The organism is Donghicola sp. (genome assembly GCF_025210255.1).
Taxonomy (GTDB): Bacteria; Pseudomonadota; Alphaproteobacteria; order Rhodobacterales; family Rhodobacteraceae; genus Donghicola; species Donghicola eburneus.
On the sequence record NZ_JAOARZ010000019.1, the window covers coordinates 54074 to 108793 of the forward strand.

Sequence of the window (54720 nt, forward strand, 5' to 3'; positions counted from 1 at the left end):
GGGAGGCAACCATGGAACCGATGAAGCTCTCGATCGCTTACAATGCACTCGACAAAGGGGACTATGTGCCCCTGCACACCCTGCGCTATGTCGACAACGAAGGTTGGACGCTGGTCCACTACGCGGCGGTTTTCAACAATCTGCGCATGGTGAGGACGCTCTTCAACATGGGCATTGCCGTCGGGGTGCGTAGCCACACCGGACAGACGCCAGCAGACTGCGCCCGCAAGATGGGACACAACCCTCTGGCGCTTTACCTCGATAGCTGCGCGCAGCACCAGGCAGAGGCTGAAGACACCCTGCGCCAAGTCGAACGCCCCGCAGCGGCCAAGTTGCCCAAGAAGCGCGGCTTGTCGCGTCTGATCAGCTGGTCGCGCTGGCATGCCCCCGACTGGGGGGTCGGCTTTGGTCGCTATGACGGGGCCTTCGAGGCCCATCTCGGCCACAACATTCTGCGCTTTGCTCCGGAGGGAAACTGATGACTGTACGTGCCCAAGTATTCCTGGAAGAAGACGCGCGCGTCGCGCCTCTGAAATCCTTCGAAGTGATCGACTTCGACGTCGAGAACATCGACGCGCTGGCAACGCTCTTGGAAGAGACCAACGTGATCAAGGGTACCGTGATCATGTCGGATCGCGGAGAGGGGCGGGACCGTGTGGTCACAGGCCGCTACCCCGTCCTGCTGAGCACGGCCAAGGTCACCCGCGTCAGCCCCGCAGGCTGGACCTACGTGGAGCAGGACTGATGTCGGGATCTCTGCAGCGTAAAATCCACGTCGGCTGCAAACAGCTGGGCCTCGATAACGAGGCTCGGCGCACCCTGCAGCTGGTCGAGACCGGCAAAGAGAGCCTGAAGGACATGGACGAGGGCGACATGCTGAAGGTCCTTGCGCGCCTGAAGCGCGACGGCTTCACCGATGCCAAGCCCAAGGCCAAGCGCCACCCCAAGGCGAAGCGTGCTGACCTGCGCCTGATCCATGTGCTCTGGTCAAAGCTTGGCGAGGCGGGGGCACTGAAGGACCCGAGCCGCACAGGTCTGAACAAGTTCATCCGTACCCGCTTCGAGGCGAACTGGGGCTCTGTTCCTGCGGATGTCGACATGCTGGCTGACAGCATCCAGATCGATGACGTTGTCCAGGCACTCAAGGCATGGGCATCGCGGGTCGAGGCGGACTTCGACTTCATGGAGCATCGCAAGTGAAGAAGCCCGTGCACTCTGTCTCTGATCATGCGGTTCTGCGCTACCTCGAACGCGTCAAGGGCGTGGACGTGGAAGCCTGCCGCACTGAGATCGGCCGCATCGTCGATCGGGGCATGGCACTGGGTGCGGTTGGAGTTGTGATTGATGCGTTTGTGTATCGTATCGAAAACCAGTGCGTGGTGACGGTGTACCGCCGCAACCACCCCCGCGTCGGCCACAAGGGCCGTCGCCATCTGCGCGGAGGGGGCGATGAGTAAAACGCCGCGTCCGCCTGCTCACATCGCGGCTTATGTCGAGGTCTTAGGCCCAGACATGGCCGTGGAGTTCCTGCTCAGCTTCGGCGGGGCAGAGCTCTATCTCCCTGCCAACCCACGCGGCCGGTCCAAGGTCGAGGCGCTGGTCGGGGCCGAAAACGTCAAAGCACTACAAGCGCGCGCCGGGGAACTCTCGGCGCGCGTTCCCACTGCGAAGCCCTGGATCGCGCAGGTCTTCGCATCGAAGGGCTTGCCAGTTGCGGAAATCGCCCGCAAACTGCACACAACTGACGTGACCGTGCGCAAGTATCTCCGCGCAGGTCCCGATCCGCGACAACTTTCCCTGATCTGATAGGCCACCCCGCAAACCCTAGCGGATGTGTCCATTTCCCTGTCTGAAGCATCCTGAGCCCATCGTTTGAATATAGATTTCAACATGGCTCAGGAGCTCGCAGACCATGCAGGCACTATACAAGATCGCAGAGGCCCATATCGGCCTGATGGAGTGGCCAGGGGCCAAGCACAATCCTGAAATCGTGAAGATGTACGAGGCCTCGGGCCACGGCTGGGTCAAGGATGACGAGACCCCGTGGTGCGCGGCCTTTGTTGGCTCGTGCCTTGCCCAAGCGGGCATGAAGGGCACCGGCAAGCTCGATGCACGGTCCTACCTGAAGTGGGGCGAAGAGGTTGCGCTCGAAGATGCCGAGTTCGGTGACATCGTTGTGCTGTGGCGCGGAAGCCGTGACAGCTGGAAGGGCCACGTGGGCTTTTATGCAGGCATCGACGTCAACGGCAACATCCTCTTGATCGGTGGCAACCAGGGCAACGCCGTCAGCAAGGCAGGGTTCAAGCGTGACCGCCTTCTGGGTGTCCGCCGTGCCAAGATGCCCCGCACCTCGATCACCGAGTCAACGACCGTTCAAGCGATTGGGGGCGGTGCCATCGGCAACGCGGCTACGGCCTTCACTGTGATCCCCCAGCTCAGCGGCACGGCACAGATCATCGCGATTATCGGCTTCATGGCGATCGGTGCGGTGCTGGCCTACGTCTATCTGGAGCGGAAGCGCAAATGGGAGCTGGGGGACCGCTGATGCTGTCTCTCAAAGCTCTGTGGGCGCGGGTCCTGAATTGGATCCCGTCCCCCTCGGCGATCTGGCTGGCCTTGGCCGTCATCGCTTCGGGCCTTCTCGCCACCCTGCGCCGCGATGCTGTTGCCCGCCGCGACTACAAAGCCCTCAAAAAAGACTTGGACGCCGCCGATGAAATCCGCCGCCGTGTTGATGTTGCTCGTACTGACCATGACCGCGGGGTGCGCCCGTATAAAGACGCTGGTTGGCGTGACTGACGCCAGCGTTGATGGCGCGTCTATCGCTGCGCCATCAGGCCCGACCGCAGGGGCGCTTTGCCGTGCCTGGGGCGAGAGCCTGCCGACCCGTTCGCGGTCGGATACCGAAGTGACCAAAAGTGAGATTGAGGCTGGGTATGCCGCATTCGCAGGGGCCTGCCCCGACCATGACCACCTTATACCCTGAGGATCGAAGACCTGTGGAACAGGAAGCGATAAAACTCTGGATCACAGTCGCCACCTTCCTCTCGGCGCTGTTATCCGGCATCTATACGTTCTTCGCCACGCGGCAGAAAGACACCGAGAAGCGCTTCAAGGAAAGCGACACCAAGATCGATGCCGTCGTGAAGCGCGTGGACAAGCTAGAGAACAGCGTCGAGGCGCTGCCGAGCAAAGAAGACTTTCACAAGCTTGACGTGGCCCTGGCCCGCATGACCGGCGACATCCGCTCTCTTGGCGTGATGCTCGAAGGTCAAGGCGAAATCATGACCCGACTAGAGCGCGTTGTGACGCGCCATGAAGACCACCTACTGGAGGGCCGGAAGTGACCCGCTATCTCGAAACGCTGCAGGCCCACGCGCGCCTGACCATTCTGCGCCTGCTCGACGAGGCCCCGCGCTACACCTCGAACGTCTCGATGTTGACGCAGCTGATGCACCCCTACGGGATCACCTACACCCGCGACCAGGTCACGACCGAAGTGCATTGGCTCAAAGAGCAAGGCTTTGTTTCGACCGAGGACCACAACGGGTTCGTCATCGTCACGGCCACCGCCCGCGGGATCGAGATCGCCCACGGCATCGCCACGCATCCGGGCGTTCAGCGTCCCCGTCCGGGGGCATGATGGATGCCAGCACCGCGCAAGATAGATTTGCTGCCCGAGGAAATCCGCGACTGGCTGCGTGAAGAGCTGAGCCAGCGCGGCTTTGGCGACATCGAGGACGTCACTGGCGCCCTGAATGATCGCCTTGAAGAGAACGGTCTGTCCCTGTCGATCGGCAAGTCTGCCGTGGGGCGGTTTTCAAAAGCCCTTAAAGACCAGCGTGAAGCTTTCTCGATTGCCGAGACGCTGCTGTCTGACATGGACATCGAGGCCGAGGGCGAGCTGCACAAGGTGCTGATGCAGATGATCGCGACCTCTGCCGTGCACATGATCCATGCCGTGCGCGAAGAGGACGGCCACCTCGACCCCAAGGACCTGATGAACCTCGGGCGCATGCTCAAGGATCTGATGTCGTCGTCGGGTATGCGCGAGAAGCTCTTGAAGGACGAACGCGACCGGATCGAGCGCAAGGCGCGCGAAGAGGCGGCGACCGAGATGGAGGCCATCGCCCGCGAAGGCGGTCTCACCGATGACGCGATCCAGACATTCCGGAAGAAACTGTTGGGGGTATCATGACCACTGCGATCTACGACAAAGAAGACAAGCTGCGCGCCATCCACTACCCCGACCGCAAGCTGCACAAACAGCAAAAGATCAAAGGCTCTTACTGGCTGCCTATGGATGACCCGAAAGAGGGCGACGTGCAGGGCTTCTGGTTTGTGTGCCCCTGTGGCTGCTCTGAGCTTTATCGCATCCCGGTTGGCATGAAGATGAAGCCCGCAATCGGTTGGCGTTGGAATGGGGTCTATGACGCGATCTCGATCGAGCCTGCTGTCGAGATCACAGGCCACCTGAAGGCCAAGCTGACTGACGGCTACTGGGAGATCCTCTGATGGCGACCCCGGCACAGATTGCAAACGACCTCGAAGAGCACGGCAAGGCCCTCAAGGGGCGCGGGATGGACATGCTCTGCCGCTCACTGATGCGCGGTGCGGACACCATCCGCCAGTTGATGGATCAGGTCACTGTGAAAGAGACCGAGGTTTCCCAACAACGTATTCGTAGTTCGACTTTGGTGCGCGAGATCGCCGACTTGGCTCGCAAGCAGAAGCCAGAGGGCGAAGAGCTACTCAAACGCGCAGTGGGCATTCTCGTAGTTGAAGGCTGCGTATGCGCTGAACTTCTGCAACGGGAGCTTGGGGTAGATGCCGAAACCGCAGCAAAGCTCATTCAGGAAATGCATTTTCGTCAGATCAGCACGCTCATTCAATCATACGGGAAAGTGATGCCCTTGGGCGCAATGCACAAAGCGGAGGCGACCGCGTGAACGCCGCCAATCTCTGCCGCTCTGATCGTGCGGTGATTTCAGACCTCGCCAAGTATGGCCGGCTGCGCAGCGTGCCCGAGGTGCAGGTGCGCCGTCTGGTGCGGCGCGGTCTGGTGCACAAGGTCCGCGACGATGTGATCCTCGCAAAGGGCGCATGGCAGGCTGTTTTGGAGGCGAACGCCCCCGATGCACCGAAACCCAAAGGCATTCGGAGACTGTGGTCATGGCTGACACGCTGAACGATCAGGACTTCGATGCCCGCCGCGCCGAGAATAACCAGTCGCTGCCCGAGGCTCTCAGCACCGATGAGGGTCTGCCCGCTGTCCTGCTGAACTATCAGGCTCGCCTGTTGGCCACGACCGCCGCCGAGCAGTTGGTGGTCTGCGAGAAGTCCCGCCGGATCGGTATGACATGGGCCGTGGGGGCAGACGCCGTGCTGACCGCTGGTGCCCGTCGCAGCGCCGGGGGCATGGATGTGCTCTACATCGGCTATAACTTGGACATGGCCAGAGAGTTCATCGACACCTGCGCCATGTGGGCACGGGCGTTCATCCCTGCGGCCTCTGGGGTCGAGCAGTTCCTGTTCAAGGATCAGGATGACGGCGGCGAAGAGAAAGACATCAACGCGTTCCGCATCCGGTTTGCCTCGGGCTATGAGATCGTCGCCCTGACCTCGAAGCCGCGCTCACTGCGGGGCCGTCAGGGGTATGTGATCTTCGACGAGGCCGCGTTCCACGATGAGCTGGCCGAGCTGCTGAAGGCCGCCATGGCGCTCTTGATGTGGGGCGGCAAGGTGCTCGTCATCTCGACCCATGATGGGGCGGACAACCCGTTCAATCTGCTGATCAAGGACATCCATTCTGGCGAACGTGCTGGCGAGGTCCTGACAGTGACCTTTGAAGACGCCATTGAAGACGGTCTTTACGAGCGGATCGCGCTGGTCACGGGCAAGCCGAACACGCCAGAGGCAAAGCAGGCGTGGATCGACAGCATCTTCAAGTTCTATGGCGCCGATGCGGACGAAGAGCTGCACTGCATTCCGAAAGCAGGCACTGGCGTCTGGCTGCCCGCTCCGCTGATCGAGGCACGGATGACCGCCGATGCCCCGATCCTGCGTCTGGAGCTGCCCGAGGACTTCCTGCGCCGGTCCGATGCGGATCAGGCTGAAACCATGCGCCCGTTCTATGCGGAACTGGATGCCGTCCTGCAGGGGCTCGACCTGTCTCGCCAGTATGCTCTTGGCTTCGACTTTGCCCGCGTGGCTGACCTGACCGTCCTCGACCTTCTGGGCATCGATCCGGACCTGACCCGCCGCGAGGCCTTGGCGGTCGAGATGCGCAACGTGCCAGGGCGCGAGCAGTGCGAGGTCACCCGCCGCGTCATGGCCCATGTGCGCGAACGCCTGATCGGCGCTGCCTTTGACGCCACCGGCATGGGCTGGATCGTGGCCGAGGAAATGGGCCGCGAGTTTGGCCTGCGCGAAAGCGAGGACAGCGGCGGCGTTGTCTGGGCCATCAAGTTCAGCGTCGAGTGGTATCGCCAGCACATGCCAGGACTTAAAAAGCGGTTCGAGGACGGCACCATCGCGCTTGCGCCGGATGCAGAGCACGTGACCGACCTGCGGGCCGTCAAGGAAATCCGTGGGGTGCCTCGGGTGCCCGATGTGCGGACAGGCACCAGCGGCATGCGCCGTCACGGCGACTATGCGATCGCGCTGGCGCTGGCCGACTTTGCCAGCCGTCAGGACTGGGTCGAATACCACTACACATCCGTCGCCCCGACCTCTGGCCAAATCCCAGAGGACGATGACGAGGCGCAGGACGCCGCGGGCGGGCGGTCATGGCTGAGAGCGCCCCTTGGGGCACGGCTACGCGGAGGGCTTTGAGATGGAAACCATTGAACAACTGCTTTTGATGTGCGGCATCGGGCTCTTCGTGGGAATTGGTGCGGGCTTCGGCTGGCAGTTCGCCATGTCGATCGACACGGTGATCGGCCAAGCCGTTCGAGCGATTGGCAAGCGGTCAAAGGGTGCGGGGCAGAAGGATCGGGTTCGTGTGGGCGGGTATTCCGCGCCGAATGAACCTTGTGGTCCGCCGCCATATTCAGGTGGTCGGGGGGAGAAGAAATGAACTCAGATCAATATCATCTTTGCAAGATCGCAGAAGAGTGCGCGGAAGTTGCGCAGCGTGCGCTCAAGGCGCAGCAATTCGGCTTGCAAGAAGTTCAAGCCGGGCAAGAGCGGAACAACCTAGAAAGGCTGCTTTCCGAGTTTCATGATCTCGTCGCCACCTTTGAAAACTTCCTGTCGCAAGTCGGGAAGCAACAAAGAGTCCTGCCCAACCATTTTCAGCGCCAAGCACGGTTAGAAAAGATGGAGAAATTCTTAAACCTCGCCATCCGGCTGAACCAAGTTGATGCGGATGTATCAGTCCGCTCGAAAAATTCCGGACAAAGTGAGTGCGAGACAAAATCATGACGCTGCTAGACCAATGGGGTCGCCCCGTAGAGAAGCGCATTCTGACCGAGGAAGTCTCGGCGGCCAGCATCGGGTCTGTGCGGACCCCTGTGACCGGCTATCCGGCGGATGGTCTGACCCCTGACCGGCTCGCTGGCATTCTGCGCGCAGCCGACACAGGCGATGCGGTCCAGTATCTGGAATTGGCCGAGGCGATTGAAGAGCGGGATCTGCACTACTCGGGCGTTCTGGGGACGCGGAAGCGCAGTGTCAGCCAGATCGGGTTCTCGATCGAGGATGCCAGCGATGACCCGCTGCAGGTCAAAATGGCCGAGCGGGTGCGCGAATGGCTACGCCGCGACGAGCTGACCGACGAGGTCTTTGACATCCTCGACGCCGTGGGCAAGGGCTACAGCCACACTGAAATCATCTGGGACACCTCGGAAGGGCAGTGGAGCCCCGCGCGTCTGGAATACCGCGACCCCCGCTGGTTCCGGTTTGACCGCCGAGATCTGACCACGCCGATCATGCTGTCCGAGCACGGGCAGGAAATGCCCTATCCGGCGTTCAAGTTCATCTTTGCCCGCATGAAGGCAAAGTCGGGTCTGCCCCTGCGCTCTGGCATTGCCCGCCTTGCGGTGTGGTCGTGGATGTTCAAGGCCTACACCCAGCGCGATTGGGCGATCTTTACCCAGACCTATGGCCAGCCCATCCGGATCGGCCGCTATGGTCAGGGGGCCAGCGCCGAGGACCGCAAAACTCTGTTCCGGGCTGTGGCCAACATCGGCGGCGATTGCGCGGCGATCATCCCCGAGAGCATGCGGATCGAGTTCGTCGAAAGCGGGAACGTCGGGTCATCGACCGACCATTACGAGAGCCGATGCAACTGGCTCGATAAGCAGGTCTCGAAGGCAATCCTCGGGCAGACCTCGACCACCGATGCCGAGGTGGGCGGTCTCGGGTCGGGAAAAGAACATCGCGAGGTTCAGAAAGACATTGAGACGGCGGATGCGAATGCGCTGGCGGCAATCCTCAACCGCGATCTCATTCGCCCTTGGATGCAGCTGGAGTTCGGCCCCCAGCGCGACTACCCGCGCCTGAAGATCGAGCGCCCCGAGCCGGAAGACCTCAAGGCCTTCACCGACGCGGTGACCCCGCTCGTGGATCGCGGACTTCGGGTTTCGACCTCGTCCGTGCTGTCGAAGTTCGGCCTGAAGGAAGCGGCAGAGGGAGAGAGCGTTTTGAGCCCTGCCGCCGGGAAAACCGCCTCAGAGGCCCCGCCTGTGCCATCTGCCCCCTCGGATGGGGCCGAGGATATGGCAGGGAGCGCCGTTAAATACCCATTTAATACCCCAACGCCCTCCGCGCGCCCAACTGTGGCCGCGCAGGCCCAAGAGGGCTCAGCGGGCCATTCTGAGCCGTTCGACCCTTCGGTGGTCCGATTGGCCAGTGAAGCAGCTCCGCTGGTGGGCAAAATGGTCGAGCAGATCGAGGCGATGATGGAGGCCGCTGGGGATCTCGACGAGCTGCACGAGATGCTGACCCATGCCTTCCCCGATATTCCGATCAGTGATCTGGCCGATGTTCTGGGAGCGGCGCAGACCGCCGCTGCAGCAGGTGGCCGCGCAGCCATAGAGGATGACGCCCGTGACTGAAATCGCCGCGATCTTTCGCCAGCCCTTCACCGAGCAGGTGACCGCGTTCCGCCAGCGCCTTGGCAATCTCGTCCCGACTGCCGCGTGGGATGACCTTTGGCAGGCCGAACATGATCGAGCGTTTATGGTGGCAGGGGCGATCAAAGCCGATCTTCTGACCGATCTGGCCAGTGCGGTGGATCGCGCAGTGACAGAGGGCACGGGGCTGGAGGCGTTTCGCCGCGACTTTCGCAAGATCGTCGAGACCCGCGGCTGGCACGGCTGGACCGGCGAGGGCAGTCAGGGCGGCGAGGCATGGCGCACCCGCGTCATCTACCGCACCAACATGGCCACCAGCTACCACGGGGGCCGTTTTGCGCAGCTCGAAGCGGGCGGGTTTAAATACTGGGTTTACCGGCACGGCGGCTCGATCGAACCGCGCCTGCACCATCTGGCATGGGATCGGATCGCGCTGGAGCCCGATCACCCGTTCTGGCTGACCCACTATCCGCCGAATGGCTGGGGCTGCAGCTGCTATGCCGTGGGCGCACGGACCCGCGCCGGCATTGCCCGTGTGGGCGGTGATCCGGACAAGGTTTTACCCGATGGCTGGGAGATGCTCGACGCCAAGACAGGCGCGCCCTCAGGTATCGGTAAGGGATGGGCCTACGCACCAGGGGCAACCGTGAGCCATACGGTGCAGGTTCTGGCGGAAAAAGCAGTGGATTGGCCGTCGCAGATCGCCAGCGGGTTCATGGCCGAATTGCCAGAGACTGTGATCGACCAGTTTGGTGCGGCTTACCGAGCTTTGACCAGCGTGGCCGATGATCTGGGGCGATTCGCCGCAAATGTAGAAGCAGGCTTTAGCGGGGCGGCGTTCCGCCCGCTGGGGCCGGTCCAGAGCCAGTGGTCGCAGGTGCTGCAAGAGATCGCGCCCGATCAGATGCAGTTTGCTCTCACCCGTGGGGGCATGAACGCCCTTTTGGGGCAGGGACACACCCGCGAGCAGGTCTCGCAGCTCGGGCAAGCGCTGAATGACATCGCGTCACTGCAGGTGCGCGGCAATGCGATCGAGGTAACCCATGGGGGCGGCATTCTGGATCTCGTCCCCAAACTCGATCAGCGCATGCTCAACATCGTCGGTTGGCGGACCAGCTGATGATCAAAGCTGATGTTCAGGCCAATGAGGTGAAGGCGGCGCTGGCCCGTGTGGCGGGTGCGGTGTCAGACATGCGTCCTCTGATGCAAGAGCTCGGCGAGATCATGATCGAGCGCACCAAGGGCAACTTCAAAGAGGGCCAGAGCCCGGACGGGCAAAAGTGGGCGGCCAAAACCCCCGCGACCTTGGAGGCCTACAGGGCTCGCAAAGACCCGATTGATCCCCGTCCGCTCTTCGGCCCTTCAAAGCAGCTTTCAACACAGATTTTCTACGAGGCCGAGCCGGGCGAAGTGCGCTGGGGCTCGAACCTGATTTATGCCGCTGTGATGCAGTTTGGGGCCAAAAAGGGGGCGTTCGGGACAAAGAGCGGTACAGACAAGCGCGGGCGGAAGTTCTCTATGCCCATGCCTTGGGGCGATATCCCCGCGCGCCCCTATCTCGGCGTCGGGACCGAAGACAGCCGCATTCTGATCGAAGCCATTGAAGAATACCTCTCCGAGGCCTTAGGGGATTGACCGAAGCCGTCCTGCGGCGCACCCTAAGAGCACGTTTCCCCAGATTTTAGAGAAGACCCCGCAAGCCCTAGCGGCTGCATTGCTTTGCGCGCCATCGGCAATATCGCCCTATGAGCACGCAGACACATATCGCCCTTCTTGCCGAGCAGACGCTCGAAGCATCGATCCCCCAGTGGATCCACATTCTGCCGGTTGGTGATGTCCAGACGGTAGATGACCGTGGCCCATACCGCGCCCTGAACCTGCCCGCCATCATCGCGGCCTCGTTCGACGCACGGTCCCGCATTCCCATCGACGAAAACCACTCTCTACACCTCGCCGCAGGCAAGGGGCTTCCGAGCCCTGCGCGCGGCTGGATTGTCGAGATGGACGCTCGCGCTGACGGCATCTGGGGCCGCGTGGAGTGGAGCAAGACGGGCCGCGAGATGATGGCCGAGCGCCAGTATCGCTCTGTGTCTCCTGTGATCCTGCACACCGACAAAAAAGAAATCATCGCGATCGAGGCGGTCAGCCTCGTGAACCGCCCGAACCTGCGCGGACTGACCGCGCTCAATATGGAGCACCCCACAATGACGTTCATGGAACGCCTGATCGAGGCTCTCGGCCTCACACCGGACGCGACCGAAGAAGATGTGATGAAGGCCATCGCCGCGACCAAGAAAGACGACGAGGTCGCTATGCAATCTGCGCTGGTCACTGTCGGAACCGCTCTGGGGGCGGCAGGCACGAGCCCTGATGACCTGGTCAACACAGCCCGCGCTCTGAACGCGGCCAATGCCGAACTGACGCAGACCGTCACCGCGCTCCAGTCCGAGAACGCGACGCTCAAATCTACGGCGGCCCGCAAAACTGCAGAGGACGCCGTCGACGCCGCGATCCGTGCCAAGCGCGTCGGGGTCAAGGCCAGCCGCGATGCCTACATCTCGATGCACATGGAAAACGCCGAGCGCACTGAGGCCATCCTGAACGGCCTGCCGAGCCTCGACGACACCCAGACCACTGCCACGCCTCCCTCGGGCGACGTGACCCAGACCTCCCTGAATAGCGAACAGATGAAGGTCGCTGACCTTCTGGGCATTCCCCACGATGCCTACGCAAAAACTCTTGCTGCCGAGAAGGACTAAGCCATGACCGCTTTGACCGCAGATCGTTCCACCCCGTCGCGTGCCGGCATTTCCCGGTCGGGCGCTGTCGCCGCATCCACCACCATCTACGCTGGCGCGATGCTGATGCGCGATGCCTCTGGCTACATCGTCGAGGGCCAGACTGCGACCGGCCTCGTGGGTGTTGGCCGTGCCGAGAAGGCCGTCGACAACAGCGCAGGCTCTGCTGGCGACAAGACCGCCGAGTTCCGCCCCGGCACCTTTTACTGGGCCAACAGCGCAGGCGCAGACGAGATCACCATCGCTGACATTGGCCAGAAGGCCTACGCGGTAGATGACCAGACCGTTGCCAAAACTGATGGCACGTCCACCCGCTCGCCCGCGGGCATTGTCGACGATGTCGATGCAAACGGGGTGTGGGTCCGCATGGACGAAGCCCTGACCAACGCAGCCTAAGGACCCCCTGACATGATTATCAACAGCACTTCTCTGAACGCGCTGCGCGCCGGTTTTAAAACCGAGTTTCAAGGCGCCCTTGAAGCAGCGGAAAGCACCCGCGACCGCGTGGCGACCACCGTGCGATCGACCACGAGCGAAAACCGCTATGGCTGGCTGAAGAAGCTGCCCGGCATGCGCGAATGGATCGGCCCCCGCGTTCTGAACCTCTTGGCCGAGTCGGACTACTCGCTGAAGAACCGCAAGTTCGAGATGACCATCGAAGTGGGCCGCGACGACATCGAGGACGACAACCTCGGCCAGTACTCGCTGCTCTTCTCCGAAATGGGCGAAAGCGCGGGCACCCATCCCGAGAAGCTCGTCTACGATGCTCTGAAGGCGGGCTTCGACACCGAATGCTTCGACGGCCAGAACTTCTTCGACACCGATCACCCGATCACCGACGAAGATGGCAACGAGACCGTGTATTCGAACTTCGGCGGCGGCTCTGGCACCCCGTGGTTCCTGCTCTCGACCCGCCGCAAGGTGAAGCCGATCATCTTGCAAGAGCGCAAGCCGATCGCCTTCACCTACAAGGACAACCCGAACGACGACAACGTGTTCTTCAACGACACCTTCGTCTACGGCGCGGACTGCCGCATGGTGGCCGGTTACTCTCTGCCCCAGCTGGCCTACGCGTCGAAAGACACCCTGAATGCGACCAACTTCGCGGCGGCCTACGCTGCGATCGAGAGCATGAAGGGCGACGGAGGGCGTCCGCTGGGTCTGAAGCCCGACCTTCTGGTCGTGCCCCCGACCTTGCGCGAACAGGCACAGGAAATCCTGAAAGCCGCGCGCAACGATGCAGGCGCCACCAACCCTTGGTTCGACACCGCCGACCTTCTGGTCGTGCCGTGGCTGGCCTGAGGCCCTGAGCTATGAGCGATAAGTCTGAAGACCGCCTCGCGCTAGAGGCACGGGCCGACGCTCTGGGGGTCTCGTATCAGTGGAACACTGGTGACGAGCTCCTGCTGAGCCGCATCACCGAAGCCGAGGAAGCCGCAGCTGCGGCCCCTCAGGCCGAAGCGCAGGAAGAGGGGACCGCAACTGCGGCCCCCGAGCCTGAAGCATCCGCAGCTGTCCCCCAGGGCGACGAGAACGATGTCGCGCCGTGGGGCCTCACAGATGACGATGTGCTGATTGTCACTGGTCCCCGCAAGGGCCGCTGGCGGGCGGGTCTAAAGTTCGGCCCCGAGCCTGTGCGCATCCCTGTCTCTGAACTTACGGACGAAGAGGTCGAAGCGATCTCTGGCGATCCCAAGCTGACCGTCGAAGTTGAAGACGGCTCGGACGACTGACACCGAAACCGGCGGCGCTTCTGCCGCCGGGCTTTTAACAGAGGTTTAATGCCGTGCCCTACACCACCCTAGACGAGCTGACCAAACGCTACGGCGAGCTGATCCTGATCCAGCTGACCGACCGCGGGGACGTGGCGACAGACACCATCGACGCTGACGTGGTGGCCGAGGCCATCGCGGATGCAGATGCAGTGATCGACGGGTATGTCGGGGGCCGGTATGTGCTGCCCATGGCTGAGGTCCCGCCGCTCTTGGAGACCGTCGCCAAAGCCATCACCATTCACAAGCTGCACGTCTATGAGCCCTCGCCGAAGATCGAGGCAGATTACCGCGATGCGCTGAATACCCTCAAAGACATCGCCCGCGGCGTTATCACCTTGGACATCGCTGGCGTCACCCCTGCCACCACTGGCGGCGGCGGGGCCCGCGTGACTGACCGCGCCCGTCCGATGACCGAGACAAGCCTGAAGGGCTTTATCTGATGATCGACGCCGTCATCACCAGACTGAAGGCTGAGGTCTCCGAGTTTTCCGGACGCGTGGACGGGGCGGCGGAGTTTGCTGACCTGATGCAGCGCGGCTCTCGACCTCAGAGCGCCTTGGCGGCCTACGTGCTGCCACTGGGGCTGCAGGGGGGCACGGCTGAGGCCAGCGCCGGACTCTTTGTCCAGTCCGTGCGCGAGACTGTTGCCGTGGTCATTCTGGTGAATGCGGCAGATGCGACGGGGAACCGCGCCCTGCAGACGCTCGATCCCCTGGTGAAGGCTGTGATCGGCGCAGTCGCAGGATGGGACGGCGGGGAAGACGCGCTCGGGATCTTCGAGCTGGTGCGCGGCAACCTGATCACCCCCGGCACAGGCCTGATCGCCTACCAGCTGGAATTTGCCATCAACGATCAACTGAGGATCACGCCATGACCGCTTTGCCCCAATCCGGCGGGAGCTACACCCGCGACGAGGACGGTGCTCTGACCCGCACCAAAGAGACCCCGAAAAAGACCGCCAAATCCGGCGCGAAGAAGGAGGCTTAAATGTCCCTGCGTTTCCGTAAGAAGGTCCTGCTGGCCAAGATCGAAACGACCTATGGCACAGACGCCACTCCGACCGGTGCGGCGAACGCCATGCTGGCGAGCAACATCAGCATCCAGCCCATGGAGGGATCGGACGCCGAGCGCGGTCACGATCAGCCGTTCCTGGGCAATGATGGCACCATTCCCTATGACTTGCATTCGCGCATGACCTTCCAGATTGAACTGGCGGGATCTGGCACCGCAGGCACAGCGCCCGCATGGGGTCCGCTCTTGCGGGCTTGCGGTGCGGCTGAAACCATCGCAGCCAGCACCAGCGTCACCTATAACCCGATCTCCGACGGGTTCGAGAGCGCGACCATTTATCTGAACATCGACGGCACGCTCTATGCGCTGCTCGGGGCCCGTGGCACCGCGACGTTCCGCGTCAACGCATCCGCCATCCCGATCATCGAGTTCGAGTTCACCGGCCTCTGGACCAAGCCTGTGGCCCAAGCCCTGCCCACGGCAGATGTCTCGGCCTTCCAGAAGCCCTTGGTGGGCTCTGCGGCGAACACCCCGACTTTCACCATCGACGGCACGGGCCACGTGATGCGCAACTTTGCCCTGATGCTCGGCAACGAGGTCGAGGCGCGCTTCCTGATCGGGGCCGAGGCGATCGAGATCATCGACCGCGCCGAAACCCTCGAAACCCAGATCGAGGCGGTGGCGCTCTCTACTCTCGACCCGTTCGCGCTGGCCCGTGATCAGGGCACCGTGGCTGTCAGCCTCGTGCACGGCAAAACCGCTGGCAGCATCGCGACCATCGCAGTCCCGAATGCGCAGGTCCAACGTCCGGGCAGCCCCGTTGAGGCGCAGGGCATCAAGGAATGGCCGCTCAACTTCGCCCCGAAGCCCGTCACTGGCAACGACCAGTGGACCCTGACCCTGACTTGATAAAGGCCCGATATGTTTAAAATTGCAGCTGCCCCGAAGTTCACCCGCGAGGTCACCGTCAAAGTGCCCGCTGGCTATGACTATGAAAAACAGACGTTCAAAGCTGATTTTACCGTGCTTGATGATGAAGCTTCCGAGGCGTTCGATATGAACACGCTCGAAGGGTCGCGGGGGTTTTGTGATGCGATTTGGCGTGGGGCCTTTGACCTTGCAGACGAGGACGGAAAGCCCGTCGCCTTCACCGCGGCTGTCAAAGAACAGTTGCTGGCGCTGCCTTATGTCCGGATCGCGCTGATCCGCACCTACCGCAATACCGTCATCGGCGCACTGGCGGGAAACTAAAGGCTGCGGGCCGTGCCTGGGCACAGCGCCAGCTCGGACGGTCCGCAGCCGAAACAGACGAGGACGCAGCATTCTGGGGGATCGACCCCGCGTTGCTGCGCCCCGAAGAGGAAGCCGCTCTCTGGCCCTGTCATATTCCCGCCCTTGAGGCCTTTCTATCGGTTCAGACCCAGTGGCGGCGCACGGTTTTCCCCATGGGGGGCGTGATCCACGAGGGGCTCGACTACTCCGCTGCAGAGGCGGGGCTCAGGATGGCAGGGATCGAGGTGACACCGGACCTCTGGCAGGCCGTCAGGCATATCGAGGCAGGGGCCAAAGAAGTTTTAAACGAGGGTTGAAATGACGCTGCGCGTGCACGCATCACTGACCGCAGACGGGTCACAGGCCAAGACAGAGATCGGCGCTGTCGCAAAGTCTGCCGATGCCCTCGAAGCCGAAATGGCACAGGTCAACAAGATGGCGGCGGATCAAACCGCCATCTTTGCCAAGCTCGGCGCTGAGGCCAAAGGCCTCGGGGCCGGTGTCTCGGATTTCAACGCGCCACTCTCGGAAACAGCCAAAACCACCAAAGGCCTGCCTGCACCGCTCAGCGACACCGCTGACGGCATGGACAGGGTCAGCCGGTCGAGCACTGCAGCCGCGGGGTCTGTCGGCAACATGGCAGCGCAGTTCAACGACATCATTGTTATGATGGCCGCAGGGCAGAACCCGCTGCAGCTGGCCATCCAGCAAGGCACCCAGATCACGCAGGCCTTCGGTGGCCGTGGGGCCGCAGGAGCGGCGCGGATGCTCTGGGCCGGCTTCACCTCGCTCTTTAGCCCGATCAACCTGATCACCATCGGCTCGATCGCGGCGGGGGCCGCCATGGTGCAGTGGCTCAGCGGAGCCATTGGCGGGGCAGAAAGCCTCGAAGACCGCATCGAGAGCCTGCAGGACGCCACCAGCGAATACCGCGATCTGGTCTCTCGGGATCTCGATGACCTCAAAGAGCGCTATGGCGCGATTACGCCCGAGGTCATCCAGCTCCAACGCGAGACCGAGAAGGCCGCGCTCGATGAGATGCTGACCCGCGCCAAGGATGCGGCGGAAGGGCTTAAGGAAGAGCTCTCGGACGGCGGGCAGATGTTCCGCCTGTTCCGCCCTGATGGGGACACGGATCGCCGTTCGGCGCGCACGGGCCGCAGTGACACGGTCGACGAGCTGAAAGCAATGCTCGGGCAGGTGGGCGGCGAGGGTGATCTGAATGAGCAGATCGCTGCGGTCGAGACCTTCAAGACGGCTGTGTATGACGCTGCGGGCGGCTGGGAAGGCATGAACAAAGAGCAGCGCGCGTTCGTGGGCCAGATCAACATGGTCCTCGACGATCTGCGCGCCAGCCTCGGAGCCATCCAGCAGAACTGGGGGAAGGTTCAGGACGGCTGGGACGGCATCAAAGGCATCTGGGAAGCCGGTAAAGAGCGCGTTCAAGAGTCCATTAAACAGGTCGAGGCCGAACGGGAAATTCTGCGCACCCTGCAGGACCGCGCCGACCTTGCGCAGCTGATCAATACATACGGCGAAGACAGCAAGGCGGTGGCCGAAGAGCGGGCGGCGCAAGAGGCTGAAGCCCTGCGCCGGATGATTGAGGAAAGCGTCCAGTCCGAAGCGCTCAAAGAGCAGGCTCTTGCCGTGGTCGATGCGCTGGTGCAGGCGGGCAACGTGGATCTCGCCTCGAACCTCGCCAAGGGTCGCGCCGAAGCAGCCGCCATGGCCGATGAAATCCAAAGGGCCGTGAACGGGATGCTCTCTCTGCATGCCCAAGGCATCGCCAGCCTGCGCGAGAGCGAACTGCGGCTGGAATACAGGGACGATCCTGTCGCTCTGGCGGGGGCGCTGGCGGCCGAGCGATTTGACCAGGTCGACACCAGTGGCCTCGATCCGATCCTGCGCGAGCAGATGGATGCCCGCCGCGATGAGGCGATCTCGAATGCCGAAGAGACGGCCCGCAACCGCGAAGAGCTCGTCGCATGGCAGAAGGCTCAAACAGAGGCGGCGAGATCCGCGCGCAGCGGTGCAAAGTCTGCGGCGAATGATGCCAAGAAGCAGGCCGAGGCGGTTGATAAGCTGATTGGCCGTATGCGCACAGAGGTCGAGGTCCTGAAGGAAATGGACCCGATCCAGCGCGAGCTGATCCAGAACCGCGATGTGCTCAGCCATGCCACGGCCGCGCAAACCGCAGAGGTAAAGAAGCTGCTCGAAGAAGAGCAGAAGCTGACCGAACTGCAGGACCGTGCAGACTGGTTCAAGTCGACATCCTACGACCTGATTATGGACCTCAAAGAAGGCGGCGATGCTGTCGCTGACAGCTTCGAGCGCGTGGCCTCTGCGATTGAGGATGCGGCGTGGCAGGCAATCTTGCTCGGCGAGGGTCCCTTCGGGTCGGCCTTCGGCGCGGCGGGTGATGGCCTTCTTGGGTCGCTGTCGAAGGCGCTGTTCCCGCAGAACGCGGAGGGCGGAATGTTCTACGCCGATGGGCATGGCACAGCGGACAAGGGTCTGAGCTGGCTGAGCTCGGGCGAGTTCATTGTCAATGCACAGGCCACGTCTCGGCACCGCGCTCTGTTGGAGGCGATCAACAGCGGTGGCGCGTTGCCCGCCTTTGCCGCTGGCGGGGCCTACAACGCAGGACCCGCGCCCGCCTATGGTGCGCCGGTCTTCCAGATCATCAACCAGTCGAGCGCGCAGGTCAGCGGCACCGTCCAAGAGACCCAAGGGTCAAATGGCCAGCGGGCCTACAAGATGGTTCTCGCTGATCAGGTGGGCGATGCCATGAACACACCCGGCGGCGGTGCGCGGCGTGTGATGCGTCAGGGCTACGGACTTCAAAAGCGGGGGGCGTTGCGATGACTTTGGCAGCATGGCCGAGCGAACTGCCAAAGCCAGTTCGCGCACCATATACAAAGACCTGGCTCGATGGTCGCCAGATGCGTGCGGCCGAGTACGGCCCGCCCTCGGCGCGGCTGCGCACCTCGGCGGTCGTGAGCGTGGTCGCCATGAGCGTGCGGATGGACCGCGATCAACGCAGTGTTTTCGAGGCGTTCTGGCAGGACGAGCTGGCATGGGGCACGCTGCCCTTCACCATGATCGATCCGACCACGGACGGCTGGGAGCTCTTGGACGATGAGGGCGCACCCGTGCTTGATGAAAGCGGCAACCCCATCTCTTTGGCCCGCACGTGGACCTGTCTCTTTTCTCAAGATGGATTGCCGGAAGAGACGATGCAGGGCCTGACCTTCAACATCAACTTCTCTGTCGTGGTGATGCCATGAGACGCCTTTCTCTGAACGCGCGGAATGCGCATCTGCAAGAGCACAGTGCCGAAGTCGAAGTGGCACTCTTCTGCTTCGAGCATCCGGGCCTCGACGCACCGATCCGCCTCTCGACGGACCCGACCGAGCGGCTGTCATCAGACCCGCTGATGTATGGCACCCGCTCGGCATGGCTGGACGCTGACCCCGAAAGTGATCCGTATTATTTCGTGGTGGCGTCGGCAGAGCTGCCCTCTGATCTCGATGATGCCACCAGCACCGCGTCGGTCGTTTTGGAGAATGTGAGCCGCGATATCGCGGGGCTGCTGTTGAGTTTCACCAGCTTGGCATCGGTGCACGTCGCTGTGGTCCTCGCATCGAGCCCCGATGTGGTTGAGGCAGAGTTCCGCGACCTGAAGCTGGTCTCGGCGGTCGTGGACGCGGGCGAGGTCTCTCTGCAGCTGAGCCGCGCCCCGATCGAGGAAGAGACCATCCCCATGGATCGCTTTACCAAAGACCGATTTCCGGGGCTGTTCCGGTGAGCTGGTCCGCCAAATACGTCGGGGCCTATGGCCTGACATGCTGGGGCCTCGTGGCCGACGTCTATGCCGATGAGCTGGGGGTCAACCTGCCGCGATACGACGGCCACCGGATGTCGATCGACGAGCAGGCCGAGGTCGCCGCTCTGATCGAAGGCGAGCGTATCCAGAGCCGCTGGAAGGAAGTCCCCGCCACCAAGGCGCAGCCCCTTGATGTCATGCTGTTCCGGCGCGGGCGCTACCCGTCCCACGTCGGCCTCTTCGTCGCACCAGGTCAGATGCTCCACGTCGATCAGGACGGGCAGGCACGGCTGGCCCGCTTCGATGGCATCGTCTGGGGCACCCGTTTGGTGGCCGTTTATCGTCATTTAAAGAGGTCGTGAACATGGCTTTCACCCCCGTTCTGGTCGCCCCCCATTTTGATCCCACTGTGGGCCGCGAGTCGATTGATGTGCCCGAGGGCCTAACTCTTGCCCAGATCGTCGACTATGCGATGCCCGGTCTTGCGCCGTCGGATCGCGCGCAGCTGCGCGTGACCGTAGCCAGCCCCGCTGGGGCCTATGTGGTGCCCCATGGCATCTGGGCCTTCACCCGCCCCAAAACTGGAATGCAGGTCATTCTGCGGCTGATCCCCTCTGGTGATGGCGCCCGAGCGGTGCTGAGTGCTGTGGTGGCCATCGGCGCGATTGCGCTTGGGCAGTTTTGGGCTGGTCAGATGATCGCGACCGCCGGTCTGGGGCAGTCTTTGCTGGCCACGGGCCTTGCTGCGGGTCTGTCAGTTGTCGGCAACATGCTGGTGAATGCACTGGTCCCCGCGCAGCAGGTGAAGCCGCTCTCACAGTCGGCCTATTCCGAGCAGTCCGCCTATTCGATCAACGGCTGGTCCAATACCGCACGGCCCGGTGAGCCTGTGCCCTATGTACTCGGCCGCATGCGGATGGCCCCGCCTTTCGCCGCCACCAGCTACACGGAAATCTACGGTGACGATCAGTATGTCAGAGCGCTCTTTTGCTTTGGCTACGGGCCACTCTCGATCGAGGACATCCGGATCGGGGACGTGTCGATCGACGACTACGAGGACGTCCAGATCGAGGTGCGCGAGGGGTATGACGACGATGATCCGGTTACACTCTATCCCCGTCAGGTCGTTGAGGACCCCGACGCCGGGGGCGTCGAGTTGGTGCGCGAGTATCCCCGCACCACCACTGGCACCGCCGACACCGCCCAAGAAGCTGTCGAAAGCCCTATTGTGCGCTCGACTGCCACCAATGCGACCGCCTGCACTGTGATCATCGGCTTCCCTCAGGGTCTATTTACGATTGACGACGATGGGGACCGCCGACTGGAAACCGTCGACGTGCGCATTCGTCAGCGCCAGACCTCCGCAGATGCGTGGGAAGAGGTCGAGACCCTGACCATCAGCGCCCATCGCCGCGAACTCTTCTACCGCGCCCACACATGGGACTTGCCGAGCCGTGGCCGTTGGCAGATCGAGGTCACCCGCATGACCCCCGAAAGCGTTGGGACGAAAAAGGTTCCGACGAAGGTGAGCACCACCGCTCTTGCCGCCCTGCAATCCCATCGCCCCGAGTACCCTATCGCCTTCGGAAAGCCCCTTGCGCTGGTGGCCGTGCGCGTCCGTGCGACCCATCAGCTGAATGGTCAGCTCGACAACCTCAACGCACTCGTGTCCCGTGTCGCCCCCACATGGGACGGCACCGAATGGATTGATGGCAGCGTGACCCGCAATCCCGCCGCCGCGATGCTCCATGCCCTGCGCGGTCCTATGAACCCGTTCCCTGCCACGGATGCAGAGATCGACTGGGACGCGCTCCAGACCTGGTATGATTTCTGCGAGGCCAAAGGTTTGAGCTACGACTTTATCCATGAGGTGGGCGAGCCCCTCGGGGACGTCCTTCGCCAGATCGGCGCAGCCGGCCGCGCAAACCCGCGCCACGATGGTCTGCGCTGGACAGTGGTGATCGATGCCCCCTCGGATCTGGTGGTCGACGAGCTGAGCCCGCGCAACGCGTCCTCGTTTCAGTGGACCCGCACTTATTTCGATCCGCCCCATGCGTTCCGCGTGCCCTTCTATGACGAGACCAACAACTATGAGATGGCCGAGCGCATCGTGCCGTGGCCCGGCTATGAGGGCTCGATCGATCTGACCGAGACGCTGGAATTGCCCGGAAAAACCAACCCCGATGAGGTGTGGATCGAGGCCCGCCGCCGCCAGTATGAGCTGCTGCACCGCGCCGACGAGCTGACCTGTGTGCAGAGCGGCATGGCCCGCACGGCCACCCGTGGGGATCAGGTCGCGGTGTCGATCGACATGATCACCCGCACCCAGATTGCCGCCCGTGTGCGCGAGGTGCGCGGCGCTCTGGTCGTGCTCGATACGGCGGTCGAGATGGTCTCCGGTGCCGACTACGGCATCCGCTTCCGGGTGTTTGACGAGGCCGATACCGTGGGCCAATCCGTCGTGCGATCTGTCCAAACCGTAGCGGGTCAGCGGAGCGCGCTGCGCGTTCTGGGAGAAGGCGATCTGCCTGAGGTCGGCATGCTTGTTCACTTCGGCGAGATCGAGACGGAAAGCCACATGATGCGGATCCGCGCCGAAGAGGCTGGGGCCGAGATGTCGCGCGTGTTCCGCCTCGTCCCCGCCGCCCCTGAAATCGATGCGCTCACCGACGCAGAGGTGCCCCCAGCATGGGACGCGGCCATCGGCGATGCCCTCGATCTGTCAACCATTGTGCCTGCAGTGCCCTACTTCAGCGCGATCCTGTCGGGCATCGAGCAGACGGCGGCCGCGGGCCAGATCATTGTCACCATGGCGCCGGGCTATGGCTCAGCGGGTGTGGTGGATGTCTACCTCCTAAGCCACCGCCTGAGCGGGGCTACGACCTGGACAACAGTCGAGGTTTCGGCGGCGTCTGCGACGGCTGTGATCGACGCCTATGCGAAGGACAACGTGGTCGAGCTGACGGTCGAGGCACGGTCTGCGGATGGCACCCTGAGCGGGGTCTCTGACATCTCGGAAATCACGGTCGGCGCGACTGATATCCCTGAGGCCCTCTCGGACGTCGCGATCACTCCGGGCTACGGCACGATCGCGGTCTCGTGCACCGCACCGGAAGACGCGCTGCGCGCAGGTATTCGGGTCCTCCGGGGGGCAACATCTGTTGTGTCTCTGGCGACCGACGTGTCTGGTCTGGTGTCCATCGCGGCCAGTGGCAGCGTCACGTTCAACGTCGGCACCGCGCAGCCGAACCTGATCATTAACGGGGCGTTTAACAGCGTTTCAAACTGGCAGTTCGGCGACGGTTGGTCAGTGGCTTCAGGCGAGGCCGTGCATACCCCGCCAGACCCTGTGGTGGATGGCGCTCTGATCCAGTCGGTCAGCCTCGTGCCCGGTAAAACCTATGTCTGGTCGCTGGACGTCACGAGCGAGATCGCGGCGGGCAACATATCCGTTGAACTGCGCGGGGATGGCTCGGATGTCGAGGCAACCTCGGGCACAGGCAGCCACTTCGGCGAACTCACCGCACCTGTGAACCCCACCTCGATCGCATATGTGGCGGGCGCGTTCGAAGGGGCGTTCGACAATGCCTCTTTGCGGGTTGCGTCGTCCTCTTCCTTGGACGCGGGGCTTGGATATTTCTGGGTTCTGGTAGAGAGTGAAGCAGGCGTTCGCTCGACGCCTCAAGGCCCCTTCCTCGTCGCCGTGCGCTAAACCCCGCAAGCCCTAGCGGATGCTCTAAATGCCGCACGTGTGGCACTTCTTGCTCAACGAGCAAGGGGGCCACAATGTCAGGCATCAAGACCACTTTTTTGAACACTGTTTCCTATGCCACTGAGGTGATGGCGAACTCAGCTGGGGGCACAGGGCGAATTTCGATTGCAGACCTGTCTGTTCAGATGGCCTCAGAGGGGGAAATCGCGGATCAGTTGGCCGCTAGAAGCCCTGATGCGATTGACGTGGCCATTGCTCAAGCTGAAGCCGCGCGTGATGCTGCTGGTGCGTTCGCAGCGGCAGATAAGCGCTTCGCGGATACGACAATTAGTGCGGCGGTTGCTGCAGGACTGTCTGGCACTGTTGATGGTGAGGACTTTGTCGCCACAGGTGCTGACGTGGGCTATATCTCGCTCTACGCAAATAGCGGCGGTGACGCTCTTGAGTACGCAGGGGCCCGCATGCCTAAGCAGTCCTTCGTTGCGCCTCAAGAATTTGTCGGCTACCGCACCCCCTACAACTCTGATGTGACCGTTACTGCCGTTGACGCGTATAGCACCACTGATGCTGACAATGATCAGTTAGCGCCTAACCGCGCCAAGCGACTCAACACCGTAAATGCGGCAGTGTCAGCGACCCCCCATAGCGGCTTGGACATTGACGATGCGCAAGCATACTCTGGAGGTACCCTCGGAAACGATGCACAGGCTTGGGGCTACCGCTACATAGGACAGGATGGCATTTTCACGACCCCTACTGTCGTAAACCGCATTGACGTTTTGTTCCCGTTCTCGCAGGCATCCGATCCTGACGACGCGCCCACCGGCGCCACCGTGCAGCTATTCCATGTCCGTACAGATGACGGCGGCACAAATTACTACCTCGTGGATTACATCGGTGAGTACGACGCAGAGACCCCGACGAACACCGCTGCGCTGACAGTCGAGGGTTTGAACGTCCTGATGCGGCCAAATGATACCATTGTTGTTCGCAGCATTGGGCGAACTGTTCGTCAGGTCAGCAATCCTACGAACGCTGGTACTATTGATGTGATTGAGCGACTCCGCTTTGGCAACACCTCCGACACATCAATAACTGCAATCTTCGCCAGCGAGGGATCGTCCCAGCCGGCTACGGCAATCAACAACGGTTACGGCCCTCTGGTTAACTTTTACGGCACTCAGTACACCGCTGTAGTTGCGCGCGACGTGGCCGGTGGTGTCCCGTCGCTGGACGCAAACAACCGGATCGCCAGACTTCCTGCCCCTTTTGTGAAAGGTTTGGAGGACAAGACCATTGTCGTCTGCGGAACGTCTATCACTACAGGGGCAGGCGCACGGCAGGAAGGTGGCCTTGGATGGGTAGAGCTTCTACAACAGTATACTGGAGCCTACGTTGTGAATGAAGCTCAGGGTTCGTCTGGTGTGGTGTTCCCACGATCCACACCGCTCTCAGGTCGCCCACGCGCCCTGTACAACGTCACAGGTGACGCAGTAGCATCAACTAATCGGATCACGTTTGACAGTACTCTGGCTAGTATCGGCCTAGACACTGTGGGGGATCGCTTCGGTTTCTTCTCCTGCCGAGATAGTGCTGATGAGGCATCATACTATGACGATCTGAACCGAAACTATACTATTACAGCTATTGTGGACTCAAACTCCGTTGAGGTCGATAGCGTCCCTGTCGATGCGACTGCATTCATCACAGATTACATGGCGGGGCAAGCTCAATCTGGGATCATCGAACCCCCCACATACACTACACTGGCAGCGATTTCTGTCACCCCTGACGAGTTGGCTCGCACTCAAGACCTATTCGGCGCTACTGGTGACGTATCGTCTTTCAGCTATCAAACTAAGATTTTGTCCCACACTCCTGACATCTTGATCCTAGATCACATGTACAACGACCGTGACACTGAGATCGCAGCAATCGGAGACATCACCAGTCGCCGCCGAAATGAGTACCTCGGGGCGATCAACTGGCTTACTGATCGGCTGTTCGAGCAAAACCCCGAGGCTGTCGTTGTATTGATGACTAACTTCAGCCCGTGGCGTGGAGGCAGCTCTACAGAACATGAAGCGCACCTTCTCGCACAGCGAGACGCACTGATTGCACTCGCAAAGCATCGATGCTGGCCCATCATCGACCACATGTTTGAAATGGGTGCGTACCCCGGGCAGAACTGGTCAACGTTGGTGCCGGATGGAACGCATCCCGGCGCGAAGATGCATAAAAGGATCAGCAAGTTCGTTCTGGATGCTGTTTTGAAGCTGAGTGAATAAATGCGATCTTTAAAGGCGGCTTTCATGAGGTGTTAAAGCCGCTATTTGATGGAGGCCGCGACAGGCTCGAACTAAAAACCGTTTGCTGCAAATAACTGTGCAAAACACTGCAAAAAACTCTGTCGCGCTACACCGAGATCGCCCCCATCACCGCGAAGTCGTTGCAAAATTGATTCAGGGCTAAGACGAAAGTGCAGGCCGCATATAGGGGGATCAAGAAAGCTCTACCCAAATTGTAGAGGCAGTCCTATAGTGCCTGTGGATAACTGGGGCGGCGCCCCCAATTCAGCGGTCTGAACAAAGGAAATTGCCATGCGCTGCCCGTTCTGTGGAAGTGTCGACACTCAGGTGAAGGATTCCCGTCCTGCAGAGGATCACGTGGCGATCCGACGTCGACGTTTCTGCCCGTCGTGCAGTGGTCGATTTACAACCTATGAGCGTGTACAGCTGCGCGATTTGGTGGTCGTGAAAACCTCTGGCCGCCGCGAGGATTTCGACCGCGACAAGCTGGAACGCTCGATCCGCATCGCGGCCCAGAAGCGCCCCGTGGAGCCCGAGCGTCTGGATCAGATGATCTCTGGCATCGTGCGCCGTCTCGAAAGCCTTGGCGACACGGACATCCCGTCCAAAATGATCGGCGAGATCGTGATGGAGGCGTTGGCCCGCATCGATACCGTTGCCTATGTGCGGTTTGCTAGCGTTTACAAGAACTTCCAAGCGGCGGATGACTTTGACAAGTTTGTCAGCGAGCTGCGTCCGACCGCTCCGGCAGAGCCCACAACAGAGTGATCGACCGACATCAAGACCGGCGCTTCATGGCGCTCGCCCTGTCTTTGGGGCGTCGGGGTATGGGCAATGCGTGGCCCAATCCCGCCGTCGGCTGCGTGCTGGTCCACGGTGCGCGCATCGTCGGTCGTGGCTGGACCCAGCCCGGCGGTAGACCGCACGCAGAGGTTGTGGCGCTGACCCAAGCGGGCCCTGAAGCGCGTGGCGCCACCGCTTATGTCACGCTAGAGCCCTGCGCTCATTTCGGCAAAACGCCGCCCTGTGCGAACGCCTTGATCGAGGCGGGTGTGGCCCGCGTTGTCATCGCTGCAACGGACACGGACCCGCGCGTTGCAGGGCAGGGCATCGCCAAGCTTCGAGACGCAGGTATCGCCGTCGAAACCGGCCTGATGGAGGCCGAAGCGCTAGAGGATTTGTCTGGCTTTTTCCTGCGCTTAGCCAAAGGTCGACCCAGAGTCACCCTCAAGCTGGCCAGCAGTTTCGACGGCCGGATCGCCACGGCCTCGGGCGAAAGCCAGTGGATCACGGGGCCTGCGGCGCGCCGACATGTCCACGGAATGCGGATGCGCCATGACGCGGTCATGGTCGGTGGCGGCACAGCCCGCGCCGACGATCCCCAATTGACCGTGCGCGACCTGGGCGTCAGCCACCAACCGACGCGCGTCATCGTCTCGCGCAAGCTGGATTTGCCCCGCGCAGGCCGCATGTGGCAGAGCATCCCTGAGGTCCCAATGATCCTGTGCCACGGGCCAAACCTGCCCGAAGACACACTGGCGCCTTGGCGTGATCAGGGCGCAACACTCGTGGAATGCGCGCTGGACGGTCGCCGTGTGGATGTGCAAAGCGTGCTGCAGGGCCTTGGCGATCATGGCCTCACGCGCGTCTTTTGCGAGGGTGGCGGTGCGTTGGCGGGCTCACTCTTGCAAGCGGATCTGGTGGATGAACTGGTCGGGTATACAGCCGGTCTTGCACTGGGGGCCGAGGGGCAACCGGCCATTGGCGCGATGGGGCTTGATGCCTTGGCAGAGGCGCCGCGCTTTGATCTGGTCGAGACACGCCCCATCGGGCCCGACGTGCTGCACCGCTGGCTGCGAAGGCGGTGATCTAGCGCCAAAGGTGGGCGTAGCCTGCCAGCAACCCTTGGGCTTTGGACAATAGACGCAGGGACAGGCCAGCCCTTGGACCTTGGCCGGTTGCCAGCCGTGCGACGGCCACTTCGACGGGGCAGGGGCGGCCCGTCAGCGGATCGAAATAACGCGGATAACAGATCAGCGCGCCGTGCACCAACTCTGGCAGGGTCAGTCGCGCGCGGCGGCGTGTGGGGACTGGCCCCAAATCTCGTGTCAGGCCCCAGCCCGCGTAGAACGGCGCGCCAAGGGTCGTGACAGGCACCCCGCGCAGCAGCGCCTCGAACCCGAGGGTCGAGGTCATGGTCCAAACCTGATCGACCTGCGCCAGCAGGGCCGCAGGGTCCGTTCCGCGCACCACCAGATCGGCCAGTTCTGCCATGTGATCCTCAGGAATGGCGCCGGTGCGCAGGCCCGCTTCGACGTCGGGGTGGGGCTTGAACAAGATTGTGGCGTCGGGGTTTTCCATCCGCGCCCGTTGCAGCAGAGCCAGATTGGTCTTTTCGACCCCAGCACCGAGGCGGATGGACGCGTCATCCTCCACCTGACCTGGCACCAGAATGAGCGGCCGTGCGGGCAGATCGGGGAGGTCCCCGTCCAAATTGTACTTGCTGATGTTTTGCGCGATCAGGGTCTCGATCAGCCGCTCGGCGCGGTCGATTTGGTCCCGCCGCAGGCCGGTCGAGTTGTTGAGGATCGTCTCCAGATCGCTTTTGCGGGTGGGATCATAGTAAATCCCGCGCCTGTCAGTCACCAGCGACAGCGGCGGCACCAGTTCCGCACCAAGCCCGCGGGACCGCAGGAACCCGTCCTCAACCCGCGTAACTTCCCAATCGGGCTCGGTTTTCCCCGCCCACGCCATCCACTCTCGGCCCGTTTCGGCGCTGAGTTCTACGGCCTTTTCCGGATCATCGGCAAAGCGAATGCCCGCCCCGTGCCCGTAGAATTTGGCCAGCGTGCCGCGTTTCCACAGCCGCATCCCCGAGGCGACCCACCCCATCCGATCCTCGCGCCATGCGCGGGTCTCTGCCTCGAGCGTGTCGAGCACGCGTTCGAGAGGGCAAAGCTGGTCGGTGTAGGGGTCGTACCACGTGGGGTACAGGATCATTGCCGCCGCAAAGAGCTGTGCCGGGGTCAGGCGGCGTTGACGCCGCGCCAGCGGTACGCGGTCTTCGGTCAGGTCCCAACCCGCGTAAAAGGGCTGGCCGTAGACGTGGGGGCGGTGCCCTGCAAGGATCGCCTCGAACCCCAGTTGGGACGAGACGGTATAGACCGCTGTCGCGCCCTCTAGCAGGTGCCACGGACTGATGGCATCGTCGCACAGGGACACGCGGTCATTGCAATCGTCAGGCCCGTACATGCCGCTGCGGTGGCCTTCGGCGGTCTCGGGGTGTGTGCGGATGACGATGCGCTGGCCGGGGTGCTCCTCGATCGCATCCCAAAGCATTTCCAGAAACCGGTTCCGATCCCCGTTCGAGGCGCGCAAAGAGGCATCGCCAGCCACTTGGTCCACCACCAGAACGTAACCCGCTGCGGGACCCTGAACGGTCGGGTCATAAGCGTTGTACTTTGACAGGTGCAGCGCCCGCATCCGCGCCATGCAGGCCCTGGCTCGGTCCAGAAGTGCGGTGTTGTCCAGCGGCTCATGCTTCAGGATCCGTTCCAAGGCCGAGGGCTGTGCAGGATCAAAGTGCAGGCCCTCTGTATCAATCAGCAACCCAAGCGGCGGATCCCCTGCGCGGCCCGGCTGAACCGAACGTAGGAACGCATCCTCCAGATGGATTTCTTCCGCACCCGTGCGAGCACACATGCGCGCGCCACGCTCTGCCGTGTGACCAGCCCCCCACGTCAGCACCGCATCCTGCGGCGACGGCCAGCCCAAGCAAGGCGCATAGCCCGCGAGCGTCAGGATGCGCTTGATCCGCGCATCGGTCAGCAAGGTTAGGCTGGATGCAAAACACCGCCGAGAGGTGTTGCCCCCGGCGGTGCTATGGATGCTGGACTCGTCCAAGAACTTAGCCGCCGAGACCGGAGGCCGCTCCTGCAAGAGAGTTCACAGAGTTCAGACCGCCAAGCAGGGCGCTGATGGTTTTGTTCCAACGGACGAACGGCGCTTCGGTGACGTACAGGGTGTCCTCGTCGCGGATCGCAAAGTCGCGGGCTTCAAACATGCCGGTGGGTTCGGTCAGGTTGAGCACGTAGACAAGGCGCTGGTCGCCGACCAGATCGTCACGGCCGAGAACCATATTTGCGATTTCAGCGGGCTCGTTGCGGAAGACGAAAACGCCAGTCGGGTCAGCCGCGTTGGTTTGCAGACCGCCCACAGTCGCGATCGCCTCGATCGCCGAGATGGTCTGGCTTTCGAACGGAACGCGGGTCTGGTTGCCCGTCGCGCCAAGCGAGGTAAAGCTGCGGGTGTCTTGCTCGACCAGAACGCGGTCGCCATTGCGCAAGGCAATATCAAGACGAGTGTCGTCGAAGATGTCTTGGAACCAGACTTCGCCTTGTTGGTTGCCGCGTACGACTGTGATCTGGGCAATTTCAGGCTCGATCGTGATGCCGCCTGCGCGGGCCAGCATGCCCGACAGAGTGCGGCTCGGGCGTTCGATCGGGTATAGACCCTGGCCACCGACTGATCCGATTACGGAAACAGCGGCGCCATCACCGGCAAGACGGCGAACCTCGACCTGCGGGTCAGGGGTCTGCTCTTCGAGCTGGTTTGTAATGATTCGGCGGATCGCCTCGGGGGTGTTCCCCGCTGCTTTGATCCGGCCCGCATAGGGCACGAAAATGAAACCTGCGCCATCAACCTGCACTTCTTGCAGGGTGGTCGCGTTGCCTTCGGCACCGGACAGCAGGCCGTCATCTACGTTTTCCCAGACCGTCAGGCCCAGCGTATCACCGGGGCGGATCGTATCAGATCCGACGACGCCGGCATTGATGAATTCATCAGAAAAACCGAGGGCAGGGGTGACAGATGTGGCTCTTGTCACTCGGGAGTTCACGCTCACGACAAAGGCATCGCCGCTCCGCATGACAGAGCCTTCGAAAATCTCGTTTTTAGAGGGGCCGGAGCGGGGCAAGCCGCACGAGGCCACACTGAGTGTTACTGCGGCCAACAAGACCCCACGCAACAGACGCGACGTTGTATTCTTCACTGCTCAGGTCTCCTCGACCTATGATTTTTGCCTTGTTTTTTGAAGAAGCTAGCGGAAAAGCAATCAAAAAGCCAGCATTTCGGTCGTCAACAGTTATTGCACGATGCGAAGATGTTGCCGAGGTGCCGCGGTCCCGTGCAGAAGCGCATCATAAGGGTCATCGGTCATCAGCATCATATCAACGACCTGACGTAGCACCTGTCTGCGCCCTTGGGCCGAATAAAAGCCGCCGCCCACCTGAGAAGTCTCAAGGAGATAGCGGCGGTAATCTTTGTAAGCCCGAAGATCAGGTCGCGACGGCTGCGCATAGAATTCCGGCAGGGGCTGGGTGCTGACGAATTCAGGCTTGTCATAGACCGCACGGCCAAAGACCCGAAGGGCCATACCGCGCCACAACACCTGCTGCGCAGCGGTTGAATTGACAGTCACAGCGCTGCGCGCATCATTCAAAAGCGCGGCGAGTTTGCCCCCGCGCAGATAGTGGACACGCCCTTCGACCCCGAGCTTGCGGGCCAAGTCGCGGATGTCCGCGCGGATCGGAACGCGCCCATCCTCGAGCGGGTGGGCCTTGAACACCAGATGATGATGCTGGGGGGCGCCCTTGGCGAACCCGTCAATCACCGTCTCTAGAAATTCGCGCATGGACCCAAAGGAAGAGTGCGCCTGAAAGCTGCTGTCATGGGCCAGCTGCAAAAGCACCACATGGTAGGGAAAGCCGCCGCGGCGCACGCGGGCTGTGGCCAGCACACGCTCCAACCATTGCGCAGGCATCAACAATAACCGGCGCAGATACAGGCGGAACTCTTCGGCCACGGGGATGTCGCGGTGGGCACGGAAGTTCCTGTAGTCGCCATTCCGGAACATCACATACCAATGGTAAAGCGCCCCATAGAAAACGTGCTGACGCATGTCTCCCCATTTCGCGGGGGGAAGGGGGGCATCTTGATCTATGCCCGCCAAAGCCTCGCGCATTTCCGGAACGGTCATCTCCATCAGTCGCGAATTGCCGTTGCTGCCCCCGCGCTCGTACGTGATCCAGTAGGGGCGCATGTACCCCTCTTCGAATACGTGAACGGTCAGGCCTGCGTCCTTGGCAATCTCGATTGCGTTGGCATGGATCGACCGGACATCGCCATAGAGCACGATGTCAGTGACCTTTCTCTCGGCGATCAAGGTACGAACGAATGCGGGCCACGCGTCCTGTGGCTGGTTAAAGGCGATGTAAGTCGATTTATCCCGCCAGAACGCGGCATCGCCCGCGTTAAAGCCAACGCGCAAAACGTTTCCGCCTGCGTGGCACAACATCTCTGCCAGACGGGCAAAGAATGGCCCGTGGGGTCCCTGTAGAAACAGGAAAGTGCGGTCAGAGTTTGTAATTTGGGTCATCTACTCAATAACGTACAATATTCAGTCCTTTCTATGGGACCGCGTTGGCAAAAATAAGCAGAAACTCTGACACACGCTTGAGAAAAGGCGGTTAAACCGCTACCTCCGCCTAGAAACTACGGAGGTTCTTCATGTTCACAGGCATTATTACCGACATGGGCCGCATCGCAGAGCTCGAGCAGGGCGACAGCCTGCGCGCGCGAATCGAGACGGTGTACGACATGGACACTGTGGATTTGGGTGCCTCGATCGCATGCGATGGCTGCTGCCTAACCGTGGTTGAAATGGGGCCAAACTGGTTCGACGTTGAAATCAGCGCCGAAAGCATCTCGAAAACCAACATCGGCGAATGGGCCGTCGATAAACGCGTGAACCTAGAGCGCGCGCTCAAGGTGGGCGACGAGCTGGGGGGGCACATCGTGTCTGGCCACGTGGACGGCGTCGCCGAAGTGGTCAAGATCGAAGAGGATGGCGGCAGCACCCGTGTCACTCTGCGCGCCCCCGAAACGCTGGCCAAATACATTGCGCCCAAAGGATCGGTCGCGCTGAACGGCACCTCGCTGACCGTAAACGAGGTGAACGGCTGCGATTTCGGTATCAACTTTATCCCGCACACCAAGCAGGTAACGACGTGGGGCGGTGTGTTCGTCGGACAGCAGATCAACCTCGAGATCGACACGCTGGCCCGCTACGTGGCGCGCCTGCGCGAGTGGGAATAACACCTGCACATATTCATATCCTGTATTGTGATGTGACAGGTTTGCGCTAGGGTTCTTTCCGAACAGGGAGGAATACCATGGCACATTTCAAACCAAGCCGTCGCGAATTGCTCAAGCTCTCTGCGATGGCGCCCGCTTTTGCACTGACCGCGACAGCGCCCAAAGCGCAGATCGGCGCGCCTGCGTCGGACAATCCCAGCCATTTCAGCTTTGCCATCGGCGAGGCACAGATCACCGTAATCTCTGATGGGTTCTTCGAGACGCCCGCCAGCGGTCTGGGGATCAATGCCGACCCCGAAGAGGTGCAAGCCTTTCTCGCGGCGCATTATCTGCCCACCGACACCAGTCTGTCCCACACCAACCACCTTGTGATCGATATTGGTGACGCGCGGGTTCTGGTAGATGTGGGGTCTGGCAACCGATTCATGCCCACGGCGGGGCGCCTGATGACGAACCTCGAGTCGGCGGGCATTGATCCTTACAGCATCACCCATGTGGTCATCACCCACGCACACCCCGACCACATCTGGGGCATCCGCGATGACTTTGACGAGGCGATCTTGCCCGACGCACAGTATTTTATTGGTGCGGCTGAACATGCGTTTTGGCTACAGGATGGGCTTGCCGCGTCTTCGCCTGCCGAAATGCAGCAATTCGTTGTGGGCGCAGTGAACAGTCTGAATGTTGATGGGGCCGAGTGGACCCTTGTGGCGGATGGCGATGAAATTTGCCCGGGCGTCACCGTGATGGAAACACCCGGTCACACCCCCGGTCACATATCTGTGCATGTCGAAAGCGGCGGCCAACAGCTTGTCGCGCTTGGTGATTCCATGAATCACGCGTATACTAACTTTGCTCATCCCGACTGGTTTAATGGGTTTGACATGGACGGGGATCAAACCGTCGCCACGCGTCAAACCCTGCTGGATCGCGCAGCCGAGGATGGCCTGACCGTTGTCGGGTACCACTTTCCCTTTCCGGGCGTGGGGCATGTGATGCGCGAAGGCGGCAGCTACAGGTTTTTGCCCGCTCTCTGGCGTTTCAAAGGTTAGCTGTGATTATCCTTTTTCCTCTCTCTCATTCGGTCGGAGGGTTTGGCACGATCTGACCGACGAGATTGAGGAAACCCGAGAGCACACCATTGCGTCACCCCGACTTCTTTTTGATGGGTCCGCCAAGTCGGTCGGCCGCGCAGCTATGGCGTTGGCTGAGCCAGCATCCTGAGCTGTTCATGCCCGCGCGGCGTGAACTGGGATTGCATGCGTTGCCTGACCTGTCGGGTGATCTCGACTGGGGTCAGGACCCGAGACTGGTGGATCTGGTGACATCGCCCGAAGAGTACTTGCGATCATTCCAGCCTGCAGGAGAGCGCAAACGCGGGGATGGTTCGACCCTCTATAGCCTTGTCCCCGAAGCGCCGCGCCGCATTTACAAGGCGAATCCCGACGCCAAGCTGATCTTTGTCCTCGAGGCACCGGTCAGCCGTGCCTTTCACGCCCACGCGCACAACGTGGAATTGGGCGTTGAGCCGCAGACCAGTTTTGACACTGCGTTGGAAATCGAGCCAGAGCGGATCAAGGCTGGGGCCTCTCCTTTCCTCTGTTACGCGACGGGCAGCCAATACCGCCAGATGATCGAGCCGGTGGATATTCTGTTCGGTCAAGACAACGTCCTGATCCTCATCGCCGAGGACGCAGAGCGGGAACCGCGCATGACCGTAAGACGGATTGCCAAGTTCCTTGGCGTTTCGCCTTACGATGACCTCCTGCCTTTTGTGCCGCGTGAACGCCAAAGCATCGTGCCCGAGATGCTAGCTCGTCTGCGCTCGCGTCGGAAACATCCTGAAATCAGCGCCCAATTCCGAAGTGCGATGGTGTCTGAAATTCAATGGATGGAACGTCGGACCGGATCCTCTCTGGACGCGTGGCTCAAGAGAGATCAAGAGTAGGGGCGGAAACGTGCTACACCGTATCGGGACGCAGCGCCGCACCCCATACCTTCGGGTGGTTCGGGGCGGCGCGCTGCGTTATCTGCGCGGTACACGATGAAGGAGAGACGGTATGTCCGAAAACAGTCGTTTTGAAACACCCGGCCCCGTCGAAGAGAACCTGCGCGACGCAATTTCTCCGATCGAGGATGTGATCGAGGATGCCCGCAACGGCCGCATGTATATTCTGGTGGATCACGAGGACCGCGAGAACGAGGGCGACGTTTGCATCCCCGCGCAGATGTGCACCCCCGAGGTCATCAATTTTATGGCCACCCACGCGCGGGGCCTGATCTGCCTGACGCTGAACAGCGAACGGATTGATGCGCTGGGTCTGCCGTTGATGGCGACCACCAATTCCTCGCGCCACGAAACCGCGTTCACCGTGTCGATCGAAGCGCGCGAAGGCGTCAGCACCGGCATTTCCGCCCATGACCGCGCCCGGACTGTGGCGGTCGCGATTGATTCCAGCAAAACGGCTGCCGACATCGCGACCCCCGGACACATCTTCCCCCTGCGCGCCCGCGATGGCGGCGTTCTGGTCCGCGCAGGCCACACCGAAGCCGCGACCGACGTGGCCCGTCTGGCTGGCCTGAACCCCTCTGGTGTGATCTGCGAGATCATGAATGACGACGGCTCCATGGCGCGTCTGCCTGATCTGGTGGCCTTTGCTCAACGGCATGGCCTAAAGATCGGCACGATCAGCGACCTGATCGCCTATCGCCGCCGCTACGACAATCTGGTCAAGGTAGAGAGTGAGAGCACCATCACCTCTGAATTCGGTGGTGAGTGGACCATGCGGGTCTACACGGACACGACCCAAGGCGCACAGCACATTGCTTTGATCAAAGGGGACATCTCGGGCGACGCCCCGGTCCTGACCCGTATGCACACACTTGATCCTATGCTCGATATGCTGGGTACGGGCCCCAAAGGCCGCGCCTTTGAATTCAGCTCGGCAATGAAGATGGTTGCCGAAGAGGGCAGGGGTGTCATCGTCTTGCTCCGCGACTTGACTATGCAGCTTGGCGGCGGGACCAGCCCCCAAACCCTGCGCCAGTATGGCCTCGGGGCTCAGATCTTGACCCATCTGGGCCTGAAACAGCTGACCCTTCTCACCAATTCGCCCACCCCAAAGGTGATCGGCCTTGATGCTTACGGCATCGAAATCACCGGCACCCGCAAAATTCCGGAGGCAAACTGATGGCCGCCAATGAACAGCACTACACTCTAGAGCGCCCGACTTTCGACAAGCCGGTCAAAATCTTGATCGTCGTCGCGCCCTATTACAAGGACATCGCGGACAACCTGATCGCTGGCGCCCGCGCCGAGATTGAAGCCGCTGGGGGCACCCACGAGACGGTCGAGGTACCGGGCGCGCTGGAAATCCCCACCGCGATCGGCATGGCCGGACGTCTGGCCAACTACGATGGCTACGTGGCCTTGGGTTGCGTGATCCGTGGCGAGACGACCCACTACGACACCGTCTGCAACGACAGCTCGCGCGGGATCACCCTGCTGGGTCTATCGGGGCACTGCATCGGAAACGGCATCCTGACCGTGGAAAACCGCGAACAGGCCGAAGTCCGCGCGGAACCGGACGGGCAGAATAAAGGTGGCGGAGCGGCGGCTGCGGCCTTGCATTTGATCGCATTGGCGCGTAACTGGGGCGGCTCAAAGCGTGGCGTTGGCTTCATGCCCACCGAGGATGACAGTTACCGCATCGCTTAACCCCATCTTCAGGCTGACCCGATGACCACAGATTCCGCACCCCTGTCTGGCAACCAGAAGCGCAAGATGCGCTCGGCATCCCGTCTGTACGCGGTGCAGGCTCTCTACCAGATGGAGTTGACCGGCCTGTCGTACGACCGCGTTAAGGCAGAGTTTCTGGACCTGCGCTTTGGCGCAGAGATCGACGGCGAAGAGCTCATCGACGGTGATATTGACTTGTTCTCGACCATCCTCGAAGCGGCTGTGAACTGGCAGGCGCGGATCGACCAATGCACCGACCGCGCGCTCGTTGCGAAATGGCCCCTGGGCCGGATCGACACTACTCTGCGCGCGCTCTTCCGTGCCGCTGGTGGCGAGTTCCAAGCCAAAGAAACACCGCCCAAAGTGGTGATCACCGAATATGTCGACGTAGCCCGCGCCTTCTTCCCAGAGGGCAAGGAAGCCGGTTTCGTAAACGCGGTTCTTGATCACATCGCCCGCGAGATGCGACCCGAAGCCTTCTGATCAGCTGAGGCGATTTAGGCACTTAAACCCGGCGCGGTCTTCGCAGCCGGGTTTTTCTGTCACATCAAGACGTGTCACAACGGCGCGATTTCGCCCATTATCCGCTTGATCAGGTAGACACTCCCTCCGTGCCGCACTACCTTTCTTGTGCAAAGCACAGGAGATGCAAAATGCCTAAGCTCGTACGTCTCTATATCAGCCAAGTGATCATGGGCTTCGGCCTGTCTGCCGTCTTTGTTGCCGCGCTCCTTACTTTGAACGTCGCAAACCTTTGGCATTTGGTCACTCACTCGACCGGCGGTCTTCTGGCTGTGACCATGCTTTGGATTTTTAACGGCATTGTTTTCGCAGGGGTGCAGTTCGGTATCTCGATCATGCGTTTGGCCGACGACGATGACACGCCGCGTGGCCCACGCCAGCACGCTTTTGTCCGCGAATATGCGCCGATCCCTGTGCGCACGGACGAGCAGCGCAAGCGCCGCCACATCTGAGGTTCACGCCAATCGCGCTTTCACCTTTGTAAAAATACTCTGGGGGAGTCGCGCATCGCGCGACGGGGGCAACGCCCCCTTTTTTGTGCCAGATTGTAAGAAGAATGAAGCGTATTCAAAGGGTAAGGTGTGGCGGGCCCGCGCGCGACCGTCTAGGTTTTTGCATTCCCGAGGACCTGTATATACAGGTGGGCGCCAGGTAATCAGGCCAGGGCCAGAACAGAGCCAGCTCCCTCGGATTTGCTTAAGGCCACCGGAATGAAACCGACATACGAGAGGGGCAGCACCCGCCACGCAGCACAGGTAATGTGACAAACCCCTTTCGACAAGGGGGCATGTGACTTGATTTTGTTCTCTTTATGTTCATATTGAGCGACATGCAGATTATTCCCAGCCAAACTCCCATTGATCCCAAGCCAGGACAGCTTTTGGCCCGCGGGGTCGCGCGTCATCTGGCGCAACTCGGCTTTGCTTGCCTCGACGAATTCGTGCCCGCGCGCGGGCTGCGCATGGACGTCATGGGGATGGGAAAGAAAGGGGAGCTTTGGTGCGTGGAATGCAAATCTTGCCGTGCAGATTTTCAAAGTGATTCCAAGTGGCAGAACTATTTGCCCTACTGCGAGCGATTTTTTTGGGCCGTGGACGCTGATTTCCCGACGGATCTCCTGCCCGAAGGGACAGGTTTGATCATCGCAGATGCCTATGACGCAGAGATTATTCGCATGCCAGATGCGCTGCCGCTCGTTGCGGCCCGCCGCAAGGTCCTGACGCGTGACTTTGCCCGCACCGCGGCACTGCGTCTTCAGACCCTGCGTGATCCGCGTTTGTGATCAGCGACGGCCTTTGCTGGCCAGATCCTTGGCGGTCTGGATGGCGGACTGGATTTCCTCGACGATTTCTTCAGCTTCATCCGGCGTGAAGTCCATCGGGATTTCCATGTCACCCGCTTCGATATAGAGGCGGATCATGCCCTTGTCTGTCGGCCCGATCTGCAAGCTGGCTTCGATGTCGCGTTCTGTGTTGATACCCATGAAAGGCTCCGTTTTCCTGTTGAATATCGCGGGTAAACCCTGTTCGGGCCCTTGGCAATATCATGTGAATTTTTTGTTATACTGCTTCTTGCAATCCGAGTTCGCTAGGGGTAAATGACCCCCAGTGCCGCCTTAGCTCAGTAGGTTAGAGCGCCTGATTGTGGATCAGGAGGTCCCCCGTTCGAGCCGGGGAGGTGGTACCATCATCATCCTCCAATGATGTTCGAAAGCGCCCTTGAGGCGCTTTTTTCGTGTTTGGATGATGTGATCATTTGTGCGCCAAAGGAAAACGCGGCACCCAGAGAGCGCCGCGTTCGGGTCGTGTGATGTTGTCCCGGCTTAGAACGTTGTCTTTGCCTTGCCTGGGGCCGTCAGGTTGATCGAGTAGGCGTCCTGACCGTGAAGCTCCAGATCCATACCGGCAAGCTCTTGCTCTGGTGTGACGCGCAGGTGGTTGCGGGGCATCGGGCCGTAGTCGAAATACTGCGAATTCCCCAGTTTCTTGATCACGTACATCAGGCGTGACGCCACCCAGAAGGTTACGAGCGCGGATAGGAAGCCGAACAAGCAGATCATCGCTCCATAGAACATCTGTGTCCCAAAGACGATCGGACCCAGTTCCATGTCGCCCGTTGTCAGTGCGAACATGCCGCCCGCAAATAGGCCGACCGCTCCGTGGACGGGGAAGGCGCCGATAGGATCGTCAATTTTGGCGCGGAACATAAAGATGACGGCGATAACATAAACTGCGCCGGACAGAACACCGATTAGAACTGCGATTGGGGCGGTCGCAGCGTCGGCGTTTGCGGTGATGCCCACGAGGCCCGCGAGTGCCCCATTCATCAGATCAGAAATGTTGTACTTGTTCTGGGTAACCATAAAGAAGGCCAGCACCGAGAAAACCGCAGCACATGGTGCGAGTGTGGTGTTGATCACGACCTGACCAAACCCGCCAATTAGCTGCTCAAAGATCGCGTTGGCGATCATGTCGGGCTGGTCTTGGGTGGCGCTCAGGTCAATTTCTGACAGGTCGAAACCCGCAGCAAAGGTGCTGCCTGCGTTAAAACCGTACCAACCAATCCACAGGAAAAACACACCCAGCGCGCTGATTGGAATGTTGTGGGCGGCGTTGCTGATCGACGACCCCGCAAAGCGATAGGAATCGATCTGACCACGGCCAAAGTTGAACTCACCGATTCGGGGCCGCAACATGATTGCGCCAGCGAGACCAGCGAACCCGCCAAGGCCGTGGACCACGAGCGAGCCTGCAAAGTCATGGATGACGCCGTACAGCATCCCATCAGGGTTCCAAACCGTAAAGGCGACAACGGGGTAGATTAGGGCAGAGAAGACAGCGCCAAAGAAAAGATAGGCGTAGGGGGCAATTCGGCCTGTGACCGCGCCCGAGCAAATCGTCACGCATGTGGCCGCGAAGGCAAAATTGAAAAACAACGAAATGTCATCGTTCAATGTTACAATCGGGCCGGGAGAGGTATTCTCGGTCGTGTGCGCAAATCCCATTTCGCGCATCCAGTCGACCAGAATGGAATCCCCAGTCAGGATCGGATATCCGAACCAGTAAAAGAAGATGCCACACACGCAGGCATCGACAAAGTTTTTAAAGATATTGTTGATCGCGTTCTTGCGCGACATGCCGCCCGTTTCGAGCATCATGAACCCGGCTTGCATCATGAAAATCAAGACGCCGCTCATGAAAACAATTACGTTGATAGTCGAGTAGACCCCGAAAATAAGGGATCGGTCGTAACTGGCTAAATCACCGCCCATGTTTCTGTCACCTAAATAGTATATGGGCCCAAGTGTAAGTAAAACCCGGGCACCATTTCATGCGTGAAAATTTACACTTATGGGATTAGCGGGGTGGCTGAACGTCCGTCAAGGTTGAAAGGGTCAAAACATGATTTACTCAGATTTGATTGCAGAATTGACGCAATCTCAGAAGGTAAATCGTAGGTTGAAGTTACACTAAGTACGATAATGATATTTATTTGAGTGTAGAAAGGGGATTCCTTGATGTCCGGAATCCTAGGTAATATGCGCCGCAAACAGAATGTGACCGTGATTTGCGCGCTAAGGTGTGAGACTCTCTTACATTGCCCGTTTATTGGGCGGAATTGATCTGCAACGTTTGCCTCAGGGAACCGCTGACCGCATCAAAGATCAGGATCTCCTGTTGGTCGGTGACGATTGCAATCCAACCCTTGCCTTGTGTAACTGCGCTGATTGTTGATCCCGCAGGCAGTCTCAGATTTTCTGGTAGAACTGGCGTGGGGTCAGGGAAGCGAAACACAATGACCAGTGCGATGGCGATCATGCCTCCCATCATCACCACGGTCAGGGCCGTCACAAGACGGCGCAGGAACAGGGCGTCTGGGGGCGTCTGGTCAGAAGGAAGCGACATGGGCGAGACCTTGGTTACCGTCATCATCGCGGCAGATCCGCCGCCCCGTCTGGATAAGGCCTTGGCGCGCGATGTGCCAGAGGAAGCGTCTCTGTCGCGGACCCGTCTTGCCAAACTCATCGCCGAGGGCAAAGTCGCGCGAGCCGGCGAGGTGTTGTCTGATCCCAAAGCAAAGGTGACGGAAGGCGACGAAATCAGCATTCAGATCGAGGTTGCTGCTGAAGTCGACACCGTGGCCGAGGATATCCCGCTCGAGATCATCTACGAAGACGATGATCTGATCGTGGTGAACAAGCCTGCTGGCATGGTGGTGCATCCTGCGCCCGGCTCGCCCGGTGGCACTCTGGTCAACGCGCTGCTGCACCATTGCGGCGATACTCTGTCGGGCATCGGGGGCGAGAAGCGTCCGGGCATTGTGCACCGTATTGATAAAGACACCAGCGGGCTTCTGGTCGTGGCAAAATCGGATCGCGCCCATCACGGGTTGGCGGCTCAGTTCGAGGACCACAGCGTCGAGCGGGTGTATTCCGCCGTTGTCTATGGTGTCCCAGACAGCAATGAGCCGCGCCTCAAGGGGGTGAAGGGTGTCAGCTTCGAGCCGGGCAACATCATCAAGATCACCTCTTTCCTAGGCCGTCACAGAACCGACCGTCAGCGGCAGGCCGTCAGTTTTAGCAGTGGGCGCCATGCTGTGACCCGGGCGCGGGTCGTTGAAACATTCGGGACGCCCGTCTGTGCGACGTTGGTGGATTGCTGGCTGGAAACAGGCCGGACTCACCAGATCCGTGTGCACATGACCCATGCAGGTCATGCGTTGATAGGAGACCCCGTTTACGGCGGGCGGCGCAAGCTGTCTCCCAAGGCGTTGTCGTTGGCAGGCATTGAAGCTGCAGCAACGTTCCCCCGTCAGGCGCTGCACGCGCGCATCCTTGGGTTCATCCATCCCGTGACCGAAGAAGAGATGACCTTCGAAGCGCCGCTGCCTGACGATATGGTTTCACTTCTCGACGCGCTGCGCACCAAGAAGTGATCCTCACGCACGTGTGCGTGAGTGCACCCAAATCCCTCTATCCAGCCAAGTGTCTCTCATTTTATATGGAACCAAAGCGAGGCTGAGGACTTGAATACATGAAGTCAGCTACCTAGCTGCATGTTAAAGCCTGTTACATTCAGGAGGGACAAATGGCAAACTATGCAAATCTTCCGGCACCGACCCCAGAGGGCGGCCTGTCGCGCTACATGCAAGAGATCCGCAAGTTCCCTCTGCTGGAGCCTGAAGAAGAATATATGCTGGCCAAGCGGTGGGTCGAGGAACAAGACACGGAGGCGGCCCACAAGATGGTCACCAGCCACCTGCGTCTCGCGGCTAAAATCGCGATGGGCTACCGTGGCTACGGTCTGCCCCAAGCAGAGGTAATCTCCGAGGCAAACGTCGGTCTGATGCAAGCGGTCAAACGCTTTGACCCTGAAAAGGGCTTCCGTTTGGCGACCTACGCAATGTGGTGGATCCGCGCCAGCATTCAGGAATACATCCTGCGCAGCTGGTCCATGGTGAAGCTGGGGACAACCTCGGCGCAGAAGAAATTGTTCTTCAACCTGCGCAAAGCGAAATCCCGCATCGGAGCGCTGGAAGATGGCGACCTGCGTCCGGAGCACGTTCAGAAGATCGCGACGGACCTTGGCGTAACCGAAGACGAAGTCATCAGCATGAACCGCCGCCTGTCGGGCGGTGACGCCTCGCTCAACGCGACCGTTGGATCCGAAGATGATGGTGGCGCGCAGTGGCAGGATTGGCTCGAGGATGAAGATGCGAACCAAGCTGCGGCCTACGAGGCTCAGGACGAAATGGACTCGCGCCGCGAACTATTGGCCGAAGCCATGGATGTGCTGAACGACCGTGAGAAAGACATTTTGGTCAAGCGACGCCTGAGCGAAGAGAATATCACGCTCGAGGATTTGTCAGCCGAGTACAACGTGAGCCGCGAGCGTATTCGCCAGATTGAGGTGAGGGCGTTCGAAAAACTGCAGAAGCGGATGACCGGTCTTGCACGGGAAAAGGGCATGCTGCCTGCGGTCTGACCCTTTGACAGAGTTGTAGAAAATCTCCTCGGGCCCTAGGCTCGAGGGGATTTTTATTTGGGGGCGGTATGACCAAAATCTACAACTGGGGCATTCTGGGGGCGGCGAAATTTGCCCGCGAACACATGGGGCCCGCGATCCATCTGGCCAGCGGGGCGCGCTTGGCAGGGCTGGCCACGTCGAGCTACGACAAATCTGCGCCGTTCCGCGCGTTTGCGCCGGATATCCGCGTCTACGAAAGCTATGATGCGCTGATCCATGATCCCAAAATTGATGTGGTCTACATTCCGCTGCCCAACCATCTGCATGTGGAGTGGGCGCTCAAGGCGTTGAAGGCGGGCAAGCATGTGCTGTGCGAGAAGCCGATCGCCCTCGAGGCCGCCGAGATCGACCAGATCATTTCCCTGCGCGACGAGACCGGCCTGATGGCCGCCGAAGCCTATATGATCCTGCACCACCCCCAATGGCAACGCGCCAAAGAGATCGTAGAGAGTGGCGAGATCGGGCGCCTGCGTCATGTGAGCGGGATTTTTACATTCGACAACCGCACGGACACCGGCAATATCCGCAATAAGGCCGAGACCGGCGGTGGTGGCATCCGCGACATCGGGGTCTATACCTATGGCTCGGCGCGGTTCGTGACGGGGCAGGAGCCGACTGAACTGCGCGCGGATGTGGAGTTCGAAAATGGGATCGACACCTATGCGAACGTCACAGGACGGTTTGGGGACATCACGTTTACCCTGATCAACTCGATCCGCATGGCGAACCGTCAGCGCATGGAGTTCCATGGGGAGAAGGGTGTGTTGGCCCTGACAGCGCCGTTCAATGCGCAGGTGTTCGGGGAGCCGAAGCTGACGGTGGAATGCTCTGGTGGGGTGATCCGCGAGGAACGCTTCCCCGCCGCGCAGCACTACAAGCTTCAGGTCGAGAATTTCTGTGCGGCGATCGGCGGGGATCGTGCGTCCTATCCGGTGCCGCTGGAGTTTTCACAGGGCACACAGGCCATGATTGACCGCGTGTTCGCTGACGCAAAGCGCTGATCAACAAAAAGGAACGCCGCCCTGATCGGGCGGCGTGCTGTATTCTTGGGGATTGCGGTGGGGTTATTCCATCGCCTCAAGCTGATCGATGAACCCTTCGATCATCGACAGGCCCTTGTCCCAGAATTTGGGGTCCGACGCATCAAGGCCGAAGGGGGCCAGCAGTTCTTTGTGGTGCTTCGATCCGCCCGCCTTGAGCATGTCGAAATATTTGTCCTGGAAACCTTCGGGCTGCTCTTTATACGCGGCGTAAAGGGCGTTCACCAGACCGTCGCCGAACGCATAGGCGTAGACGTAGAAGGGCGTGTGGACGAAGTGTGGGATGTAGGCCCAGAAGGTCTCGTAGCCCGGCATGTAGTCGAACACTGGACCAAGGCTTTCGGCCTGAACACTCATCCACAGGGCGTTGATGTCGTCGGGGGTCAGTTCACCACCGCGGCGCGCCTCGTGCAGTTTGCATTCGAAGTCGTAGAAGGCGATTTGGCGGACGACCGTGTTGATCATGTCCTCGACCTTGCCAGCCAGCATGACCTTGCGCTCGTTATCGTCCTTGGCGCCGGCCAGCATCTTCTGGAAGGTTAGCATTTCGCCAAACACCGACGCGGTTTCCGCCAGCGTCAGCGGGGTCGAGGACAGCATCTCACCCTGACCAGCGGCCAAGCGCTGGTGCACGCCGTGACCCAGTTCGTGGGCCAAGGTCATCACATCACGCGGTTTTCCAAGATAGTTCAGCATAACATAGGGGTGCACGTCGGTGACGGTGGGGTGGGCGAACGCACCCGGAGCCTTGCCCAGTTTGACGCCCGCGTCGATCCAGCCCTTGGTAAAGAAGGGCTCCGCCAGTTCGGCCATGCGCGGATCAAAGTCACCATAGGCGTCCATGACGATCTTTTCGGCTTCGGGCCATTTGATCTTGCGTTCTGTTTCCATGGGCAGGGGCGCGTTACGGTCCCAGACCTGCATGGTGTCCAGACCCAGCCACTTTGCCTTCAGCGCGTAGTATCGGTGGGACAAGCGGGGATAGGCGTCGACCACGGCGTTGCGCAGGGCCTCGACAACCTCGGGCTCCACGTGGTTGGCCAGATGGCGGCCGGTTTGCGGGGTGGGCATGCCGCGCCAGCGGTCCATGACCTCTTTTTCCTTGGCCTGGGTGTTGTGCACGCGGGCGAAGGTTTTGATGTTCTTGCTAAAGGTCTCTCCCAAAGCGCGGGCACCGGATTCGCGCTTGGCACGGTCCTGTTCGGACAGCAGGTTCAAGGTTTCCTCGATCCCCAGTTCCTCGCCTTCGACCTCGAATTTCAGGCCCGCGATGGTTTCGTCGAACAGGCGCTCCCAAGCGTCACCGACCACGCCCATGTCGTGCAGGAATTTCTCCATCTCGTCAGACAGCTGATAAGGCTTCATCGCGCGGATGCGGTCGAAAACGGGCTTGTAGCGAGCCAGATCAGAGTTCTCGGCGAACAGAGCGTCCAAATGGTCATCGGGCAGTCGGTTCAGTTCCAGCGTAAAGAACACTAGCGGGGTGGTGTAGCGGGTCAGGCGGTCTTGGAGATCGGACATGAACTTGGCGCGTTCGGCGTCCATGGTGTTCTGATAGTAGCGCAGACCGGCAAACGACATGATGCGCCCCGCGACCATATCGATGCGTTCGTTGCGCAGGGTGCATTCCAGCATGCCGTCCGCATCCAGATCCCCGAGTTTGCCTTCGTAATCTTCGGCAAAGCTGGCGCAGGCGCTTTCTAGCCAGTCCAGATCGCGCAGCAGTTCAGGGGCGTCTTCGGCGGTGTACAGATCGCTCAGGTCCCATTCCGGCAGGTCCCCCAGATCGCCAGTGCCTGCGCTGGGATTTGCATCAAAGAACGGTTGAATGCGGTGTGCCATAGGTGGTCCTTTTTATCTTGCTTGGGACACAGGTAAGAGCGCCAACGCCGGATGTGCAAGGGGGCGGGGCGAATTAGGGCATCAATGCCTTCAGATCGTCGAGCGTGTTCGCCTCTGACGCGGGTTTGTCGTGCCGCCAGCGCAGCATGCGGGGAAAGCGCAGCGCAACGCCGGATTTGTGGCGCGGGCTGTCCATGATGCCTTCGAACCCGATTTCGAACACATGCTCGGGGGTAACCTGACGAACAGGTCCAAAGCGTTGCAGAGTGTTTTTGCGCACCCACGCTGTGATTTTACGGAATTCTGCGTCCGTGAGGCCGGAATAAGCCTTGGTAAAAGGCACCAGTTCGCCATTGTTCCAGACCGCAAAGGTGAAGTCGGTGAAAAGGTTTGCGCGCCGTCCATGTCCCGATTGGGCATAGATCATCACGGCGTCGATAGTCAGGGGGTCGACCTTCCATTTCCACCAGTCCCCCTTTTTTCGGCCTGCAAGATAGGGACTATCCAATCGTTTCAGCATCAGCCCCTCTGCATGGGCGTCGCGGCTGGTTTCGCGGATGTCGGTCAGGCTTTGCCAGTTATTGAAGCCCACGACTGGAGAGGGGATTACAGCTGCCTCGGGTGGGATTTCAGCCAGCAGAGTTTCAAGTCGTGCGCGCCGTTCTGCCAAAGGCATGTCGCGTATGTCTTCGCCCGCGTGCTCCAGCAGGTCATAGGCGCGCAGGACCACGGGCGCGTCTCTCAACAGCTTTTTCGGCACGGTTTTCCTGCCGATGCGTTTTTGCAGTTCGGAAAAGGGCAGGGGTTTGCCCTCGTGCCATGCGAGCACTTCGCCATCTAGCACAGTGCCATCGGGCAGGAAATCCACACTGCGGGCAAACTCGGGAAAGCGGTCGGTGATTAATTCTTCGCCCCGGGACCACAGAAAATGGGTGCCGCCGCGCAGGATCAGCTGCCCGCGAATGCCGTCCCATTTCCATTCAGCTTGCCAGTCTGAGGGTGCACCAAGGGCCTCGGGCGCGTCTTCCAGACCGTAGGCCAGATAAAACGGGTAGGGACGGGATTTGTCAGCCTCTGTGTCCTGCGCGTGGATCAGATCGTGAAAGGTGGTCGTCTCCGGCGTCCAGTTGCCCATCAGGCGATGGGCCATCTGCGCCTCTTCGGTATCCGTGGCGCGGGACAGGGCGCGGGTCATGAGCTTTTGGCTGACACCCACGCGAAAACCCCCGGTCAGCAGCTTGTTAAACAGGAACCGCTCTGTCGTGTTCAGGCAGTCCAATGCGTCCAGAACGGCCTCCTTACGGGAGTCTTCGCCCGCTGGTGTCAGGCGGAGGATTTCATCCATCCAGTCCGACAGGGTTCGGTTGGTCTGGCGCGTGGCGTCGGGCAGGATCAGGGCGATGGTTTCGGATAAATCGCCCACGATTGGATAGGTTTCCTCGAACAGCCACAAGGGGATGCCTGCCCGTTCCGCCGCCCATTCACGCAGGCGCGTGGTCGTGACGGTGCGCTTCGGGCGACGTCCGGAAAACAGCGCGATGCACCACAGTTTGTCGGGATCAGCGGCAGTCTGGAAATAGTCGGTCAGCGCGGCGACCTTGGCGTTGGTCGAGGTCGTCTGGTCCAGCGCATTGAAGAGGTCGGCAAAGGCTTGCATCAGTCCACCTCTGCCACATCGTCGGTGTCCGCGCCTTCGCCGGTGTATTCGGTGGCGACGATTGCGGAATCGTACCCTTGGCTCAAGAGCCACTGGTTGAAGATTTCGGTGTAGCCGTGCGTCACAAAGACTTTTTCGCAGCCTGTGGCGCGGATTGTGTCGTTCAGGCCGGGCCAGTCGGCGTGGTCGGACAGGACGAACCCTCGGTCAGCGGCGCGGCGCCTGCGCACCCCGCGCAAGCGCATCCATCCGCTGGCAAATCCCGTTGCGGCGCGTCCGAATTTCTTGGCCCACGGCGTGCCGAACGCCGAAGGGGGCGCGATCACAATGCCGCCCGCGTGGGCTCTGACATCCAGATCACCAGTGACGCGGGTGGTGGCGGGCAGGGGGTAGCCTTGGGCGCGGAGGACTTCGTTCGTCGCCTCGACGGCGCCGTGTGTCAGGATTGGGCCGATGGACGGGTCGAGCAGGGACATCAGCCGTTGCGCTTTGCCCAAGGAATACGCGCCAAGCAAGCTGAAACGCCCGTCCGCCGCGTTCGACGCCCACCATGCGTTGATCTCCTCAGCCACTACGGATTGATGGGCCCATTTGAATGCTGGCAGGCCAAATGTGCATTCGCTGATAAAGGCGTGGCAGGGGACCAGTTCAAAACTCTCGCACAGGCCGTCTGGCTCGGGTTTGTAGTCGCCCGAGACGACCCAAACCTCGCCACCGACCTCGATCCGGATTTGCGCCGAGCCGGGTATATGGCCTGCGGGGTGAAAACTGACTGAGGCCCCTCCGATTTGCGTCTTTGCGCCGTAGGGGGTGGTTTGGATCGACACGTCACCCAGCCGGTGGTGCATGACGGGTGCTGCGGCTTCGGTTGCCATGTAGTGCTGATGCCCCCAGCGGGAGTGGTCGGAATGGCCGTGAGTGATCAACGCACGATCCACGGGGCGCCAGGGGTCGATATAAAAATCACCAGCAGGGCAGTAGATGCCGCGATCAGTAAAGGTCAGAACAGAGTCAGCTCGCATAACGCGAAGCTAGTCCGCGGCTGCCGCACTGCCAGACCAATCCCGTCAGGCGTCAACGTTTTCTTTGGTGCGTTCAACAAAAGCGGCGATTTCGGACATTGCACGACGGCGGATGTCTGGAGTTTCCATCAGCACCTCGTGCTGTGCATTTTCGATCTCTATCAGTTTGCCATTGGGCCATGCGCCCATCCGCCGCTTGATTTCCTGAGGATCAACAATGCTTTCTAGATCGCCGAGAAAGCAGAGGGCAGGCACGTCGGGTGACGGGATAGAGGCCAGCGCCAAAGTCTCGCGAAGCGCTTGGTTCAGCCAGTTCAGACTGGGACCGCCAAGGCCAAGGTCCGGTTGCGCGTCTGTCTGGCTGCGCATGTAGGCATACATGTCACGATCCGTGGTCAGCGCATTCCCCAAAAACGGAGCTGCCTCGGTATAAGGGCGGCGGCTGGTGCTTGGGGTCAACAGATGACCCAATGCAACTTTGTCTGCAGTCCACGTCACGGTCCACGCGACGGTACGTAATACGCCAGGCATCTGGATGCCCCACATGGGCGCAGTAAAAAGCACGCCGGAAATCGGCGCGCCATTCAGAACCGTGCGAAGTGCGATGCACCCGCCCATGGAGTGGCCCAGAATGTACCAAGGCTTGGGCAGGTTCATGCGCGTCGCGTAGTCCAAGAAGGCGGCTACATCTTTCTGGAAGTCCGAAAACTGCCCAACGTGCCCAACCAAACGATCGTCTAACGCGCGGTCTGACAAACCTTGGCCGCGCCAGTCCAGCGTCGCGGTTGCGAGCCCGATTTCGGCCAACTCCCGGGCCGTGATGCCATATTTTTCGATGTATTCGGTGCGCCCGTTGAAAAGTAACATCGTGCCTTTAGCCCCAGCGTGGGGCCAGTGGGCCATGCGCAGACGCACCCCGCCCGAGGCAGTGACCCAGTGCGCAGCCCCCCCATCGGGGCCGCGTGCCAGATCATTGAAAAACGGGGCCGTCTGTGTCACGTCTGTCGTCCCTAGGCCAGTACGGTGCCAAGCTGCATGGCTTTGCCCATGTCGCCATCGATGCTCAGGCGGCCCGACATAAAGGCTGCAGTGGCATCCAGTTCGCCATCGAGAATGGATTTGAAGGTGTCGGCGTCAGCAGTCAGGGTGACTTCAGCCTCGTCATCGGCGGCGCGTGCGCCGTTTTCGTCGATGATAATGCTGCCTTCGTCCTCGATCACGAATTTGGCGGTGCCGTCAAAGCCGTCATCCCCCAGTTTCGCGTTCAACTCCTCGACTGCGGTATCAATCACAGAGCTCATCGTGTCGCCTTTCACATTCTTGTTGCGGCACTCGCTTTTCGCCGCGGTTGGATTACACTGATGAACTATGACCAGATTCCTTGATCCGCTCAAACGTGTCGTCACGGCAGGTTTCATGATAGTCACGATTTCCTCACCTGCAACGGCGCAGAGCCCGCAGGAGACGGAGTTGTTGGAACGATTGAAGAAAGCTGACCCCGATGGTGCGCAAGTTCTTGCCGAAGATTTGCGTCTGATTTGGGCGCGCTCGGGGTCTGCCATGGTGGACATGCTGCTGCGCCGTGCAGAGCGGGCGATGGCCGAGGGCGAGTTGGAGCTTGCGCTAGAACATCTGACGGCCGTGACTGACCACGCTCCTGACTTTGCCGAGGGGCATATGTTGCGGGCCACAACACTCTATCAACTGGACCTCTATGGTCCTGCGATGGAAGAGCTGGAGCAAGCGATTGCGCTCAACCCTAATCATTTCGGTGCGCTCTTCGGGGCGGGGATCATTTCCTATGAAACCGGACAGACCGAAGCAGCGATGACGTTTTTCGACGCTGTCGAGGCTATACATCCCAACTTTGAGCAATTATCTCGGCTCCAACAGGAACTGGACAAAGAGGCGGGCGCGCTCGACCTCTGAGACGAGGGTATAATGGCCAACAGGGGCCGGATCGCGGCCATTTTGGGCCCGACCAACACAGGCAAAACCCATTATGCCATCGAACGGATGTTGGGATATCGGACCGGTGTGATCGGTCTGCCCCTGCGTCTTTTGGCGCGCGAGGTTTATGACAAACTGGTCGCCCTGCGGGGGCCTTCGGTCGTCGCCTTGGTGACGGGCGAAGAGCGGATCGTCCCGCCGCGCACTCAGTATTGGGTCTGTACGGTCGAAGCGATGCCCGAAGGCATTGGCGCCGACTTTGTCGCGGTTGATGAAATCCAGCTCTGTGCGGACCCTGAACGGGGGCATGTGTTTACAGATCGTCTGTTGCGGATGCGCGGGACGAACGAGACCTTGTTTATGGGCAGTGACACCATGCGCGGACCGATCGCCGCGCTGGTTCCGCATTGCGAGTTCGTGCGCCGCGAACGGATGAGCCAGTTGCTCTACTCTGGATCAAAGAAAATCAGCCGCATGCGTGCGCGCAGTGCGATTGTCGGCTTCTCGGTGGATAACGTGTACGCCATTGCCGAACTCTTGCGCCGTCAAAAGGGCGGTGCGGCCGTGGTGATGGGCGCGCTGAGCCCGCGGACGCGGAACGCTCAGGTCGAACTCTATCAGAACGGGGATGTGGATTATCTGGTGGCGACTGATGCCATCGGGATGGGTCTGAACCTTGATATCGACCACGTGGCCTTCTCCAGCCTGATCAAGTTCGACGGGCGCCGGATGCGCGAGTTGCACCCCAACGAACTGGCCCAGATCGCGGGCCGCGCGGGGCGGGGGATGTCTGACGGTACCTTTGGCACGACCGGAGAGGCGCCGCCGCTGGATGACGAGGTCGCCGAGGCGATCATGGAGCACCGTTTTACCCCGCTGCAAAAGCTGCAGTGGCGGAATCACGACCTGCGCTTCGGCCATGTGGACGCTCTGATCGATTCCCTTGAGCAGGGGCCAAACGACCCCCGTTTGCTCAAGGCGCGAGAGGCCGATGACCTGCGCGTTCTGAAAATTCTGTCTGCGGTGGATGAAATCCGCGCACGGGCTCATGACGGGACCAGCGTGAAACTGCTGTGGGATGTGTGCCGGATTCCCGATTTCAGGGGCATCAGTAGTGGTGAACACGCCACACTTCTGGAGCAAATCTACCGATTTTTGCATCAGGATGGCCGTGTTCCTGATGATTGGCTCGCCAGACAGATCAAACGCATTGACCGGACGCAAGGCGACATAGATACCCTATCCAAGAGGCTCGCGTTCATTCGGACTTGGACATATGTCGCGCAGCGTTCTGGCTGGGTTCGTGACGAAAGTCATTGGCGTGGCGAAACAAGGGCGGTAGAAGACCGCTTGTCAGATGCGCTGCACGAGCGCTTGACGCAGAGATTTGTGGACCGGCGCACATCCGTGCTTTTGCGCCGGCTCAAGCAGAAGGAGGCCCTTTTGGCCGAAGTAAACGACAAGGGTGAAGTGACCATCGAAGGTGAATTCGTTGGTCGTCTCGAAGGGTTCCGTTTCCGTCAGGACAAGGGCAGCAGCCCCGACGAAGCGAAAACCGTAGCCAAGGCAAGCTTGCAGGCGCTGGCGCCTCATTTCCATCTGCGCGCAGACAAGTTCTACAACGCGCCCGATACCGAAATCGACTTCACCGAACAGGGTGGTCTGATGTGGGGTACGGATGCGGTTGGCAAACTGGTCGCCGGATCGGATCCGCTCAAGCCCGAGGTTGTCGCCTTTGTCGATGACGAAGCAGGTGCAGACGTGGCTCAGAAGGTGCAGCGCCGTCTGCAGCACTTCATTGACCGCAAAATCGCGACCCTGTTCGAGCCCCTGATGAACCTGTCCAAGGACGAGGCTCTGTCGGGGCTGGCTCGGGGTTTTGCCTTCCGCATGGTCGAAGGTCTGGGTGTGCTGGAACGTGCGCCCATCGCTGACGAGGTCAAATCGCTGGATCAGGACGCACGTGGCGCGCTGCGCAAGCATGGCATCCGTTTCGGCCAGTTCACCATCTTTATGCCTTTGCTGCTGAAGCCTGCGCCGACCCGTCTGCGTCTGGTTCTGTGGTCCCTCGCGAATGGTCTGGATGCTTTCCCCGAGGCGCCGCCTCCGGGTCTGGTGACTGTCCCAGCCCAATCCGATGCGCCTGAAGGATATTTCACCATGGCGGGTTACCGTCAGGCCGGCGAGCGCGCGATCCGCATCGATATGCTGGAGCGTCTGGCAGACATGCTGCGCTCCGAAGATAGCCGAGGCGGCTTCGAAGCCAAGCCCGACATGCTGTCGATCACCGGTATGACACTGGAGCAGTTCGCGGCGCTGATGGAAGGTCTGGGCTACCGTGCTGAAAAAGGGGAGCGCGCCAAGGTCAAAGCTGTTGATGCCGTGATGGCTGACCCCGCACTGGCCGCAGGCGAAGAGGCTTCTGCCGCTGACATCGCACCCGAAGTGGCCGCAATCGAAGACGAAGGCATCGCGCCCGTCGCCGAGGAAGCGCCTGAGGCTGCCGAAGTCCCTGCGGAAATCGCTGAAACTCCTGCCGAAGAAGTGGCCGTGGGCGAAGCGGCGGATTCTGGTGCTGCCGGTGCCGAGATGGAAGTGTTTTACACCTTCACTTGGGGGCGTCAGCGCAACAACAACCGTGGCGGCGAGCGTCGTGGCGGTGGGCGCAACAACCGCGCCGAGGGAGGCAAGCGCGCCGATGGCGAGCGTCCCCGCGGCAAAGGCAAGCCCAAGGGCAAAGGCGGACCCAAAGGTGGCAAGCCCCAAGGCCCGCGCGTGCACAGCGCACGTCCGCCCAAGGCAGACAAGCCGATTGATCCCGATAACCCCTTCGCAGCAGCTCTGATGGGCCTGCGGGACAAGACCTAAGGGGCGCCTTGTCGGACGCTGAAAAAACAAAGCTGCGCGTGGACAAATGGTTGTGGCGCGCGCGGTTTTTCAAAAGCAGGTCACTGGCCGCGCGGGTAGTGTCGGCCGGTCACCTCAGAATCAACGGAAATCACGCAGCAAAGCCGTCCGCGAGTGTCGGTCCGGGTGACGTTCTGACGTTCCCGCAGGCCGATCGTGTGCGGGTCGTCAAAATTGCAGCTGTGGGTGTGCGGCGCGGTCCGGCCCCCGAGGCGCAAACGCTGTACGAGGATCTGAGCCCACCCGAGGACAAAGGTCCTAAAAATCCGGCATTTGAGGGAAGCGGACGTCCCACTAAGAAAGATCGTCGCAATCTCGATCTTCTCCGCCGCGAGAGCCTTGAATGATCTGTCTGTCTGGCCTAGCTATCGGCCAAGTTTAATGAGCGAGAGACCCGATGACCTACGTCGTTACAGATAACTGCATCGCCTGCAAATACACCGACTGCGTCGAGGTATGTCCTGTGGACTGCTTCTACGAGGGTGAGAACATGCTTGTTATCCATCCCGACGAGTGCATTGACTGTGGTGTGTGTGAACCTGAATGCCCCGCCGATGCAATCCGTCCTGATACCGAGCCGGACATGGAAAAGTGGGTCGAGTTCAATCGCAAATACTCGGAAATGTGGCCGGTTATCACCGAGCGCAAGGACCCGCTGCCCGAAGCGACCGAGCGCGATGGCGAAGGCGACAAGATCACCAAATACTTCTCTGAAGCGGCTGGTGAGGGGAACTGATTCCCCTAGCGATTCTGTCGGTTTCCCGCTGAATGCTCTCATCTCATTGATTCACGAGGGTTTCACGCTTGGGTGTGGCCCTTTGAATGATGGGCAAAATCTGTTATACAGTCGTGTAATATATCGAAACCGATGTATCCCCGCGGTGTTGAGACGGGGGTAATCATCCGGCGACTGAAGGACACCCGAGCGCAATCTTTTCAGATTGCGGCGCGGTTTTTTTGTCCTCTGATGCCCCTGCGAGGAAGGATTGCATGAGCAAATCTAAAGCCCCCGAATTTCGTCCCAATGACTATGTTGTGTATCCGGCTCACGGCGTCGGTCAGATCATGTCCATTGAAGAG

At 60.7% G+C, this 54720-nt stretch carries 64 protein-coding genes and 1 tRNA gene (1 of these 65 running past the window's edge); 54 read left to right on the forward strand and 11 right to left on the reverse strand.

Annotation, left to right across the window (positions count from 1 at the left end):
• Positions 1–11 precede the first annotated feature (11 nt).
• The 37 genes from N4A58_RS06055 to ribD all read left to right on the forward strand — a co-directional run bounded on the left by N4A58_RS06055 (position 12) and on the right by ribD (position 27648).
• On the forward strand, positions 12–479 hold the full coding sequence (locus tag N4A58_RS06055) for an ankyrin repeat domain-containing protein (protein WP_293708378.1): 468 nt from the start codon (positions 12–14) through the stop codon (positions 477–479).
• Positions 479–745, forward strand: a complete 267-nt coding sequence (locus N4A58_RS06060) for a hypothetical protein (protein ID WP_293708379.1) — start codon at positions 479–481, stop codon at positions 743–745. The genes N4A58_RS06055 and N4A58_RS06060 overlap by 1 nt, the downstream gene beginning before the upstream one ends.
• Positions 745–1200 (forward strand): gp16 family protein, encoded by a 456-nt coding sequence (locus N4A58_RS06065; protein WP_293708380.1) that lies wholly within the window; start codon positions 745–747, stop codon positions 1198–1200. Before N4A58_RS06060 ends, N4A58_RS06065 begins: the two co-directional genes overlap by 1 nt.
• Positions 1197–1457: a hypothetical protein gene (locus N4A58_RS06070; protein ID WP_293708381.1), complete on the forward strand. Its 261-nt coding sequence runs from the start codon at positions 1197–1199 to the stop codon at positions 1455–1457. The genes N4A58_RS06065 and N4A58_RS06070 overlap by 4 nt, the downstream gene beginning before the upstream one ends.
• Complete coding sequence (locus tag N4A58_RS06075; RefSeq protein ID WP_293708382.1) at positions 1450–1806, forward strand: helix-turn-helix domain-containing protein; 357 nt, start codon at positions 1450–1452, stop codon at positions 1804–1806. Before N4A58_RS06070 ends, N4A58_RS06075 begins: the two co-directional genes overlap by 8 nt.
• A gap of 106 nt (positions 1807–1912) precedes the next feature.
• On the forward strand, positions 1913–2545 hold the full coding sequence (locus N4A58_RS06080; protein ID WP_293708383.1) for a TIGR02594 family protein: 633 nt from the start codon (positions 1913–1915) through the stop codon (positions 2543–2545).
• Complete coding sequence (locus N4A58_RS06085) at positions 2545–2799, forward strand: hypothetical protein (protein WP_293708384.1); 255 nt, start codon at positions 2545–2547, stop codon at positions 2797–2799. The genes N4A58_RS06080 and N4A58_RS06085 overlap by 1 nt, the downstream gene beginning before the upstream one ends.
• Positions 2792–2986, forward strand: a complete 195-nt coding sequence (locus N4A58_RS06090) for a hypothetical protein (protein ID WP_293708385.1) — start codon at positions 2792–2794, stop codon at positions 2984–2986. The genes N4A58_RS06085 and N4A58_RS06090 overlap by 8 nt, the downstream gene beginning before the upstream one ends.
• Before the next feature lie 13 nt (positions 2987–2999).
• A complete protein-coding gene (locus N4A58_RS06095; protein WP_293708386.1) occupies positions 3000–3347 on the forward strand; it encodes a DUF2730 family protein in 348 nt (115 codons plus the stop codon).
• Positions 3344–3643: a hypothetical protein gene (locus tag N4A58_RS06100; protein WP_293708387.1), complete on the forward strand. Its 300-nt coding sequence runs from the start codon at positions 3344–3346 to the stop codon at positions 3641–3643. Before N4A58_RS06095 ends, N4A58_RS06100 begins: the two co-directional genes overlap by 4 nt.
• 3 nt (positions 3644–3646) lie before the next feature.
• The gene (locus N4A58_RS06105; RefSeq protein WP_293708388.1) at positions 3647–4198 is read left to right on the forward strand and encodes a phage protein Gp27 family protein; all 552 of its coding nucleotides are present in this window, start codon (positions 3647–3649) and stop codon (positions 4196–4198) included.
• A complete protein-coding gene (locus N4A58_RS06110; protein WP_293708389.1) occupies positions 4195–4515 on the forward strand; it encodes a DUF6527 family protein in 321 nt (106 codons plus the stop codon). The genes N4A58_RS06105 and N4A58_RS06110 overlap by 4 nt, the downstream gene beginning before the upstream one ends.
• Positions 4515–4949 carry a hypothetical protein gene (locus N4A58_RS06115; protein WP_293708390.1) on the forward strand — a complete coding sequence of 145 codons (435 nt, stop codon included), beginning with the start codon at positions 4515–4517 and terminating at the stop codon, positions 4947–4949. Before N4A58_RS06110 ends, N4A58_RS06115 begins: the two co-directional genes overlap by 1 nt.
• Positions 4946–5188 carry a hypothetical protein gene (locus tag N4A58_RS06120; RefSeq protein ID WP_293708391.1) on the forward strand — a complete coding sequence of 81 codons (243 nt, stop codon included), beginning with the start codon at positions 4946–4948 and terminating at the stop codon, positions 5186–5188. The genes N4A58_RS06115 and N4A58_RS06120 overlap by 4 nt, the downstream gene beginning before the upstream one ends.
• Positions 5173–6834, forward strand: coding sequence for a terminase family protein (locus tag N4A58_RS06125; protein WP_293708392.1), 1662 nt, complete (start codon positions 5173–5175; stop codon positions 6832–6834). The genes N4A58_RS06120 and N4A58_RS06125 overlap by 16 nt, the downstream gene beginning before the upstream one ends.
• 1 nt (position 6835) lies before the next feature.
• Positions 6836–7078 carry a hypothetical protein gene (locus tag N4A58_RS06130; protein ID WP_293708393.1) on the forward strand — a complete coding sequence of 81 codons (243 nt, stop codon included), beginning with the start codon at positions 6836–6838 and terminating at the stop codon, positions 7076–7078.
• Positions 7075–7425, forward strand: coding sequence for a hypothetical protein (locus N4A58_RS06135; protein WP_293708394.1), 351 nt, complete (start codon positions 7075–7077; stop codon positions 7423–7425). The genes N4A58_RS06130 and N4A58_RS06135 overlap by 4 nt, the downstream gene beginning before the upstream one ends.
• Entirely contained in the window at positions 7422–9059 is a 1638-nt protein-coding gene (locus N4A58_RS06140; protein ID WP_293708395.1) for a DUF935 domain-containing protein, read from the forward strand. Before N4A58_RS06135 ends, N4A58_RS06140 begins: the two co-directional genes overlap by 4 nt.
• A complete protein-coding gene (locus N4A58_RS06145) occupies positions 9043–10197 on the forward strand; it encodes a phage minor head protein (RefSeq protein ID WP_293708396.1) in 1155 nt (384 codons plus the stop codon). The genes N4A58_RS06140 and N4A58_RS06145 overlap by 17 nt, the downstream gene beginning before the upstream one ends.
• Positions 10197–10712, forward strand: coding sequence for a phage virion morphogenesis protein (locus tag N4A58_RS06150; protein ID WP_293708397.1), 516 nt, complete (start codon positions 10197–10199; stop codon positions 10710–10712). Before N4A58_RS06145 ends, N4A58_RS06150 begins: the two co-directional genes overlap by 1 nt.
• A gap of 110 nt (positions 10713–10822) precedes the next feature.
• Positions 10823–11836, forward strand: coding sequence for a phage protease (locus N4A58_RS06155; RefSeq protein WP_293708398.1), 1014 nt, complete (start codon positions 10823–10825; stop codon positions 11834–11836).
• A 3-nt stretch (positions 11837–11839) separates the two neighbouring features.
• Positions 11840–12271 carry a hypothetical protein gene (locus N4A58_RS06160; protein ID WP_293708399.1) on the forward strand — a complete coding sequence of 144 codons (432 nt, stop codon included), beginning with the start codon at positions 11840–11842 and terminating at the stop codon, positions 12269–12271.
• Positions 12272–12283: 12 nt separating this feature from the next.
• A complete protein-coding gene (locus tag N4A58_RS06165) occupies positions 12284–13177 on the forward strand; it encodes a Mu-like prophage major head subunit gpT family protein (protein ID WP_293708400.1) in 894 nt (297 codons plus the stop codon).
• A gap of 11 nt (positions 13178–13188) precedes the next feature.
• Positions 13189–13608 carry a hypothetical protein gene (locus N4A58_RS06170; RefSeq protein ID WP_293708401.1) on the forward strand — a complete coding sequence of 140 codons (420 nt, stop codon included), beginning with the start codon at positions 13189–13191 and terminating at the stop codon, positions 13606–13608.
• Positions 13609–13661: 53 nt separating this feature from the next.
• Positions 13662–14090: a DUF1320 domain-containing protein gene (locus tag N4A58_RS06175; protein ID WP_293708402.1), complete on the forward strand. Its 429-nt coding sequence runs from the start codon at positions 13662–13664 to the stop codon at positions 14088–14090.
• A complete protein-coding gene (locus N4A58_RS06180; RefSeq protein WP_293708403.1) occupies positions 14090–14524 on the forward strand; it encodes a hypothetical protein in 435 nt (144 codons plus the stop codon). The genes N4A58_RS06175 and N4A58_RS06180 overlap by 1 nt, the downstream gene beginning before the upstream one ends.
• A gap of 113 nt (positions 14525–14637) precedes the next feature.
• Complete coding sequence (locus N4A58_RS06185; protein ID WP_293708404.1) at positions 14638–15570, forward strand: hypothetical protein; 933 nt, start codon at positions 14638–14640, stop codon at positions 15568–15570.
• A gap of 12 nt (positions 15571–15582) precedes the next feature.
• Positions 15583–15912: a hypothetical protein gene (locus N4A58_RS06190; protein ID WP_293708405.1), complete on the forward strand. Its 330-nt coding sequence runs from the start codon at positions 15583–15585 to the stop codon at positions 15910–15912.
• Positions 15913–16004: 92 nt separating this feature from the next.
• Positions 16005–16250: a DUF1799 domain-containing protein gene (locus tag N4A58_RS06195; protein WP_293708406.1), complete on the forward strand. Its 246-nt coding sequence runs from the start codon at positions 16005–16007 to the stop codon at positions 16248–16250.
• A 1-nt stretch (position 16251) separates the two neighbouring features.
• A complete protein-coding gene (locus N4A58_RS06200; protein WP_293708407.1) occupies positions 16252–18798 on the forward strand; it encodes a phage tail length tape measure family protein in 2547 nt (848 codons plus the stop codon).
• Positions 18795–19220, forward strand: coding sequence for a hypothetical protein (locus N4A58_RS06205; protein ID WP_293708408.1), 426 nt, complete (start codon positions 18795–18797; stop codon positions 19218–19220). The genes N4A58_RS06200 and N4A58_RS06205 overlap by 4 nt, the downstream gene beginning before the upstream one ends.
• On the forward strand, positions 19217–19741 hold the full coding sequence (locus tag N4A58_RS06210) for a hypothetical protein (protein ID WP_293708409.1): 525 nt from the start codon (positions 19217–19219) through the stop codon (positions 19739–19741). The genes N4A58_RS06205 and N4A58_RS06210 overlap by 4 nt, the downstream gene beginning before the upstream one ends.
• On the forward strand, positions 19738–20121 hold the full coding sequence (locus tag N4A58_RS06215) for an NlpC/P60 family protein (protein WP_293708410.1): 384 nt from the start codon (positions 19738–19740) through the stop codon (positions 20119–20121). Before N4A58_RS06210 ends, N4A58_RS06215 begins: the two co-directional genes overlap by 4 nt.
• Positions 20122–20123: 2 nt before the next feature.
• Entirely contained in the window at positions 20124–23471 is a 3348-nt protein-coding gene (locus tag N4A58_RS06220; protein ID WP_293708411.1) for a phage tail protein, read from the forward strand.
• 74 nt (positions 23472–23545) lie between these two features.
• On the forward strand, positions 23546–25759 hold the full coding sequence (locus tag N4A58_RS06225) for an SGNH/GDSL hydrolase family protein (RefSeq protein WP_293708412.1): 2214 nt from the start codon (positions 23546–23548) through the stop codon (positions 25757–25759).
• A 312-nt stretch (positions 25760–26071) separates the two neighbouring features.
• The gene (gene nrdR, locus N4A58_RS06230; RefSeq protein WP_072705825.1) at positions 26072–26548 is read left to right on the forward strand and encodes a transcriptional regulator NrdR; all 477 of its coding nucleotides are present in this window, start codon (positions 26072–26074) and stop codon (positions 26546–26548) included.
• Positions 26548–27648: a bifunctional diaminohydroxyphosphoribosylaminopyrimidine deaminase/5-amino-6-(5-phosphoribosylamino)uracil reductase RibD gene (gene ribD, locus N4A58_RS06235; protein WP_293708476.1), complete on the forward strand. Its 1101-nt coding sequence runs from the start codon at positions 26548–26550 to the stop codon at positions 27646–27648. The genes nrdR and ribD overlap by 1 nt, the downstream gene beginning before the upstream one ends.
• A 1-nt stretch (position 27649) precedes the next feature.
• On the opposite strand, the gene N4A58_RS06240 is transcribed toward ribD, so the two are convergent.
• From N4A58_RS06240 to N4A58_RS06250, 3 genes are all read right to left on the reverse strand, one after another.
• The gene (locus N4A58_RS06240; RefSeq protein WP_293708413.1) at positions 27650–29683 is read right to left on the reverse strand and encodes a capsular polysaccharide biosynthesis protein; all 2034 of its coding nucleotides are present in this window, start codon (positions 29681–29683) and stop codon (positions 27650–27652) included.
• Between the two features lie 4 nt (positions 29684–29687).
• Positions 29688–30830 (reverse strand): polysaccharide biosynthesis/export family protein, encoded by a 1143-nt coding sequence (locus tag N4A58_RS06245; RefSeq protein WP_072705827.1) that lies wholly within the window; start codon positions 30828–30830, stop codon positions 29688–29690.
• 93 nt (positions 30831–30923) lie between these two features.
• Positions 30924–32216 (reverse strand): capsule biosynthesis protein CapA, encoded by a 1293-nt coding sequence (locus N4A58_RS06250; RefSeq protein WP_293708414.1) that lies wholly within the window; start codon positions 32214–32216, stop codon positions 30924–30926.
• 131 nt (positions 32217–32347) lie between these two features.
• On the opposite strand from N4A58_RS06250, the gene N4A58_RS06255 reads away from it, so the two are divergent.
• The 8 genes from N4A58_RS06255 to N4A58_RS06290 all read left to right on the forward strand — a co-directional run bounded on the left by N4A58_RS06255 (position 32348) and on the right by N4A58_RS06290 (position 38478).
• Positions 32348–32935, forward strand: a complete 588-nt coding sequence (locus tag N4A58_RS06255) for a riboflavin synthase (RefSeq protein WP_072705829.1) — start codon at positions 32348–32350, stop codon at positions 32933–32935.
• A 77-nt stretch (positions 32936–33012) separates the two neighbouring features.
• The gene (locus N4A58_RS06260; protein ID WP_293708415.1) at positions 33013–33987 is read left to right on the forward strand and encodes an MBL fold metallo-hydrolase; all 975 of its coding nucleotides are present in this window, start codon (positions 33013–33015) and stop codon (positions 33985–33987) included.
• A 179-nt stretch (positions 33988–34166) separates the two neighbouring features.
• Entirely contained in the window at positions 34167–34883 is a 717-nt protein-coding gene (locus N4A58_RS06265; RefSeq protein ID WP_293708416.1) for a hypothetical protein, read from the forward strand.
• A 112-nt stretch (positions 34884–34995) separates the two neighbouring features.
• Positions 34996–36126, forward strand: a complete 1131-nt coding sequence (gene ribB, locus N4A58_RS06270; RefSeq protein WP_293708417.1) for a 3,4-dihydroxy-2-butanone-4-phosphate synthase — start codon at positions 34996–34998, stop codon at positions 36124–36126.
• A complete protein-coding gene (locus tag N4A58_RS06275) occupies positions 36126–36653 on the forward strand; it encodes a 6,7-dimethyl-8-ribityllumazine synthase (protein WP_293708418.1) in 528 nt (175 codons plus the stop codon). The genes ribB and N4A58_RS06275 overlap by 1 nt, the downstream gene beginning before the upstream one ends.
• A gap of 21 nt (positions 36654–36674) precedes the next feature.
• On the forward strand, positions 36675–37157 hold the full coding sequence (nusB, locus tag N4A58_RS06280) for a transcription antitermination factor NusB (RefSeq protein ID WP_072705834.1): 483 nt from the start codon (positions 36675–36677) through the stop codon (positions 37155–37157).
• A 170-nt stretch (positions 37158–37327) separates the two neighbouring features.
• Positions 37328–37648: a hypothetical protein gene (locus N4A58_RS06285; RefSeq protein WP_293708419.1), complete on the forward strand. Its 321-nt coding sequence runs from the start codon at positions 37328–37330 to the stop codon at positions 37646–37648.
• Positions 37649–38025: 377 nt separating this feature from the next.
• Positions 38026–38478 carry an MmcB family DNA repair protein gene (locus tag N4A58_RS06290; RefSeq protein ID WP_293708420.1) on the forward strand — a complete coding sequence of 151 codons (453 nt, stop codon included), beginning with the start codon at positions 38026–38028 and terminating at the stop codon, positions 38476–38478.
• On the opposite strand, the gene N4A58_RS06295 is transcribed toward N4A58_RS06290, so the two are convergent.
• A complete protein-coding gene (locus tag N4A58_RS06295; RefSeq protein ID WP_293708421.1) occupies positions 38479–38679 on the reverse strand; it encodes a DUF6324 family protein in 201 nt (66 codons plus the stop codon).
• A 126-nt stretch (positions 38680–38805) separates the two neighbouring features.
• On the opposite strand from N4A58_RS06295, the gene N4A58_RS06300 reads away from it, so the two are divergent.
• Positions 38806–38882: transfer RNA gene (locus N4A58_RS06300), tRNA-His, on the forward strand.
• A 136-nt stretch (positions 38883–39018) separates the two neighbouring features.
• Here the strand turns inward: N4A58_RS06300 and N4A58_RS06305 are convergent.
• Together N4A58_RS06305 and N4A58_RS06310 are read right to left on the reverse strand one after the other, a co-directional pair.
• Complete coding sequence (locus tag N4A58_RS06305) at positions 39019–40467, reverse strand: hypothetical protein (RefSeq protein WP_293708422.1); 1449 nt, start codon at positions 40465–40467, stop codon at positions 39019–39021.
• 334 nt (positions 40468–40801) lie between these two features.
• Positions 40802–41101 carry a DUF6476 family protein gene (locus N4A58_RS06310; RefSeq protein ID WP_293708423.1) on the reverse strand — a complete coding sequence of 100 codons (300 nt, stop codon included), beginning with the start codon at positions 41099–41101 and terminating at the stop codon, positions 40802–40804.
• On the opposite strand from N4A58_RS06310, the gene N4A58_RS06315 reads away from it, so the two are divergent.
• The 3 genes from N4A58_RS06315 to N4A58_RS06325 all read left to right on the forward strand — a co-directional run bounded on the left by N4A58_RS06315 (position 41100) and on the right by N4A58_RS06325 (position 44223).
• Positions 41100–42131 (forward strand): RluA family pseudouridine synthase, encoded by a 1032-nt coding sequence (locus tag N4A58_RS06315; protein WP_293708424.1) that lies wholly within the window; start codon positions 41100–41102, stop codon positions 42129–42131. The two genes, N4A58_RS06310 and N4A58_RS06315, sit on opposite strands and share 2 nt — an antisense overlap.
• Positions 42132–42283: 152 nt before the next feature.
• Positions 42284–43180 carry an RNA polymerase sigma factor RpoH gene (gene rpoH, locus N4A58_RS06320; RefSeq protein WP_072705840.1) on the forward strand — a complete coding sequence of 299 codons (897 nt, stop codon included), beginning with the start codon at positions 42284–42286 and terminating at the stop codon, positions 43178–43180.
• A 68-nt stretch (positions 43181–43248) separates the two neighbouring features.
• Entirely contained in the window at positions 43249–44223 is a 975-nt protein-coding gene (locus N4A58_RS06325) for a Gfo/Idh/MocA family oxidoreductase (RefSeq protein WP_293708425.1), read from the forward strand.
• Between the two features lie 63 nt (positions 44224–44286).
• Here the strand turns inward: N4A58_RS06325 and N4A58_RS06330 are convergent, their stop codons facing one another.
• From N4A58_RS06330 to N4A58_RS06350, 5 genes are all read right to left on the reverse strand, one after another.
• Positions 44287–46104, reverse strand: coding sequence for a M3 family oligoendopeptidase (locus N4A58_RS06330; RefSeq protein ID WP_293708426.1), 1818 nt, complete (start codon positions 46102–46104; stop codon positions 44287–44289).
• 73 nt (positions 46105–46177) lie between these two features.
• Complete coding sequence (locus N4A58_RS06335) at positions 46178–47761, reverse strand: ATP-dependent DNA ligase (RefSeq protein WP_293708427.1); 1584 nt, start codon at positions 47759–47761, stop codon at positions 46178–46180.
• On the reverse strand, positions 47761–48783 hold the full coding sequence (locus N4A58_RS06340) for a ligase-associated DNA damage response exonuclease (protein ID WP_293708428.1): 1023 nt from the start codon (positions 48781–48783) through the stop codon (positions 47761–47763). Before N4A58_RS06340 ends, N4A58_RS06335 begins: the two co-directional genes overlap by 1 nt.
• 45 nt (positions 48784–48828) lie before the next feature.
• The gene (locus tag N4A58_RS06345; RefSeq protein ID WP_293708429.1) at positions 48829–49782 is read right to left on the reverse strand and encodes an alpha/beta hydrolase; all 954 of its coding nucleotides are present in this window, start codon (positions 49780–49782) and stop codon (positions 48829–48831) included.
• A gap of 11 nt (positions 49783–49793) precedes the next feature.
• A complete protein-coding gene (locus N4A58_RS06350) occupies positions 49794–50084 on the reverse strand; it encodes an SCP2 sterol-binding domain-containing protein (RefSeq protein ID WP_293708430.1) in 291 nt (96 codons plus the stop codon).
• 172 nt (positions 50085–50256) lie between these two features.
• On the opposite strand from N4A58_RS06350, the gene N4A58_RS06355 reads away from it, so the two are divergent.
• The 5 genes from N4A58_RS06355 to N4A58_RS06375 all read left to right on the forward strand — a co-directional run.
• The gene (locus N4A58_RS06355) at positions 50257–50712 is read left to right on the forward strand and encodes a tetratricopeptide repeat protein (protein WP_177218645.1); all 456 of its coding nucleotides are present in this window, start codon (positions 50257–50259) and stop codon (positions 50710–50712) included.
• 12 nt (positions 50713–50724) lie between these two features.
• The gene (locus N4A58_RS06360) at positions 50725–53601 is read left to right on the forward strand and encodes a helicase-related protein (RefSeq protein WP_293708431.1); all 2877 of its coding nucleotides are present in this window, start codon (positions 50725–50727) and stop codon (positions 53599–53601) included.
• Between the two features lie 8 nt (positions 53602–53609).
• A complete protein-coding gene (locus N4A58_RS06365) occupies positions 53610–53987 on the forward strand; it encodes an RNA-binding S4 domain-containing protein (protein ID WP_293708432.1) in 378 nt (125 codons plus the stop codon).
• A gap of 50 nt (positions 53988–54037) precedes the next feature.
• The gene (gene fdxA, locus N4A58_RS06370) at positions 54038–54376 is read left to right on the forward strand and encodes a ferredoxin FdxA (RefSeq protein ID WP_072705850.1); all 339 of its coding nucleotides are present in this window, start codon (positions 54038–54040) and stop codon (positions 54374–54376) included.
• A 254-nt stretch (positions 54377–54630) separates the two neighbouring features.
• Positions 54631–54720: the 5' end (the start) of a CarD family transcriptional regulator gene (locus N4A58_RS06375; RefSeq protein WP_072705851.1), read on the forward strand. 426 nt of this gene lie beyond the right edge of the window; 90 of the gene's 516 nt are visible here — the first part of the coding sequence; its start codon is at positions 54631–54633; the stop codon falls past the right edge of the window.

What these genes read in the sequence shown, in the direction of transcription:
- N4A58_RS06135 (WP_293708394.1), top strand. Translation starts at nt 7,075, where the DNA reads ATGAACTCAGATCAATATCATCTTTGCAAGATCGCAGAAGAGTGCGCG.
- N4A58_RS06115 (WP_293708390.1), top strand. Translation starts at nt 4,515, where the DNA reads ATGGCGACCCCGGCACAGATTGCAAACGACCTCGAAGAGCACGGCAAG.
- N4A58_RS06060 (WP_293708379.1), top strand. Translation starts at nt 479, where the DNA reads ATGACTGTACGTGCCCAAGTATTCCTGGAAGAAGACGCGCGCGTCGCG.
- nrdR (WP_072705825.1), top strand. Translation starts at nt 26,072, where the DNA reads ATGCGCTGCCCGTTCTGTGGAAGTGTCGACACTCAGGTGAAGGATTCC.
- N4A58_RS06055 (WP_293708378.1), top strand. Translation starts at nt 12, where the DNA reads ATGGAACCGATGAAGCTCTCGATCGCTTACAATGCACTCGACAAAGGG.
- N4A58_RS06185 (WP_293708404.1), top strand. Translation starts at nt 14,638, where the DNA reads ATGTCCCTGCGTTTCCGTAAGAAGGTCCTGCTGGCCAAGATCGAAACG.
- N4A58_RS06340 (WP_293708428.1), bottom strand. Translation starts at nt 48,783, where the DNA reads ATGCGAGCTGACTCTGTTCTGACCTTTACTGATCGCGGCATCTACTGC.
- N4A58_RS06260 (WP_293708415.1), top strand. Translation starts at nt 33,013, where the DNA reads ATGGCACATTTCAAACCAAGCCGTCGCGAATTGCTCAAGCTCTCTGCG.
- N4A58_RS06265 (WP_293708416.1), top strand. Translation starts at nt 34,167, where the DNA reads ATGCCCGCGCGGCGTGAACTGGGATTGCATGCGTTGCCTGACCTGTCG.
- N4A58_RS06285 (WP_293708419.1), top strand. Translation starts at nt 37,328, where the DNA reads ATGCCTAAGCTCGTACGTCTCTATATCAGCCAAGTGATCATGGGCTTC.
- N4A58_RS06350 (WP_293708430.1), bottom strand. Translation starts at nt 50,084, where the DNA reads ATGAGCTCTGTGATTGATACCGCAGTCGAGGAGTTGAACGCGAAACTG.
- N4A58_RS06275 (WP_293708418.1), top strand. Translation starts at nt 36,126, where the DNA reads ATGGCCGCCAATGAACAGCACTACACTCTAGAGCGCCCGACTTTCGAC.
- N4A58_RS06200 (WP_293708407.1), top strand. Translation starts at nt 16,252, where the DNA reads ATGACGCTGCGCGTGCACGCATCACTGACCGCAGACGGGTCACAGGCC.
- fdxA (WP_072705850.1), top strand. Translation starts at nt 54,038, where the DNA reads ATGACCTACGTCGTTACAGATAACTGCATCGCCTGCAAATACACCGAC.
- N4A58_RS06250 (WP_293708414.1), bottom strand. Translation starts at nt 32,216, where the DNA reads ATGACCCAAATTACAAACTCTGACCGCACTTTCCTGTTTCTACAGGGA.
- N4A58_RS06165 (WP_293708400.1), top strand. Translation starts at nt 12,284, where the DNA reads ATGATTATCAACAGCACTTCTCTGAACGCGCTGCGCGCCGGTTTTAAA.
- N4A58_RS06150 (WP_293708397.1), top strand. Translation starts at nt 10,197, where the DNA reads ATGATCAAAGCTGATGTTCAGGCCAATGAGGTGAAGGCGGCGCTGGCC.
- N4A58_RS06140 (WP_293708395.1), top strand. Translation starts at nt 7,422, where the DNA reads ATGACGCTGCTAGACCAATGGGGTCGCCCCGTAGAGAAGCGCATTCTG.
- N4A58_RS06180 (WP_293708403.1), top strand. Translation starts at nt 14,090, where the DNA reads ATGATCGACGCCGTCATCACCAGACTGAAGGCTGAGGTCTCCGAGTTT.
- rpoH (WP_072705840.1), top strand. Translation starts at nt 42,284, where the DNA reads ATGGCAAACTATGCAAATCTTCCGGCACCGACCCCAGAGGGCGGCCTG.
- N4A58_RS06075 (WP_293708382.1), top strand. Translation starts at nt 1,450, where the DNA reads ATGAGTAAAACGCCGCGTCCGCCTGCTCACATCGCGGCTTATGTCGAG.
- N4A58_RS06170 (WP_293708401.1), top strand. Translation starts at nt 13,189, where the DNA reads ATGAGCGATAAGTCTGAAGACCGCCTCGCGCTAGAGGCACGGGCCGAC.
- N4A58_RS06295 (WP_293708421.1), bottom strand. Translation starts at nt 38,679, where the DNA reads ATGGGTATCAACACAGAACGCGACATCGAAGCCAGCTTGCAGATCGGG.
- N4A58_RS06305 (WP_293708422.1), bottom strand. Translation starts at nt 40,467, where the DNA reads ATGGGCGGTGATTTAGCCAGTTACGACCGATCCCTTATTTTCGGGGTC.
- N4A58_RS06065 (WP_293708380.1), top strand. Translation starts at nt 745, where the DNA reads ATGTCGGGATCTCTGCAGCGTAAAATCCACGTCGGCTGCAAACAGCTG.
- N4A58_RS06310 (WP_293708423.1), bottom strand. Translation starts at nt 41,101, where the DNA reads ATGTCGCTTCCTTCTGACCAGACGCCCCCAGACGCCCTGTTCCTGCGC.
- N4A58_RS06210 (WP_293708409.1), top strand. Translation starts at nt 19,217, where the DNA reads ATGAGACGCCTTTCTCTGAACGCGCGGAATGCGCATCTGCAAGAGCAC.
- N4A58_RS06220 (WP_293708411.1), top strand. Translation starts at nt 20,124, where the DNA reads ATGGCTTTCACCCCCGTTCTGGTCGCCCCCCATTTTGATCCCACTGTG.
- N4A58_RS06125 (WP_293708392.1), top strand. Translation starts at nt 5,173, where the DNA reads ATGGCTGACACGCTGAACGATCAGGACTTCGATGCCCGCCGCGCCGAG.
- N4A58_RS06315 (WP_293708424.1), top strand. Translation starts at nt 41,100, where the DNA reads ATGGGCGAGACCTTGGTTACCGTCATCATCGCGGCAGATCCGCCGCCC.
- N4A58_RS06155 (WP_293708398.1), top strand. Translation starts at nt 10,823, where the DNA reads ATGAGCACGCAGACACATATCGCCCTTCTTGCCGAGCAGACGCTCGAA.
- nusB (WP_072705834.1), top strand. Translation starts at nt 36,675, where the DNA reads ATGACCACAGATTCCGCACCCCTGTCTGGCAACCAGAAGCGCAAGATG.
- N4A58_RS06145 (WP_293708396.1), top strand. Translation starts at nt 9,043, where the DNA reads ATGACGCCCGTGACTGAAATCGCCGCGATCTTTCGCCAGCCCTTCACC.
- N4A58_RS06325 (WP_293708425.1), top strand. Translation starts at nt 43,249, where the DNA reads ATGACCAAAATCTACAACTGGGGCATTCTGGGGGCGGCGAAATTTGCC.
- N4A58_RS06330 (WP_293708426.1), bottom strand. Translation starts at nt 46,104, where the DNA reads ATGGCACACCGCATTCAACCGTTCTTTGATGCAAATCCCAGCGCAGGC.
- N4A58_RS06360 (WP_293708431.1), top strand. Translation starts at nt 50,725, where the DNA reads ATGGCCAACAGGGGCCGGATCGCGGCCATTTTGGGCCCGACCAACACA.
- N4A58_RS06225 (WP_293708412.1), top strand. Translation starts at nt 23,546, where the DNA reads ATGTCAGGCATCAAGACCACTTTTTTGAACACTGTTTCCTATGCCACT.
- ribB (WP_293708417.1), top strand. Translation starts at nt 34,996, where the DNA reads ATGTCCGAAAACAGTCGTTTTGAAACACCCGGCCCCGTCGAAGAGAAC.
- N4A58_RS06085 (WP_293708384.1), top strand. Translation starts at nt 2,545, where the DNA reads ATGCTGTCTCTCAAAGCTCTGTGGGCGCGGGTCCTGAATTGGATCCCG.
- N4A58_RS06255 (WP_072705829.1), top strand. Translation starts at nt 32,348, where the DNA reads ATGTTCACAGGCATTATTACCGACATGGGCCGCATCGCAGAGCTCGAG.
- N4A58_RS06105 (WP_293708388.1), top strand. Translation starts at nt 3,647, where the DNA reads ATGCCAGCACCGCGCAAGATAGATTTGCTGCCCGAGGAAATCCGCGAC.
- N4A58_RS06110 (WP_293708389.1), top strand. Translation starts at nt 4,195, where the DNA reads ATGACCACTGCGATCTACGACAAAGAAGACAAGCTGCGCGCCATCCAC.
- N4A58_RS06160 (WP_293708399.1), top strand. Translation starts at nt 11,840, where the DNA reads ATGACCGCTTTGACCGCAGATCGTTCCACCCCGTCGCGTGCCGGCATT.
- N4A58_RS06080 (WP_293708383.1), top strand. Translation starts at nt 1,913, where the DNA reads ATGCAGGCACTATACAAGATCGCAGAGGCCCATATCGGCCTGATGGAG.
- N4A58_RS06190 (WP_293708405.1), top strand. Translation starts at nt 15,583, where the DNA reads ATGTTTAAAATTGCAGCTGCCCCGAAGTTCACCCGCGAGGTCACCGTC.
- N4A58_RS06290 (WP_293708420.1), top strand. Translation starts at nt 38,026, where the DNA reads ATGCAGATTATTCCCAGCCAAACTCCCATTGATCCCAAGCCAGGACAG.
- N4A58_RS06205 (WP_293708408.1), top strand. Translation starts at nt 18,795, where the DNA reads ATGACTTTGGCAGCATGGCCGAGCGAACTGCCAAAGCCAGTTCGCGCA.
- N4A58_RS06335 (WP_293708427.1), bottom strand. Translation starts at nt 47,761, where the DNA reads ATGCAAGCCTTTGCCGACCTCTTCAATGCGCTGGACCAGACGACCTCG.
- N4A58_RS06130 (WP_293708393.1), top strand. Translation starts at nt 6,836, where the DNA reads ATGGAAACCATTGAACAACTGCTTTTGATGTGCGGCATCGGGCTCTTC.